The organism is Actinokineospora alba (assembly GCF_004362515.1).
GTDB lineage: Bacteria > Actinomycetota > Actinomycetes > Mycobacteriales > Pseudonocardiaceae > Actinokineospora > Actinokineospora alba.
The window spans coordinates 2,624,162-2,678,670 of sequence record NZ_SNXU01000001.1; the positions used below are offsets into that span (position 1 = coordinate 2,624,162).

At 70.7% G+C, this 54,509-nt stretch carries 64 protein-coding genes (2 of these 64 running past the window's edge); 38 read left to right on the forward strand and 26 right to left on the reverse strand.

Features of this window, described 5'->3' with window-relative positions; all coding sequences use genetic code 11:
- The 3 genes from tnpB to C8E96_RS12520 all read right to left on the reverse strand — a co-directional run.
- On the reverse strand, nucleotides 1-1,031 hold the 5' portion of the coding sequence (tnpB, locus tag C8E96_RS12510; RefSeq protein ID WP_228770025.1) for an IS607 family element RNA-guided endonuclease TnpB. 358 nt of this gene lie to the left of the window's left edge; only the first 1,031 of its 1,389 coding nucleotides appear in the window; the start codon lies at nucleotides 1,029-1,031; its stop codon lies beyond the left edge, outside the window.
- 140 nt (nucleotides 1,032-1,171) lie between these two features.
- Nucleotides 1,172-2,095, reverse strand: coding sequence for a C40 family peptidase (locus C8E96_RS12515; RefSeq protein ID WP_166657964.1), 924 nt, complete (start codon nucleotides 2,093-2,095; stop codon nucleotides 1,172-1,174).
- Between the two features lie 16 nt (nucleotides 2,096-2,111).
- Entirely contained in the window at nucleotides 2,112-2,963 is an 852-nt protein-coding gene (locus tag C8E96_RS12520) for a C40 family peptidase (RefSeq protein WP_091378369.1), read from the reverse strand.
- Nucleotides 2,964-3,109: 146 nt separating this feature from the next.
- On the opposite strand from C8E96_RS12520, the gene C8E96_RS12525 reads away from it, so the two are divergent.
- On the forward strand, nucleotides 3,110-3,970 hold the full coding sequence (locus C8E96_RS12525; protein WP_133794381.1) for an NBR1-Ig-like domain-containing protein: 861 nt from the start codon (nucleotides 3,110-3,112) through the stop codon (nucleotides 3,968-3,970).
- A gap of 1 nt (nucleotide 3,971) precedes the next feature.
- Here C8E96_RS12525 and C8E96_RS12530 read toward each other — a convergent pair whose 3' ends face one another.
- Nucleotides 3,972-4,451: a GNAT family N-acetyltransferase gene (locus C8E96_RS12530; protein WP_091378364.1), complete on the reverse strand. Its 480-nt coding sequence runs from the start codon at nucleotides 4,449-4,451 to the stop codon at nucleotides 3,972-3,974.
- A gap of 74 nt (nucleotides 4,452-4,525) precedes the next feature.
- Between C8E96_RS12530 and C8E96_RS12535 the strand changes: the two genes are divergently transcribed.
- From C8E96_RS12535 to C8E96_RS12550, 4 genes are read left to right on the forward strand one after another with little or no spacing between them, the layout of a single operon-like run.
- The gene (locus C8E96_RS12535) at nucleotides 4,526-4,849 is read left to right on the forward strand and encodes a PadR family transcriptional regulator (RefSeq protein WP_091379393.1); all 324 of its coding nucleotides are present in this window, start codon (nucleotides 4,526-4,528) and stop codon (nucleotides 4,847-4,849) included.
- 35 nt (nucleotides 4,850-4,884) lie between these two features.
- On the forward strand, nucleotides 4,885-5,193 hold the full coding sequence (locus C8E96_RS12540) for a DivIVA domain-containing protein (protein WP_091378361.1): 309 nt from the start codon (nucleotides 4,885-4,887) through the stop codon (nucleotides 5,191-5,193).
- Nucleotides 5,193-5,624, forward strand: a complete 432-nt coding sequence (locus tag C8E96_RS12545) for an SRPBCC family protein (RefSeq protein ID WP_091379391.1) — start codon at nucleotides 5,193-5,195, stop codon at nucleotides 5,622-5,624. Before C8E96_RS12540 ends, C8E96_RS12545 begins: the two co-directional genes overlap by 1 nt.
- A complete protein-coding gene (locus C8E96_RS12550; protein WP_091378359.1) occupies nucleotides 5,621-6,175 on the forward strand; it encodes a DNA-3-methyladenine glycosylase I in 555 nt (184 codons plus the stop codon). Before C8E96_RS12545 ends, C8E96_RS12550 begins: the two co-directional genes overlap by 4 nt.
- Here C8E96_RS12550 and C8E96_RS12555 read toward each other — a convergent pair.
- Both C8E96_RS12555 and C8E96_RS12560 read right to left on the reverse strand, forming a co-directional pair.
- Nucleotides 6,162-6,950, reverse strand: a complete 789-nt coding sequence (locus C8E96_RS12555; RefSeq protein WP_091378356.1) for an enoyl-CoA hydratase-related protein — start codon at nucleotides 6,948-6,950, stop codon at nucleotides 6,162-6,164. The genes C8E96_RS12550 and C8E96_RS12555 overlap by 14 nt on opposite strands.
- Before the next feature lie 20 nt (nucleotides 6,951-6,970).
- Nucleotides 6,971-7,765, reverse strand: coding sequence for a PaaX family transcriptional regulator (locus C8E96_RS12560; RefSeq protein ID WP_091378354.1), 795 nt, complete (start codon nucleotides 7,763-7,765; stop codon nucleotides 6,971-6,973).
- 181 nt (nucleotides 7,766-7,946) lie between these two features.
- Here C8E96_RS12560 and C8E96_RS12565 point away from each other — a divergent pair, with 181 nt between their 5' ends.
- Both C8E96_RS12565 and C8E96_RS12570 read left to right on the forward strand, forming a co-directional pair.
- Nucleotides 7,947-8,114, forward strand: a complete 168-nt coding sequence (locus C8E96_RS12565) for a DUF3117 domain-containing protein (RefSeq protein ID WP_091378352.1) — start codon at nucleotides 7,947-7,949, stop codon at nucleotides 8,112-8,114.
- A gap of 50 nt (nucleotides 8,115-8,164) precedes the next feature.
- A complete protein-coding gene (locus C8E96_RS12570; protein WP_091378349.1) occupies nucleotides 8,165-9,661 on the forward strand; it encodes a leucyl aminopeptidase in 1,497 nt (498 codons plus the stop codon).
- On the opposite strand, the gene C8E96_RS12575 is transcribed toward C8E96_RS12570, so the two are convergent.
- Complete coding sequence (locus C8E96_RS12575; RefSeq protein WP_091378346.1) at nucleotides 9,586-10,092, reverse strand: GtrA family protein; 507 nt, start codon at nucleotides 10,090-10,092, stop codon at nucleotides 9,586-9,588. The genes C8E96_RS12570 and C8E96_RS12575 overlap by 76 nt on opposite strands.
- Before the next feature lie 17 nt (nucleotides 10,093-10,109).
- Nucleotides 10,110-11,282, reverse strand: a complete 1,173-nt coding sequence (glgA, locus tag C8E96_RS12580; protein ID WP_091378344.1) for a glycogen synthase — start codon at nucleotides 11,280-11,282, stop codon at nucleotides 10,110-10,112.
- A 128-nt stretch (nucleotides 11,283-11,410) separates the two neighbouring features.
- On the opposite strand from glgA, the gene glgC reads away from it, so the two are divergent.
- The gene (gene glgC, locus C8E96_RS12585) at nucleotides 11,411-12,628 is read left to right on the forward strand and encodes a glucose-1-phosphate adenylyltransferase (RefSeq protein WP_091378341.1); all 1,218 of its coding nucleotides are present in this window, start codon (nucleotides 11,411-11,413) and stop codon (nucleotides 12,626-12,628) included.
- A gap of 25 nt (nucleotides 12,629-12,653) precedes the next feature.
- Here glgC and C8E96_RS12590 read toward each other — a convergent pair whose 3' ends face one another.
- Nucleotides 12,654-13,280 carry an O-methyltransferase gene (locus C8E96_RS12590; RefSeq protein ID WP_228770024.1) on the reverse strand — a complete coding sequence of 209 codons (627 nt, stop codon included), beginning with the start codon at nucleotides 13,278-13,280 and terminating at the stop codon, nucleotides 12,654-12,656.
- Between the two features lie 244 nt (nucleotides 13,281-13,524).
- Between C8E96_RS12590 and sigE the strand changes: the two genes are divergently transcribed.
- From sigE to tatB, 4 genes are read left to right on the forward strand one after another with little or no spacing between them, the layout of a single operon-like run.
- A complete protein-coding gene (sigE, locus tag C8E96_RS12595) occupies nucleotides 13,525-14,097 on the forward strand; it encodes an RNA polymerase sigma factor SigE (protein WP_176926794.1) in 573 nt (190 codons plus the stop codon).
- Between the two features lie 28 nt (nucleotides 14,098-14,125).
- The gene (locus tag C8E96_RS12600; RefSeq protein WP_091378338.1) at nucleotides 14,126-14,707 is read left to right on the forward strand and encodes a zf-HC2 domain-containing protein; all 582 of its coding nucleotides are present in this window, start codon (nucleotides 14,126-14,128) and stop codon (nucleotides 14,705-14,707) included.
- A 39-nt stretch (nucleotides 14,708-14,746) separates the two neighbouring features.
- Nucleotides 14,747-16,504 carry a S1C family serine protease gene (locus C8E96_RS12605; RefSeq protein WP_091378335.1) on the forward strand — a complete coding sequence of 586 codons (1,758 nt, stop codon included), beginning with the start codon at nucleotides 14,747-14,749 and terminating at the stop codon, nucleotides 16,502-16,504.
- A 44-nt stretch (nucleotides 16,505-16,548) separates the two neighbouring features.
- Nucleotides 16,549-16,932 (forward strand): Sec-independent protein translocase protein TatB, encoded by a 384-nt coding sequence (tatB, locus tag C8E96_RS12610; RefSeq protein ID WP_091378332.1) that lies wholly within the window; start codon nucleotides 16,549-16,551, stop codon nucleotides 16,930-16,932.
- A 39-nt stretch (nucleotides 16,933-16,971) separates the two neighbouring features.
- On the opposite strand, the gene C8E96_RS12615 is transcribed toward tatB, so the two are convergent.
- Both C8E96_RS12615 and C8E96_RS12620 read right to left on the reverse strand, forming a co-directional pair.
- Nucleotides 16,972-17,739, reverse strand: a complete 768-nt coding sequence (locus C8E96_RS12615; RefSeq protein ID WP_091378329.1) for an ABC-2 family transporter permease — start codon at nucleotides 17,737-17,739, stop codon at nucleotides 16,972-16,974.
- Nucleotides 17,736-18,641: an ABC transporter ATP-binding protein gene (locus tag C8E96_RS12620; protein WP_091378326.1), complete on the reverse strand. Its 906-nt coding sequence runs from the start codon at nucleotides 18,639-18,641 to the stop codon at nucleotides 17,736-17,738. Before C8E96_RS12620 ends, C8E96_RS12615 begins: the two co-directional genes overlap by 4 nt.
- A 132-nt stretch (nucleotides 18,642-18,773) precedes the next feature.
- On the opposite strand from C8E96_RS12620, the gene C8E96_RS12625 reads away from it, so the two are divergent.
- Entirely contained in the window at nucleotides 18,774-19,895 is a 1,122-nt protein-coding gene (locus C8E96_RS12625; protein ID WP_228770023.1) for a sensor histidine kinase, read from the forward strand.
- Entirely contained in the window at nucleotides 19,892-20,539 is a 648-nt protein-coding gene (locus tag C8E96_RS12630) for a response regulator (RefSeq protein WP_091378322.1), read from the forward strand. Before C8E96_RS12625 ends, C8E96_RS12630 begins: the two co-directional genes overlap by 4 nt.
- A 422-nt stretch (nucleotides 20,540-20,961) precedes the next feature.
- Here C8E96_RS12630 and C8E96_RS12635 read toward each other — a convergent pair whose 3' ends face one another.
- On the reverse strand, nucleotides 20,962-22,107 hold the full coding sequence (locus C8E96_RS12635) for an Mrp/NBP35 family ATP-binding protein (protein WP_091378319.1): 1,146 nt from the start codon (nucleotides 22,105-22,107) through the stop codon (nucleotides 20,962-20,964).
- Between the two features lie 159 nt (nucleotides 22,108-22,266).
- Between C8E96_RS12635 and C8E96_RS12640 the strand changes: the two genes are divergently transcribed.
- On the forward strand, nucleotides 22,267-22,719 hold the full coding sequence (locus C8E96_RS12640) for a MarR family winged helix-turn-helix transcriptional regulator (RefSeq protein ID WP_091378316.1): 453 nt from the start codon (nucleotides 22,267-22,269) through the stop codon (nucleotides 22,717-22,719).
- 129 nt (nucleotides 22,720-22,848) lie between these two features.
- Here C8E96_RS12640 and C8E96_RS12645 read toward each other — a convergent pair whose 3' ends face one another.
- The 4 genes from C8E96_RS12645 to C8E96_RS12660 form a co-directional block, all read right to left on the reverse strand.
- Entirely contained in the window at nucleotides 22,849-23,385 is a 537-nt protein-coding gene (locus C8E96_RS12645) for a DUF1003 domain-containing protein (protein WP_091378313.1), read from the reverse strand.
- A complete protein-coding gene (locus tag C8E96_RS12650) occupies nucleotides 23,378-24,619 on the reverse strand; it encodes a magnesium transporter MgtE N-terminal domain-containing protein (RefSeq protein WP_407642674.1) in 1,242 nt (413 codons plus the stop codon). Before C8E96_RS12650 ends, C8E96_RS12645 begins: the two co-directional genes overlap by 8 nt.
- A gap of 236 nt (nucleotides 24,620-24,855) precedes the next feature.
- Nucleotides 24,856-25,794 (reverse strand): helix-turn-helix domain-containing protein, encoded by a 939-nt coding sequence (locus C8E96_RS12655; protein WP_091378308.1) that lies wholly within the window; start codon nucleotides 25,792-25,794, stop codon nucleotides 24,856-24,858.
- Between the two features lie 17 nt (nucleotides 25,795-25,811).
- Nucleotides 25,812-26,663, reverse strand: a complete 852-nt coding sequence (locus C8E96_RS12660; protein WP_133794383.1) for an aminoglycoside phosphotransferase family protein — start codon at nucleotides 26,661-26,663, stop codon at nucleotides 25,812-25,814.
- Between the two features lie 92 nt (nucleotides 26,664-26,755).
- Between C8E96_RS12660 and C8E96_RS12665 the strand changes: the two genes are divergently transcribed.
- From C8E96_RS12665 to C8E96_RS12695, 7 genes are all read left to right on the forward strand, one after another.
- Nucleotides 26,756-27,832: an HpcH/HpaI aldolase/citrate lyase family protein gene (locus C8E96_RS12665; RefSeq protein ID WP_091378302.1), complete on the forward strand. Its 1,077-nt coding sequence runs from the start codon at nucleotides 26,756-26,758 to the stop codon at nucleotides 27,830-27,832.
- Complete coding sequence (locus C8E96_RS12670) at nucleotides 27,825-28,703, forward strand: HpcH/HpaI aldolase/citrate lyase family protein (RefSeq protein WP_091378299.1); 879 nt, start codon at nucleotides 27,825-27,827, stop codon at nucleotides 28,701-28,703. The genes C8E96_RS12665 and C8E96_RS12670 overlap by 8 nt, the downstream gene beginning before the upstream one ends.
- Nucleotides 28,704-28,792: 89 nt before the next feature.
- Nucleotides 28,793-29,584 (forward strand): slipin family protein, encoded by a 792-nt coding sequence (locus C8E96_RS12675; RefSeq protein ID WP_091378297.1) that lies wholly within the window; start codon nucleotides 28,793-28,795, stop codon nucleotides 29,582-29,584.
- Between the two features lie 109 nt (nucleotides 29,585-29,693).
- Nucleotides 29,694-29,882, forward strand: coding sequence for a hypothetical protein (locus C8E96_RS12680; RefSeq protein WP_091378294.1), 189 nt, complete (start codon nucleotides 29,694-29,696; stop codon nucleotides 29,880-29,882).
- A 90-nt stretch (nucleotides 29,883-29,972) separates the two neighbouring features.
- Entirely contained in the window at nucleotides 29,973-31,169 is a 1,197-nt protein-coding gene (locus C8E96_RS12685) for an acyl-CoA dehydrogenase family protein (RefSeq protein WP_091378291.1), read from the forward strand.
- A gap of 101 nt (nucleotides 31,170-31,270) precedes the next feature.
- Nucleotides 31,271-31,798 (forward strand): general stress protein, encoded by a 528-nt coding sequence (locus C8E96_RS12690; protein WP_091378288.1) that lies wholly within the window; start codon nucleotides 31,271-31,273, stop codon nucleotides 31,796-31,798.
- 112 nt (nucleotides 31,799-31,910) lie between these two features.
- On the forward strand, nucleotides 31,911-32,276 hold the full coding sequence (locus C8E96_RS12695) for a peptidase inhibitor family I36 protein (protein ID WP_091378285.1): 366 nt from the start codon (nucleotides 31,911-31,913) through the stop codon (nucleotides 32,274-32,276).
- Here the strand turns inward: C8E96_RS12695 and C8E96_RS12700 are convergent.
- From C8E96_RS12700 to C8E96_RS12710, 3 genes are all read right to left on the reverse strand, one after another.
- Nucleotides 32,269-32,841: a GNAT family N-acetyltransferase gene (locus C8E96_RS12700; protein ID WP_091378282.1), complete on the reverse strand. Its 573-nt coding sequence runs from the start codon at nucleotides 32,839-32,841 to the stop codon at nucleotides 32,269-32,271. The genes C8E96_RS12695 and C8E96_RS12700 overlap by 8 nt on opposite strands.
- Nucleotides 32,842-33,798: 957 nt before the next feature.
- Entirely contained in the window at nucleotides 33,799-34,638 is an 840-nt protein-coding gene (locus C8E96_RS12705; protein WP_091383429.1) for a ParB N-terminal domain-containing protein, read from the reverse strand.
- The gene (locus C8E96_RS12710) at nucleotides 34,628-35,296 is read right to left on the reverse strand and encodes a metallophosphoesterase family protein (protein ID WP_091383428.1); all 669 of its coding nucleotides are present in this window, start codon (nucleotides 35,294-35,296) and stop codon (nucleotides 34,628-34,630) included. The genes C8E96_RS12705 and C8E96_RS12710 overlap by 11 nt, the downstream gene beginning before the upstream one ends.
- Before the next feature lie 185 nt (nucleotides 35,297-35,481).
- Here C8E96_RS12710 and C8E96_RS12715 point away from each other — a divergent pair, with 185 nt between their 5' ends.
- From C8E96_RS12715 to C8E96_RS12740, 6 genes are all read left to right on the forward strand, one after another.
- Nucleotides 35,482-36,603 (forward strand): WXG100 family type VII secretion target, encoded by a 1,122-nt coding sequence (locus tag C8E96_RS12715; RefSeq protein ID WP_091383427.1) that lies wholly within the window; start codon nucleotides 35,482-35,484, stop codon nucleotides 36,601-36,603.
- Nucleotides 36,604-37,117: 514 nt separating this feature from the next.
- On the forward strand, nucleotides 37,118-37,801 hold the full coding sequence (locus C8E96_RS33215) for a hypothetical protein (protein WP_166657827.1): 684 nt from the start codon (nucleotides 37,118-37,120) through the stop codon (nucleotides 37,799-37,801).
- On the forward strand, nucleotides 37,798-38,613 hold the full coding sequence (locus C8E96_RS12725; RefSeq protein WP_091383425.1) for an ESX secretion-associated protein EspG: 816 nt from the start codon (nucleotides 37,798-37,800) through the stop codon (nucleotides 38,611-38,613). Before C8E96_RS33215 ends, C8E96_RS12725 begins: the two co-directional genes overlap by 4 nt.
- 76 nt (nucleotides 38,614-38,689) lie before the next feature.
- Complete coding sequence (locus tag C8E96_RS12730) at nucleotides 38,690-39,901, forward strand: WXG100 family type VII secretion target (RefSeq protein ID WP_133794385.1); 1,212 nt, start codon at nucleotides 38,690-38,692, stop codon at nucleotides 39,899-39,901.
- 22 nt (nucleotides 39,902-39,923) lie between these two features.
- Nucleotides 39,924-40,286, forward strand: coding sequence for a hypothetical protein (locus tag C8E96_RS12735; protein ID WP_091383424.1), 363 nt, complete (start codon nucleotides 39,924-39,926; stop codon nucleotides 40,284-40,286).
- Nucleotides 40,286-41,071 (forward strand): ESX secretion-associated protein EspG, encoded by a 786-nt coding sequence (locus C8E96_RS12740; protein WP_091383423.1) that lies wholly within the window; start codon nucleotides 40,286-40,288, stop codon nucleotides 41,069-41,071. Before C8E96_RS12735 ends, C8E96_RS12740 begins: the two co-directional genes overlap by 1 nt.
- Nucleotides 41,072-41,233: 162 nt before the next feature.
- On the opposite strand, the gene corA is transcribed toward C8E96_RS12740, so the two are convergent.
- On the reverse strand, nucleotides 41,234-42,310 hold the full coding sequence (corA, locus tag C8E96_RS12745) for a magnesium/cobalt transporter CorA (RefSeq protein ID WP_091383422.1): 1,077 nt from the start codon (nucleotides 42,308-42,310) through the stop codon (nucleotides 41,234-41,236).
- Nucleotides 42,311-42,702: 392 nt separating this feature from the next.
- On the opposite strand from corA, the gene C8E96_RS12750 reads away from it, so the two are divergent.
- On the forward strand, nucleotides 42,703-43,206 hold the full coding sequence (locus C8E96_RS12750) for a MaoC family dehydratase (RefSeq protein WP_091383421.1): 504 nt from the start codon (nucleotides 42,703-42,705) through the stop codon (nucleotides 43,204-43,206).
- Nucleotides 43,207-43,227: 21 nt separating this feature from the next.
- Nucleotides 43,228-44,340 (forward strand): DUF2332 domain-containing protein, encoded by a 1,113-nt coding sequence (locus C8E96_RS12755; protein WP_091383420.1) that lies wholly within the window; start codon nucleotides 43,228-43,230, stop codon nucleotides 44,338-44,340.
- A gap of 6 nt (nucleotides 44,341-44,346) precedes the next feature.
- On the opposite strand, the gene C8E96_RS12760 is transcribed toward C8E96_RS12755, so the two are convergent.
- Complete coding sequence (locus C8E96_RS12760; protein ID WP_091383419.1) at nucleotides 44,347-44,769, reverse strand: NUDIX hydrolase; 423 nt, start codon at nucleotides 44,767-44,769, stop codon at nucleotides 44,347-44,349.
- 142 nt (nucleotides 44,770-44,911) lie between these two features.
- Between C8E96_RS12760 and C8E96_RS33220 the strand changes: the two genes are divergently transcribed.
- The 4 genes from C8E96_RS33220 to C8E96_RS12775 are packed head-to-tail and all read left to right on the forward strand — an operon-like array spanning nucleotide 44,912 to nucleotide 47,169.
- A complete protein-coding gene (locus C8E96_RS33220; RefSeq protein ID WP_166657828.1) occupies nucleotides 44,912-45,076 on the forward strand; it encodes a hypothetical protein in 165 nt (54 codons plus the stop codon).
- Between the two features lie 18 nt (nucleotides 45,077-45,094).
- A complete protein-coding gene (locus tag C8E96_RS12765) occupies nucleotides 45,095-45,661 on the forward strand; it encodes a PH domain-containing protein (RefSeq protein WP_091383418.1) in 567 nt (188 codons plus the stop codon).
- A 27-nt stretch (nucleotides 45,662-45,688) separates the two neighbouring features.
- A complete protein-coding gene (locus C8E96_RS12770; protein ID WP_091383417.1) occupies nucleotides 45,689-46,549 on the forward strand; it encodes a PHP domain-containing protein in 861 nt (286 codons plus the stop codon).
- Nucleotides 46,549-47,169 carry a MarC family protein gene (locus C8E96_RS12775; protein WP_176926848.1) on the forward strand — a complete coding sequence of 207 codons (621 nt, stop codon included), beginning with the start codon at nucleotides 46,549-46,551 and terminating at the stop codon, nucleotides 47,167-47,169. The genes C8E96_RS12770 and C8E96_RS12775 overlap by 1 nt, the downstream gene beginning before the upstream one ends.
- Here C8E96_RS12775 and C8E96_RS12780 read toward each other — a convergent pair.
- Entirely contained in the window at nucleotides 47,156-47,509 is a 354-nt protein-coding gene (locus C8E96_RS12780; protein ID WP_091383415.1) for an arsenate reductase family protein, read from the reverse strand. The genes C8E96_RS12775 and C8E96_RS12780 overlap by 14 nt on opposite strands.
- Nucleotides 47,510-47,591: 82 nt before the next feature.
- Here C8E96_RS12780 and C8E96_RS12785 point away from each other — a divergent pair, with 82 nt between their 5' ends.
- Nucleotides 47,592-48,398, forward strand: a complete 807-nt coding sequence (locus C8E96_RS12785) for a RecB family exonuclease (protein ID WP_091383414.1) — start codon at nucleotides 47,592-47,594, stop codon at nucleotides 48,396-48,398.
- Nucleotides 48,395-48,937 (forward strand): hypothetical protein, encoded by a 543-nt coding sequence (locus C8E96_RS34010; RefSeq protein ID WP_228770284.1) that lies wholly within the window; start codon nucleotides 48,395-48,397, stop codon nucleotides 48,935-48,937. The genes C8E96_RS12785 and C8E96_RS34010 overlap by 4 nt, the downstream gene beginning before the upstream one ends.
- Nucleotide 48,938: 1 nt before the next feature.
- Here C8E96_RS34010 and C8E96_RS12795 read toward each other — a convergent pair whose 3' ends face one another.
- From C8E96_RS12795 to C8E96_RS12805, 3 genes are read right to left on the reverse strand one after another with little or no spacing between them, the layout of a single operon-like run.
- A complete protein-coding gene (locus tag C8E96_RS12795; RefSeq protein WP_091383413.1) occupies nucleotides 48,939-49,799 on the reverse strand; it encodes an alpha/beta fold hydrolase in 861 nt (286 codons plus the stop codon).
- Between the two features lie 25 nt (nucleotides 49,800-49,824).
- Entirely contained in the window at nucleotides 49,825-51,147 is a 1,323-nt protein-coding gene (locus tag C8E96_RS12800; RefSeq protein WP_091383412.1) for an Rv3212 family protein, read from the reverse strand.
- A 5-nt stretch (nucleotides 51,148-51,152) separates the two neighbouring features.
- On the reverse strand, nucleotides 51,153-52,793 hold the full coding sequence (locus C8E96_RS12805) for a DEAD/DEAH box helicase (protein WP_228770283.1): 1,641 nt from the start codon (nucleotides 52,791-52,793) through the stop codon (nucleotides 51,153-51,155).
- A gap of 290 nt (nucleotides 52,794-53,083) precedes the next feature.
- Here C8E96_RS12805 and C8E96_RS12810 point away from each other — a divergent pair, with 290 nt between their 5' ends.
- Nucleotides 53,084-53,755, forward strand: coding sequence for a ferritin-like fold-containing protein (locus tag C8E96_RS12810; protein WP_091383410.1), 672 nt, complete (start codon nucleotides 53,084-53,086; stop codon nucleotides 53,753-53,755).
- 132 nt (nucleotides 53,756-53,887) lie between these two features.
- Nucleotides 53,888-54,112, forward strand: a complete 225-nt coding sequence (locus C8E96_RS12815) for a DUF3107 domain-containing protein (RefSeq protein WP_187223499.1) — start codon at nucleotides 53,888-53,890, stop codon at nucleotides 54,110-54,112.
- A 79-nt stretch (nucleotides 54,113-54,191) separates the two neighbouring features.
- Here C8E96_RS12815 and C8E96_RS12820 read toward each other — a convergent pair whose 3' ends face one another.
- A protein-coding gene (locus C8E96_RS12820; RefSeq protein WP_091383408.1) for a DUF4873 domain-containing protein crosses the window boundary here: on the reverse strand, nucleotides 54,192-54,509 show its 3' portion. 30 nt of this gene lie beyond the right edge of the window; 318 of the gene's 348 nt are visible here — the last part of the coding sequence; its start codon lies off the right edge, out of view; it ends in the stop codon at nucleotides 54,192-54,194.

Sequence of the window (54,509 nt, forward strand, 5' to 3'; positions counted from 1 at the left end):
GCCCACCCGGATTTGTAGGTGATCTGCCTGCGTAGTTCGCCCATGCCGACTCCGGCGATGTGCCGGGCGAGGCGCCGGTTGCGGATCATTCCGGCGACGTGGAGGTCTTCGAGGACGATCACACCGTGGGTGCGGACCAGGCGCGTGGACAGCTTGTGCAGTCCGTCGCGGCGGGCGTTGGCCACCGCTGTGTGCAGACGGGCGATCCGGGCCTGGGTCTTGCGCCACCGGCCCGAGGGTGCCTGCCGGGTGCGCCGGTCCGGGCCGATCCGGCGGGCCGCCTGCCTCCCCAACCTGCGCAGGTCCCGCAGCGCGACATCAAGGTGTCTCGGGTTGGCGATGACTTCACCGGTCGAGAGCACGGCCAGCGACTTGATCCCGAGATCCACGCCGACCACCGAGTCCGGGCGGCCCGGGGCGGGGTCGCGGCGGTCGATCTCGACCGAGAACGAGCAGAACCACCGCCCACCCCGGTAAGTCACCGTGGCGGAACGGATGCGCGCGGTACCCCGGTCGACGTGCCGGGCCAGTTTCCGAGTCGACTCGTGGGTGCGCACGAGGCCGATGCGCGGCAGCTTCACATGCCTGCGGTCACCTTCGGCCAATCCAAACGCTCCGGTGGTGAAACGACACGACAGCGCCGTACGTTTGCCCTTGAACGTCGGGAATCGAACCCTCGTACCCTTGCGCTTGCCGGTCTTGGACGCGTTCCAGTTCTTCAATGCGGTCGCGAGGTTCGCCAAGCCGGAGGAGTACGCCTCCTTTGAGTTCTCACTCCACCACGGGGCAACCGCCTCCTTGGCCTGGTTCCAGTCCCGGCGCAGCGAGTACGGCGACCAGGCGACCGGTGGCGTGAGATCCACGCCGGCGATCCCGTAGGAGGCCTCGGCACGCCGCTGGTCGAGGTTGGCCTTGATCAGGGCAAGACCCCAGTTATAGGCGTACCTTTGCGCACCACAATGGGACCGCAACCCGCCCTCCTGGGCCGTGGTTGGGTCAAGCGCGAACCGGAATGCCTGCAACACGATCATCGGCGCGGACCCTACCGAGCACGACCGACAAAACCGCCCAAAAGGCCCTGCCGGTGTGGGCACCGGCAGGGCCTTGAGGGTCGACGGTCGGGACCGTCCTGGGGGATACGGTGTCGCGACCGCCGACGTCCCCGGGGCGGCTAGATGACCCGGATGGCGTGCGCCGTCCAGCTGGACTGGCCGTAGAGCTCCTTGATCCGCACGCTGTTCCCGTTGCGCGGCCAGGAGGCCTCGATCAGCTTGCCGCCGCCGACGTAGATCGCCACGTGGGTCGTCGTGCTGGGCTTGTCGCCGTCGCCCCAGAAGATCAGGTCGCCCGGCTCGAGTTGGTTGAGCGGCACCTTCTTGCCCGAGGTGTACTGCTGGGTGGTGGCGGGCCCGATGTCGATGCCCGCGCCCTTCCAGAACGCGTACAGGGTGAAGCCGGAGCAGTCGTAGCCGTAGCGGTAGTAGTCGTCGCCGCCCTCACGCTGGCGGTGCTCGACGCCGTAGGACGGGCCGCCCTTGCCGCCCGCGCCCCACGAGTACAGGTAACCCTTGCCAGTCTGGGACTTGGCCGCGTCGAGCACGCGCTTGATCTTCTCGGCGCGGGTGCCGGTCGTCGGGCCCGCCGGGCCGTTGTTGCGGCCGTGGACCTTCTTGCCGCCGCCGTCGGAGCTCTCGTCACCGCAGCGCGGGACGCCGGGCGCCCAGCCGTCGGTGCCGGTCTTGACGTACTTGTCCGGCACCCACCAGCCGTCGCTCGTGTAGTCCCAGATCTCGCCGGAGGCGCTGGACTGGCACTTGACTGGGACCGTCTGGCCCGCCTTGTAGGCGTTGTACTTGTGGCCGGGGGCGTTGGCGTCCTGGCCCTTCTTCTTGCGGCCGTTGATGTCGACCTTCGCCGGGAAGCCCTTGGGCTTGATCGCCGGGTCGATCTCGAAGTCGGCATCGGTGAACTCGCCGTCGGCGGCGACCGGGGCGGGCGACGGCGTCGGGTCGGCCGAGCCGCACGCGGTCAGGCTCAGGCCGGCGATCATCGCCATGGCCAGGATCTTGGTGCTGGTTCGCATCGTCGTTCGCATCGTCATAGTCCTTGGGTCACCAGTCGGAGGGCATGTAGGCCCAGCCGAGGTAGTCGGAGCGGTTGCGGAAGTGGTTGTCCTGGTAGACCTTCGGCCCGGTGCTGATCGCCTTGTTGTCGCCGATCGAGAGCATCACGTGGCCCCACTTGGTGGTGCTGCGGAAGAACACGACAGAACCCGCCGGCGGAACCGAACCGGTGTGGATGCGGCCACGCGCCTTCTGCCACTCGTAGTGCGTCATCGCCGAGTACTGCTTGCCGGACGTGCCGACCGAGCGCTCCACGAACAGCTCGCACTGGTTGTTCCAGTCGGTCGCGCCGAGGCGGGCCCGGGCGAACGCGATGGCCTCCTTGGCCCGCGGGTCCGCCGCGGCCGAACCGCCACCCCCGCCGCCGTTGCCGCCGCCACCGCTTCCCGCGCAGCGGGCCACACCGGGGGCGAAGCCGTCGGTGCCGGTCTTGACGTACTTGTCCGGCACCCACCAGCCGTCGGTGGTGTAGTCCCAGACCTCGCTGCCGTGCTTCGCCTGACACTTGACCGGGACCATTTGGCCCGCCTTGTAGGCGTCGTATTTGTGGCCGGGCGCGTTCGCGTCCTGGCCGATCTTCTTGCGGCCGTTGATGGCGACCTTCGCCGGGAATGACTTCGGCCCGATCGCGGAATTGATTTCGTCGCCGTCGAGCGCCGCTTCTTCGGCGTCATCGGTGGCGGCGTTCCCCGGCGCGTTCTCCGCCATTACCGCGCCACTGGTGATGATTTCGGTCGCTTCCGGCGCGGCGGCCAGGCCGTCGCCGGAAGACCCGCAGGCGCTGAGCGTCAGCACGCTCGCCGCCGCGATGGCCGCGGCCACCACATTGATGGTCTTCACCCTGTGTCTCCCTCGTGTGATTCGGATCAGCCCGGGCCGTTCGGGGCGGCGTCGGGGCATGGCCCTACGATGGGCCGCCGCGGGGGTTGTCCGGTAGCCGCTTACGCGCTCTGACAAGCCCTTACAACAGATCTGACAGGGGGTCGGTGATCGTGCCTGAACAAGCCGCTGACAGGGATACTCGGCGGTATCTGATCGCTGGTTTCGCCTCGGAATTAAGGGATCTGCGGGAGGCGGTGGGCACCCCGTCGTTCCGCAAGATGGCCGGATCGTCGGGGGTGATCTCGCACACGACGCTGCACGAAGCGGCGGGCGGCAGCCGATTCCCGTCGTGGGAGACGACCCGCGAGTTCGTCCGGGTATGCGGTGGCGACGAACGGGAATGGCGGGCGAAATGGGTCGCGCTGAAAACCGAGTTATCGCCTGACGAAGCCATTGTGCCACTGCGCGAAGAAGTCGCGCGAGTGGTGAATGAGGTGACGGTCAAACGAACTTGGTGGACTCGCGGGAGAATCGCGATCGCCGTCGGGATCGTCGTCGCGGCGCTCGTCGCCGGATTCTCGGTCTACCACTTCGGCAAGACGCCATACGATCCGCTGTATTCCGGCGACTTCAGCCGGTTCATCACCGACGTGACCGTGCCCGACGGTGCGGAGGTCGTGGTCAACGAGACCTTCACCAAGATCTGGGAGATCGAGAACGGCGGAACGGTGCTGTGGCAAGGCCGCGCCATGCGCCGCGAGAACTCCGTCGGCGGCTGCCAGGCCCCGGAACGGGTGCCGATCGGCACCACGCCGCCAGGCGACCGGGTCAAGATCACCGCGATCGTGATCGCCGGGTCGGAGCCCGGGATCTGCAAGGTCGACTACAAGATGGTCGACGAGCGCAACCAGGTGACGCTGCCGGGTTCGCGGCCGATCTTCTTCATCGTCAACGTCGTCACGAAGCTGTCCGGCCCGCAGCCCGCGCACATGGCGCCGACGACGGCGAATCCCGCCGCCCCGTGACTCACGCCAACGGGAGCGCGACTTCCAGCTCCCGCAGCGCGGGATCGTGCGGGTGCGCGTCGTCGCGGCCGGTCGGGATGAACCCGAGCCTGCGGTAGAAGCGCAACGCCCGATCGTTGCCTTCCGTTGCCCACGCGGTGATCCGCCCGGCCCGCCGCCCACGCGCCCAGTCGATCACCGCCCGCACCACGGCCTCGCCCGCCCCGGTGCCACGCAGGGTTGGACGCGCCCACACGGAGATCAGTTCCACGTCGTCGGAATCCGGTTTCCCGCCCGCGATCGCGACCGGCTCGCCGTCGAGCGTGGCGAGGAAGACGCCGCAGCTCTCGGGCCAGGAACGCCAGCGCGCCTCGTCGTAGCCAGACTCTTCGGTGAGGGTCGCGCCGAAGGCCGAGGGGTCGGCGGTGAGCGCGGCCACGCGAATCGCCCGCAGCTCCATCCAGTCGTCGGCTGTGGCCTGTCGTACCTCTATCTCGCGCATTCGTGCAGCGTTTCCGACCCCGTGGGCGGCCCGCAACACGATTTCCCGGCCTTGCCTCCGCCCGTAAGGTCGCGATCATGACGGACGCGCTGCGTGGTCACCTCGACGCTGTCCTGCTCGCCACGCTCGATGGCAGGCGCCTGCACGGCTACGGGATCATCGAGACAGTCCAGGCCCGTACCAAAGGCGCGTTGGACCTGCCCACCGGCACCGTCTACCCGGCGCTGCGCAGGCTGGAGAACGCCGGTTACCTGCACAGCGAGTGGAGCACCGTCTCCGGCAGGCAGCGCCGCACCTACCAGCTCACCCGCGCCGGTCTCGACGCCCTCGCCGCCAAGCGGGCCGCCTGGCGCGAGTTCACCTCCACCATCGGGACCGTCCTCGAACCCGTGACCTAGTGGTGTGTCCTCCGACGTCGTGACACGATCGCGGGGTGACCACCGCGCTCCTCTACCTCGTCGTGATGATGCTCGTCGCGGCGGTGGTGTTCCTGCTCGTCTCCGTCGTCTTCGGCCGCGGCGAGGAACTTCCCGCCCTGCCGCCCGGCGCCTCGCCGACCCGGCTGCCCGCTGACGGCGTCACCGGCGACGACCTGCGGTCCGTGCGCTTCCAGCTCGTGCTGCGCGGCTACAAGATGACCGAGGTCGACTGGGTCCTGCGCCGCGTCGGCGACGAGCTCGACGACCTGCGGGCCCGGGTGGCCGAACTCGAAGCCCAACAGCAGGCGGACAGCGACGCGTGATCATCGCGGTCACCGAGGAGGTCGACGTCGCCGCACCGGCCGAGGCCACCTGGGCGGCGATCACCGACTGGGCCCGCCAGGGCGAGTGGATGCTCGGCACCCACGTCGACGTCACCGCGGGCGACGGCCGCGGCGTCGGGTCCCGGCTCTCGGCGTTCACCGGTGTCGGTCCCCTCGGGTTCACTGACACCGTGGACATCACCGCCTGGGACCCGCCCACCCGCTGCGCGGTCCGCCACACGGGCACGTTCGTGCGCGGCACCGGGCTGTTCGAGGTCCGCCCGCGCGGCGCCGAGTCGACGTTCGTCTGGCACGAGCGGCTCGAAGCCGGACCCGTGATCGGCCTGGGCTGGAAGGTCGTCGGACCCGCGTTCCGCGCGGGCATCCGCTACTCGCTGCGCCGCTTCGCGCGATTCGCGGAGGCACGATGACCGAGCGCATCCGCTGCCCTTGGGGCGACAGCACCCCCGACTACGCCGAGTACCACGACACCGAGTGGGGCGTCCCCCTGCGCGGCCGCGACGAGCTCTACGAGCGGATCAGCCTGGAAGCCTTCCAGTCCGGCCTGTCGTGGATCACGATTCTGCGCAAGCGCGAAGGCTTCCGGGCCGCGTTCGAGGGCTTCGTCCCCGAGAAGGTCGCCGCGTTCACCGAGGCCGACGTCGAGCGGCTGATGGCCGACGCCTCGATCGTGCGCAACCGGATGAAGATCGAGGCCACCATCCGCAACGCCCGCGCGATCCTCGACCTCGACACCCCGCTCGACGACCTGCTCTGGTCCTTCGCCCCGACCGACGACCGCCCGAGGCCCGCCACCCTCGCCGACGTCCCCGCCGTCACGGCGGAGTCGAAGGCGATGGCCAAGGACCTCAAGCGGCGCGGCTTCGCATTCGTCGGCCCCACCACCTGCTACGCGTTGATGCAGGCCACGGGCATGGTCGACGACCACATCGAGACCTGCTGGCGCGCTACTTCCCGGTGAAGTTCGGCTTGCGCTTGGCCACGAAGGCGTCGACCGCTTCCTTGTGGTCGCTGGTGGCGCCCGCCTCGGCCTGCGTGCGGCCCTCGACGGCGAGGCCCTCGGCCAGCGGCCCGCCCGCCGACGCCAGCATCGCTTCCTTGATCTTCGCGTAGGCCGTCGTCGGGCCCGCCGCCATGGTCTGGGCGAGGGCCTGCGCGGTGCTCAGCACGTCCTCCGGCGCCACGACCTGGGTGACCATGCCGATCCGCAGCGCCTCCTCGGCGTCGACCGGCTTGGCGAGCAGCATCATCTCCATGGCCCGGCCGTAGCCGATCAGCCTGGGCAGCGTCCACGCCGCACCCGAGTCGGCGGTCAGGCCGACGTTGGCGAAAGCCATCAGGAACTTCGCCGTCGACGCGGTGATCCGCAGGTCACAGGCGTAGGCGAAGGACGCGCCCGCGCCCGCGGCCATGCCGTTGACCGCGGCGATGATCGGCTTGGGCAGGCCGGTGATCGCCGAGACGATCGGGTTGTAGTGCTTGTCCACAGTCGACAGCGGCGCCGGGTCCCCGGCGGCCAGCAGCGCCATGTGCTCCTTGAGGTCCTGCCCCGCGCAGAACGCCTTGCCCGCGCCGGTGAGGACGACCGCGCGCACCGAGTCGTCGGCCGCGGCGGCCTCCAGGGCGGCGAGCAGGTCTTCCTTGAGCTCGACGGTCAGCGAGTTGAACGCGTCCGGGCGGTTCAGGGTGAGCGTCCGAACACCGGCCTGGTCCTCGATCAACAACGGCTTAGACACAGCCCCTACCTTCCTGCGGATTAAGCGGTGGACCTCTGCTTACCACCTCGGGTCAGGCAGTCGTCGAGGAACTTTGTCACAGCCGGAGCAAGGCGGGCGGTGTGCCGGTCGAAGAACTCCGCCGCCGCGCGGCCCGGCCAGTCCTCCGGCAGCAGGTCGGCGGGCAGGCCAGGGTCGCGGAAGAGGAATTTGCGCCACGAGTGCAGCAGCCGCTGTGACGCGGCGAACGCCTCCGCGGGCACCGAGCCGTCGACCGCGGCCATGATCGGCTCCCACATCGCGACGAACCCGGTGTAGTCCGCGCCCAGTTCGTCGAGGTCCCAGGCGGTGGCGGCCAACTCGGCGTCGGCGCCGTCGTGGGCGCCGTGGAAGACCCGCGCGGGCACGTCGGCGAGCACGTCGGCCAGTTCCGGCGACGGGCGCGGCGCTACCCAGGTCGCCGGGCCGAGCGGGCCGTAGCCGAGCAGCCGCAGCGACGACGCGAGCCGCTCCCGGGCGACCCGGCCGGGCAGTTCCTCCAGCACCACGACGTGCCAGCGTCCGTCCCATGTGGACGGGCCGGTGCGGTAGATGCGGGCCGCGGCCTCGTCGAGCCTGCGCTCCGCGCGCGGGGTCAGGGCGTAGCCGGGGCCCTCGGGCAGCCGCACCGGGACCAGCCAGCCCTGTCGCACCATGCGGGACACGGCGGTCCGGATCGCGGGCGCGCCGAAGTCCAGCGGTTCGAGGAGCCGGACGAGCGCGGCGATGGCCGCGGCGCCCCCGCGCCCCCGCAGGTAACCGCCGTAGACGTCGAATAAGGCCGAACGTGCGCGCACGACGACGGAGTCTGTCAGTCCCCGTGGGCGGTGCGCCACCTGGCTTCCAGCCCATCTTGGCCTGTCAGCCGACACGCGATGATCGGTTCGATTTCACCGGTGAGACCGGATAGGGGAGAATGTCACCGACTCGGCCGATTCATTTGGTCGGGTGGGCGAGCTATGACGGAGGGAGCACGCTATGGCGGCCATGAAGCCCCGGACCGGAGACGGTCCCCTCGAGGTGACTAAGGAGGGTCGGGGCATCGTGATGCGCGTCCCACTGGAGGGCGGTGGACGCCTCGTGGTCGAGATGACGCCCGAGGAGGCCAGCGACCTGGGCGACGCGCTCAAGGTCGCCGCGGGCTGATCTGTCCTGATTCACAAACCCTGAGCCTTACCCACTGCACGGAGGAATGTTTGTCCACGCCGGTGCCGACCTTGCCGACGACGCTGCCCGACGTGGAGGTGACCGCGAGCCCCCGCAAGGGGGTGCCGCTCGTAGTGCTCAGCCGCACGTCGGCCGACGGTCCGCCGGAGTTCGGCCCCGGCGGGGACCGGCTGCCCGAAGCGTGGGCCGACCTGGTGGCGTTCACCGGGGCGGCGGGCGAGGCCCAGGCCGGTCCGGTCGATTCCGGTGTCCGCTGGGTGCTCGGTCTGGGGGACGGTGAGTCGGCGAAGTGGCGTTCGGCGGGCGCGGCCCTGGTCCGCGCGGCCGAGGCCACATTGGACGGTGCGAAGTCGGCCGCCGACCGCGGCCTGCAGGTCGAACTGCCCGCGGACGCGGGTGCCGACGAGGTCGCGGCGTTCGTCCGCGGCGTCGTGCTGGGTGGCTACAAGTTCAAGGTGACCGCCGAGGAGCCCAAGCCGCGCGTGCGCGGCCTGCGGCTGGTGGTCCCCGACGGGGAGCGTCGCGACGAGATCGACGCCGCGGCCAGACGGTCCGCCGTCCTGGCCGCGGCGACCTCGTTCGCCCGTGACCTGGCCAACGCGCCGTCCAACGTCAAGGACCCGGCCTGGCTGGCCAAGACCGCGGCCAAGGCGGCGGGCAAGGTCGCCGGACTCGGCGCGGAGATCCGCGACGAGCGCTGGCTCGCGAGCAACGGTTTCGGCGGCGTCCTGGCTGTGGGCGGCGGGTCCGAGCGGCCGCCGCGGCTGCTGGAGCTGTCCTGGAACCCGAAGGGCGCGACCGGCCCGCACGTCGTGCTGGTCGGCAAGGGCATCACCTTCGACACCGGCGGCATCTCGATCAAGCCCGCCGAGGGCATGCACCTGATGCGCACCGACATGGCCGGTGGCGGCGCCGTCATCGCGGCGATGGTCGCGATCGGCACGCTCGGCCTGCCGGTGCGGGTCACCGCGCTGGTGCCGTGCGCGGAGAACCACGTCTCCGGGTCGTCGTACCGGCCCGGCGACATCGTGACCCACTACGGCGGCACCACCACCGAGGTCACCAACACCGACGCCGAGGGCCGCATGGTCCTGGCCGACGCGCTGGCCTACGCGAGGGCGACGCTCAAGCCCGACCTGCTGGTCGACGTCGCCACCCTGACCGGCGCGATGAAGGTCAGCCTCGGCATGCGCACCGCGGGCCTGTTCGCCACCGACGACGCCCTGGCCGAGCGGCTGCGCGAGGCGGGCGCCCGGGTCGGCGAGGCCTTCTGGCGGATGCCGCTGCTCGAAGAGCAGTTCGCCGACGCCGTGGTCAGCGAGGTCGCCGACATCCGGCAGTGCCCGAGCGGCCCTGGCGGCATCACCGCGGCCCTGTTCCTGCGCCAGTTCACCGGGGACACCCCGTGGGCGCACCTGGACATCGCGGGTCCGGCGCGGTCGGACAAGTCCTACGACGACGTGGTGCCCGGCGCCACCGGGTTCGCCGCGCGCACGCTCGTGGAGCTGGTGGCCTCGTACACCTGACCGAACACGCGGTCCAGGAACGCGAACTTCGCCACGAACACCGGCAGCCCGCCCAGCAGGTAAGCCATGATCAACACCAGCGTGCGGGCGTCGCGGTCGACGACCAGTGGCGAGAACACCAGCTCGGCGAGGGTCGTCAGCCCCACCGAGACGAACCCCCCGAGCCCGGTGACCACGAGATAGCCGACGACCTGCCTGGTCAGCCTCGGCATCCCGCGCTGCCTCCACGCCCACCAGCGGATCATCACGAAGTGCGGGACGGCGCCCGCGACGAACCCGATCGCGCTGGCCGACGTCGCGTCGAAGCCGCCGGAGGAGTACAGCCCGTACAGCACGAGCTGGGTGATACCGGTCGCGACCATCGAGGCCACCGCGTACTTGCTGAACCGCACCCGGTGCCGCGTGACCCAGCGAACCAGTCGACCCTCCACAGCGAACACAGTAAGTGCTACTTCCTGACCGGTTTCTCAGCGGTCACCCGCGTGTAGACGGCCACTGTGCGCTCGGCCACCGTCGTCCACGAGAACTCCCGCTCGGCCCGCTCGCGGCCTGCCGCGCCCATCGCGGCCGCCCGTGCGGGATCAGCGAGTACCCGGTTGACCGCCTCGGCCAACCCCGCGCGGTAGGACTCGGTGTCGGCCTCGTCGTAGTGCACGAGCAGGCCGTTGACGCCGTCGGCGACCACCTCGGGGATGCCACCCACGTCGGAGGCCACGATCGCGGTCCCGCAGGCCATCGCCTCCAGGTTGACGATGCCCAGCGGTTCGTAGACCGACGGGCAGACGAACACGGCGGCGTGGCTGAGCACCTGCCGGACCTCGCGCTGTTCGAGCATCCGCTGGATCCAGAAGACCCCTTCGCGCGATTCGGCCAGCTCGGCGACGGCGGCGCGGGTCTCGGCCTCGATCTCGGGGGTGTCGGGGGCGCCCGCGCACAGCACGATCTGGGCCGCCGGGTCGATCCGGTGGGCGGCGGCGATCAGGTGCCCGACCCCCTTCTGGCGGGTGATCCGGCCGATGAACGCCACGATCGGCCGATCCGGGTCGATACCCTCGCTGACCAGCGCGTCCGTCTCCGAGACCGGGTGGTACTCGGTGGTGTCGATGCCGTTGCGGACCACGTGGACCCGCTCCGGGTCGAGGCTCGGGTAGCAGTCCAGGACGTCGGCGCGCATGCCGTCGCTGACCGCGATGACCGCCGCCGCCGACTCGTAGGCCGTGCGTTCGATCCAGCAGGACAGCCGGTAGCCGCCGCCGAGCTGCTCGGCCTTCCACGGCCTGCGCGGCTCCAGCGAGTGCGCGGTGACCACGTGCGGCACATCGTGCAGCAGGGCGGACAGGTGCCCGGCCAGGTTCGCGTACCAGGTGTGGGAGTGGACCAGGTCCAGGCCCGCGGTCGCCGCTGTGACCGCCAGGTCGGCCGAGAGCATCCCGAGGGCCGGGTTGACCGCGGACAGGTCCGGCAGCGGGGCGTGCGCGAAGGCGCCCGGGACCGGTCCGCCGATGCGGTGCACGTCGACGTCGACCAGTCCACGCAGCCGGGGCACCAGCGCCCCCACGTGGACGCCGGCGCCGCCGTAGACCTCCGGTGGGTACTCGCGTGTCAGCAATCCGATGTGCACGCGCTTCACCGTAGTCGCGGGTACCTGGCGGAACGCATTGCGGCGCATGGGTGAACGTGGGGCGACGAGCGGGCAGGTGGGCGTGTCAGCGGTGGCCACCCTCCGCGATCTCCGGTTAGGGTCGAGACGTGAAGGGCCGGCCGCGCGTACTAGGCATCGTGCTGGCTGGCGGGGAGGGCAAGCGGCTGTGGCCGCTCACCGCCGACCGCGCCAAGCCCGCCGTCCCCTTCGGGGGCAACTACCGGCTCGTCGACTTCGTCCTGTCGAACCTGGTCAACGGCGGCTTCCACCAGCTGTGCGTGCTCACCCAGTACAAGTCGCACTCGCTCGACCGGCACATCTCCACGACTTGGCGGCTTTCCAGCGTCCTCGGGCAGTACATCACCCCGGTCCCGGCGCAGCAGCGGCTCGGCCCGCGCTGGTACACCGGCAGCGCCGACGCGATCTTCCAGTCGCTCAACCTGGTCTATGACGAAGCGCCCGACCACATCGCGGTCTTCGGCGCCGACCACGTCTACCGGATGGACCCGGAGCAGATGCTCGACCGGCACATGGACTCCGGCGCGGGTGTCACCGTCGCCGGGATCCGGGTGCCCCGCGCCGAGGCCCGGGCCTTCGGCTGCATCGACTCCGGTGCCGACGGCCGGATCACCCGGTTCCTGGAGAAGCCCGCCGACCCGCCGTCGGTGCCCGACGACCCGAACGTGACTTTCGCGTCCATGGGCAACTACTTGTTCAAGACCAGCGCGCTCCTCGACGCTCTTCGCGCGGACGCGGCGAACCCGGACTCGCTGCACGACATGGGCGGCGACATCATCCCGATGCTGGTCGACGCGGGCACCGCGCACGTCTACGACTTCGACGACAACGACGTGCCCGGCGCCACCGAGCGCGACCGCGGCTACTGGCGCGACGTCGGAACCCTGGACGCCTACTACGAGGCCCACCAGGACCTGGTCTCAGTGCACCCGGTGTTCAACCTCTACAACCAGCGGTGGCCGATCCGGACCGCGACGCCGCCGCTGCCGCCGGCGAAGTTCGTCAACCTGGGGTCCGCGGTCGAGTCGATCGTCGGCCCGGGGGCGATCATCTCCGGTGCGTCGGTCGTCGACTCGGTGATCAGCGCGGACGTGGTGATCGAGGACGGCGCGGTGGTCGAGGGCAGCGTGCTGCTGCCGGGCGTGCGGGTCGGGAAGGGCGCGACCGTGCGGCGCGCGATCCTGGACAAGAACGTGATCGTCGCCGACGGCGCCCGCATCGGGGTCGACCAAGAGGCCGACCGCCAGCAGTACACGGTGAGCGCGAACGGTGTGGTGGTTCTCGGCAAGGGCGTCCGCGCCGAATGACACAGCGTTCGTGCCTGGCGCACAGCTAGATCTTGGCCGCGACCAGCAGTCCGTCGCCCGTGGGCAGCAGCAGTGGGACCAGCCGGTCGTCCTCGCGCACCAGCTTGGCGACGTCGCGCAGCGCGGTGCTCTCGACGTCGCGGCGGGCCGGGTCGGCCGCGGCGTTGACGTCGTCGAACGCCAGCACGCCGCCGGGGCGCAGCAGGCGCACACCCTGGGCGTAGTAGGTCAGGTAGTCGGCCTTGGCGGCGTCGGCGAACATCAGGTCGTAGCCGCTGTCGGTCAGCCGGGGCAGCACGTCGACCCCGCGGCCCATGATCAGCCGGGCGCGGCCGGGCGCCACGCCCGCGTCGGAGAATGCGCGCTTGGCGACCGCCTGGTGTTCCGGGTCGACATCGATCGACGTCAGGACGCCGTCGGGGGCCATCCCGCGCAGCAGGGACAGGCCGCTCACGCCGGTGCCGGTGCCGATCTCCACGACGGCCTTGGCCTGCAGGACCGCGGCGAGGAACCGCAGCGCGGCGCAGGTGGCCGGGCTCGCGGGCGGGCAGCCCATGGCCACGGCGCGGGCCCGTGCGGCGGCCAGCACCTCGTCATCGGCGAGGTAGGCCTCGACGTAGTCGCTCAGCTCAGCCGCGGTTTCCGGTCCCACAGGGACGCAGACTAGCGAGGGAAGTCCCAAAATCGGGTGAACCTTGCCGTGGAGCACGTCACCGGTTTTCTCAGGCAGGTCTCAGCCGACTCTCACGGTCGCCACATGGGCGTGCTGAATGCTCATCGCCAAGACGGGGAATCTGTCGTGGAGGGGGAACAAGATGGGCGACACGCACGTTGGAACCGGCAGTGGGCAACACAGCCTTCAGGAGGTGCGTATCCCCACGATGCAGACGCAGCCGATGAGCGAGACGGTCCTGGACAACAAGCCGGTCGGCTTGGACGCCCCGGCCTGGACGCCGCCGTCCTGGGACGAGGTCGTGCGCGAACACGGCGACCGCGTCTACCGCCTCGCGTACCGCCTCTCCGGCAACGCGCACGACGCCGAGGACCTGACCCAGGAGACGTTCATCCGGGTCTTCCGGTCGCTGGCGTCCTACAAGCCCGGCACGTTCGAGGGCTGGCTGCACCGCATCACCACGAACCTGTTCCTCGACATGGCCCGGCGCCGCTCCCGGCTGCGCATGGAAGGCCTGCCCGAGGACACCGACCGGCTCGTCGGCGACGACCCAAGCCCCGAGCAGGTCTACTCCGACACCCACCTTGACCCGGACCTGCAGGCCGCGCTCGACGAGCTGCCGCCCGAGTTCCGCGCCGCGGTGGTTTTGTGTGACGTGGAAGGTCTTTCCTACGAGGAGATCGGTGCCACCCTCGGGGTGAAGCTCGGTACTGTGCGGAGCAGGATCCACCGGGGCCGCCAGGCCCTCCGCGCGTCGCTCGAGCGTCGCCGCGAGCTCGCACGGGAAGGCCTGTGATGACCCTCTCGACCACGGAGTCGAACCGATGAGCCTTGAGCGTGGCTGGGGGCTGCCCGAACAGCACCTGCTGCCCGACGCCGTCGTCGCTTTCGTCGACGGCGAGCTGTCGCGCACCGCGGTCGACCGGGTCACCTCGCACCTGGCCAAGTGCCCGTGGTGCGCCGCCGACATCAACGCCCAGCGCCAGGCCCGGGCCGCGGTCCGCGCCGCCGACACCCCGGCCATGCCCGCGGGTCTGCTCGCGTCGCTGCGGGCGATCCCGCAGGAAGTCGACCTGCCCGCCACCCCGGATGGCCTTGCGGTCACCGAGGACGGCCAGCTCGTCGCCGTCCAGCGCACCGACAGGGCCGCCTTCGGCAGCAGCGTGCCGCTGGGGTCGTCCCCAAAACTCGGCGAGAGCCGCAATGTCCTGGGCCGCCGCCCGGGAAGACGCGCCGCACAGGGCGCGGGCGTCGTGGTGTCCGGCCTGGTTCTCGGCGCCTTGGCGTTCGTCAACACCGGTGGCCCCGAGGGTCCGAGTGACCCGAACTTCGGCTCCGATGCCGAACCCGCGGGCTTCGTCGGCGGCCAGCTGAACGCCCACTTCGGCACAGTCCCAGCGCGCTAGTACGCCCACTTAACCGTCCGCCGGGCATGCTGAGCAGCGATGAGCGAGCACAACTCGGAGCCGACCCAGGCCGCGAACACCCCCGCACCGCCTCAGCCCACCGCGGCTGACCGCGGCCCGGGGGCCACCCCGGACCCGGAAGCCACCCAGGTGGTCGACGGGGCGACCCCGGTGCCGCAGCCCGGTCAGCAGACCGTGCCGGTCGGCTCGGTGCTCCCGGGCGGTGAACAGCCGGTCGACGCCACCGTCACCCAGCCCGTTCTCAACCGAGACGCGCGCCTGGATCCGCCCGCCACCCCGGAGCCGCCCGCCATCGACTACCAGCAGCGTGTCGGGCCCCGGCCGCTCGACCGGCCGGCGGTCGACCCGTCCAGCGCCGCCGTCTTCGGCAGGCCCGCGGGCGTCGACGGCGCGTTCTCGCCCACCGCCCCCGCGCCGACACCGGTCGGCACTTTCACCTCCGCCCCACCGCCCCCCGAGTCGCTCAGCAGCGCCTTCGGCAGGCCCCCCGGCGACTCCGACGTCGTCCTCCAACGCCCTCCAGGGTCGCCCGCCGCGTCCGCCCAGGACGACCCGATGTGGACCGAGGACGGTTTCGACCCGTGGCGTGACCCGGCCGCGGGCGCCGTCATCGGCCCGCCCGCCCTCGATCGCGAACCCGACGACTCGGCGGGCACCGCCAAGCGCCCGCCGGGCGGTCAGCTCAGTCTCACCGAGGTGCTCTTCGGCAGGCGCGTCAAGCCGGTGGCCCTCGGGATCCTCGGTCTGGTCGCGCTGCTGATCGGCGCGGTCGGCGGTCTCGTCGGCTGGGTCGTCGCCCGCGGTGGCGACGCCCTGACCAGCGACGTCACCCTCGCCCAGGCCGAGGCGGGCAAGGAGCGCCCCGCGGGCTCGGTGTCCGACATCGCCGCGCGAGTGCGGCCCGCCGTGGTGTCCATCGAGGTCCGGATGGAACAGGGCGGCGGCACCGGCTCCGGTGTCCTCATCGACGGTGCCGGCTACATCGTCACCAACTGGCACGTGGTCACCCTCGAAGGCCGCGCCGACGACAAAGCCAAGATCACCACCGTCTTCACCGACGGCACCCGGGCCGAGGCCAAGCTCGTCGGCACCGACCCGAAGACCGACCTCGCGGTCATCAAGGTCGCCGTGACTAACCCGACCGTCCTGCAGTTCGGCAACTCCGACGACCTCAAGGTCGGCGACGCCGTCATCGCCGTCGGCTCCCCGCTCGGCCTGACCGACACCGTCACCGAGGGCATCGTCAGCGCCCTGCACCGCCCGGTCGTCGCGGGCGGCGACAACGGGCAGGCCCCGATCACCTACGACGCCATCCAGACCGACGCCTCGATCAACCAGGGCAACTCGGGCGGCCCGCTGGTCGACTCCACCGGCGCCCTGGTCGGCATCAACTCGGCGATCCGCAGCAGCGGCTCGGGCAACACCGGCAGCGTGGGCCTCGGTTTCGCCATCCCGTCCAACGACGCCAAGCGGATCGCCGAGATGATCATCCGTGACGGCAAGGTCAAGCACGCCGACCTCGGTGCGAACGTGCGGTCGGTGTCGGCGGAGACCGCGGAGGGCGCCCAGGTCGTCAACGTCACCGAAGGCGGGGCCGCCTCCCGGGCGGGCATCGCCGAGGGCGACGTCATCCGCAAGCTCGGCGACCGGCAGGTCCGCAACGCCGCCGAGCTGACCGTGGCGGTCCGCAGCCACCAGCCAGGGCAGACCGTTCCGGTCGTGTTGGCCAGACAAGGCCAAGAGCTGACCATTCAGGTAACCCTGCAGTCAGATTGACGGGATAACCTGGGCGGGGACGGTCGGCTAATTCGGAGGTAAGGGTGTTCGAGAGCATCGGTTGGGCCGAGATCCTGGTGCTCGGCGTGGCCGGCCTGTTCATCCTGGGGCCGGAACGGCTCCCGGACGCCGCCGCCTGGGTGGGCCGCACGGTCCGCAAGGTCCGCGAGTACGCCACCGGCGCCCGCGACCAGCTCAAGTCCGAGCTCGGCCCCGAGTACGACGAGCTCCGCAAACCGCTGCAGGACCTTCAGCAGCTGCGCAACCTCGACCCGAAGCAGCTGGTCGCGAACCACCTCTTCGGCGACAACGACAACGGCGTGAAGCCCAACGGCCACGCCCCGCAGCCCGCGATCCCGGAAAGGCCCGCGGAGCCGCCGAAGGCGACCCCGCCGCAGCAGTCCCCGTTCGACCCCGACGCCACCTGACCTGGGAACGGCACCCGAGAGCGCCGTTCCCGATCCGCGTCAGGCGTCCCGTCGAGCCAACAGCCAGGCCCCCACCGCGAGCGGAACCAGCGCGTACCCGGCCGCCAGGAGCAGGGCGGCGCCTTGGGACAACAGCGCGTCCGGCGCGGTCCCGGCCAGCTGCGGCGGCAGGTGCAGCAGCGACACCGCGTAGACCCGCATGTCCCACGGTGCGGGCAGCAGCGTCGAGATGATCGGCACCACGAAGATCAGCACGGTGACCGACACGACCGCCCCCGCGGTCGACCGCAGCGCCGTGCCCAGGCCGAGCGCCAGCAGCGCGACCACCGTCACGGCGACAGCGCCCGCGATCGGTGTCGTCAGGCCCGCTTCGACCGACTCCCACGGCCGGATGGGCGCGGGGCGGTCGCCCACCGCTATCCAGCTCAGCGCGTACATCGCGAACGAGGCCACCAAACCGGTCACCAGCGCCGCCGCGCCGACGACCAACGACTTCGCCCCGAAGAGCACGGACCGGCGGGGGACACCGACCATGGTCGGCCGGATCGAGCCGGTGCCGTACTCGCCGGTGATCACCAGCGCCGCCACCGCGGCCACCGTGAGCTCGACCAGCGGCAGCAGCACCACCGACATGTCCGCGCTGGCGAACAGGGCCTGTCGCTCGGGCGTCGACCGGTCGAACTCGGCGGTGATCAACGCGGCGAGCAGGCCGCCGACGGCCACCGTCAACACCGCCACCACGGGCACCGCCCACGAAGACCGCAGCGAGCGGATCTTCAGCCACTCGGAAAGCATCGTGTTCTTCATCGCAGGGCCTCCGCCCGGTAGGACACGAAGTCGTCGGTGAGTTCCAGGTAGGCGTCCTCCAGGCTGGCGCTGCGCGGTGTCAGGCCGTGGATGGCGCAAGCCGAACGCAGGGCCAGGTCGCCGATCTCGGCGGGCGTCAGGCCGGTGACGACCAGATCCGCGCCATCGGGCCGGACGTCGCCGCCCGCCGCCCGCAGCACCGGAGCCAGGCCGTCCGGGTCCGGGGTCGCGACCAGCACATCGCGGTGGGAGCGGGCGGTCAGGTCGGACATCGACGTCTCCGTGATCAGCCTGCCCCGGCCGATCACCACCACGTGGTCGGCCGTCAGCGCCATCTCGCTCATCAGGTGGCTCGACACCAGGACGGTCCGGCCCTCGGCGGCCAGATCCCGCATCAGGGTGCGGATCCAGCGGATGCCCTCCGGGTCCAGCCCGTTGACCGGTTCGTCGAACAGCAGGACGCCCGGGTCGCCGAGCAGCGCGGCGGCGATCCCCAGCCGCTGCTTCATGCCCAGGGAGAACCCGCCGACCCGCTTGTTCGCCACCCCGCCCAGACCGACCCGTTCGAGCACGGTGCGCGCCCGGTCGGCGCCGATCCCGTTGCTCAGGCCGAGGCAGCGCAGGTGCGCCAAGGCGGTCCGGCCGCCGTGGACGGCGCCCGCGTCCAGCAGCGCGCCGACCTCGAACATCGGCCGCTGGATGCTCGGGTAGCGCTTGCCGTTGACCAGCGCCTCCCCGGACGTCGCCCGGTCGAGGCCGAGCACGGCCCGCATCGTGGTGGACTTGCCGGAGCCGTTGGCCCCGAGGAACCCGGTGACCTGCCCGGGGTGGACGGTGAAGCTCAGTCCGTCGACGGCCACTGTGCGGCCGAAGTGTTTGGTCAGTTCGCGTATCTCGATCACGGTGCCAACGGTCCCCGGATCAGGCTCTGGCCGGATCGGCCCTGGGACGGCACTTGGCCGGGCCGGGTCCGACCCAGGTATGACACCGCTGGTCCGACGCGGCGGGCGGGTTCGGGCGTTAGGTTTCCTGGCGTGGACGACGTGCGAGCAGTGCTGGCGGGCAGATTCAGCCGCCGAACCCTGGTGATCATGGATGTGGTGTTCGGCGTGCTCGTGGCCTCGGTGGTGTGGGCGAACCTGGCCGCGGGCGCCTGGGCGCCGCAGCCGGGGCTCCCGATGTGGTTCGCCTGGGCGGTTTCGGTCGCGCTCGGGGTTCCCCTGACGGTGCGCAGGGTGTGGCCGCTCCCGGCGTTCGCCGTGGCGATCGGCCTCTGGGTGGCCACCGGTGCGCTCGGCATCGGGTGGGCGGGCGTCCTCATCGTCGCGTTCGTGCTCCACGCCGTCGCCGCGGAGTTGGCGATGACACCGTCGGTGATCGCACTGGTGGTGGCTTTGGTGTCGGCCGTGGGTCCGAGCCTCGACGTGCTGTCGATCGCGATCACGTGGACGGTGTTGGTTCTCACCTGGGTGGTCGGCCGGGCCAACCGCGAGCGGCGGATCATGGCAGCGCGCGAGGCCGATCAGCGCGCGCGGGCCGCGGTGGGGGAGGAGCGGCTGCGCATCGCCCGCGAACTGCACGACATCGTGGCGCACGGGATGAGCGTGATCGCGGTCAAGGCCTCGGTCGCCAACCACGTCGCCGAGTCCAACCCCGCGGAGGCGCGGGTCGCGCTGGTCGACATCGAGGCCACCAGCCGGGAGGCACTCGCCGACCTGCGCCGGATGCTGGGCGTACTGCGGTCCACAAAGGACGGTGTGCCGGTCGACCCGGCGCCCGCGCCCGCGGGTCTGGCCGACTTGGCGGACCGGGCGGGGATGGCGGGGGTCAAGGTGGACCTCGAAGTCCGTGGGGTGGACGATTTGCCGGACGGGGTGGGGCTTTCGGTGTACCGGATCGTGCAGGAGGCGCTGACCAACGTGGTCCGCCACGCGGCGCCCGCGCGCTGTCAGGTCACTGTGGACGGTACGGAGGGGGTGGTCACCATCGACGTGACCGACGACGGCCCGGGCGGGTCGGTAGCGGGTTCCGGACACGGGCTCATCGGCATGCGGGAGCGGGTTTCCCTCTATGGTGGGGAATTCTCGGCCGGCCCAAGGCCCGAGGGTGGCTTCGCGGTCCACGCCCGCCTCCCCTACGCGGAGGCCTCGTCGTGATTCGGGTGGTGGTCGCCGACGACCAAGCACTGCTTCGCGGCAGTTTCCGCGTGCTGATCGAGTCCGACCCCGGCTTGACTGTGGTGGGCGAAGCGGGCACGGGCGCCGAAGCAGTCGAGGTCGTCCGACGCTCGAACCCCGACGTGGTCCTGATGGACATCCGAATGCCCGGCGTCGACGGCATCGAGGCGACCCGACGACTGGCGGATTCCCCTTGCCGCGTCCTGATTCTGACCACTTTCGACCTGGACGAGTACGTCTACGCGGGACTGCGGGCGGGAGCGAGTGGCTTCCTGCTGAAGGACACCCCGCCCGCCGACCTGCTGTCCGCCATTCACCGGGTGGCCGAGGGCGACGCCCTCTTGTCGCCTTCGGTGACCCGCAGACTGATCACCGAGTTCGCCCGCCTACCAGAGCCTTCCGCGCCGCCGCGTGAGCTTGTGGGGGTGACTGAGCGCGAACGGGAAGTGTTGACGCTGATCGCTCGGGGCAGCTCGAACACCGAGATCGCCGAACGGCTGGTCCTGAGCCAGGCGACGGTGAAGACCCACATTGGGCGGTTGCTGGCGAAGCTGCATGCGCGGGATCGGGCTCAGCTGGTGATCGCAGCTTACGAATCGGGACTGGTGAAGGCGAACAGCTGATCGCGGCCGTGGTTGCTGGTGCCTGTTTGGGTGGAGTGGTTTCTTTGGGGCCCCTACGAAGAAAGACCCCTGTCGTGGAAGAGCGGGTGGGGGAGCCTTCGGCCCACGACCACGGCGAGTTTAGGGGTCTTTCTTCTCCCCCAAAGAAACCACTCCACCCAAACAGGCCGTTGGGATCGGCCCGTCACCTTGGGGGCAGGTGCAACCCAACCGATTGTCGGGTTCGGCACGGCTCGGTCGGGGTGAGTTGACAGCCGCCCCAACGGGCCGTTGGGATCGGCCTGTCACCTTGGGGGCAGGTGCAACCCAACCGATTATTGGGTTCGGCACGGCTCGGTCGGGGTGAGTTGACAGCCGCCCCCAACGGGCCTTGATTCAGCCGGTTCAGGGGCGGTCGTGTCGTCCTCGTGTGTAAGCCGGGCCTACCGGCCGGCGGGGCTGACCGACAGCATCCTGCCCGCCAGGCCGCGGGCCCGAATCGACAGCTTGCCCGCGATCTCCTCGAGCACCTTCGCCGCCGGGGCGTCCGGCGTCGACTTCACCAGGGGCTGGCCGGAGTCGCCGCCTTCCCGCAGGCGCGGGTCCAGCGGCACCTGGCCCAGCAGCGGCACCGTCGAGCCGACCGCGCGGGACAGGGAGTCCGCGACGAGTTGGCCGCCGCCCGTGCCGAAGAGGTCCATTCGGGAGCCGTCGGGCATTTCCAGCCACGACATGTTCTCGATGACGCCCGCGATCCTCTGCCGGGTCTGCAGGGCGATCGCGCCCGCCCGCTCGGCCACCTCGGCGGCGGCCTGTTGCGGGGTGGTCACCACGAGAATCTCGGCGTTCGGGATGAGTTGGGCGACGGAGATCGCGATGTCGCCGGTGCCCGGGGGCAGGTCGAGCAGGAGCACGTCTAGGTCGCCCCAGAAGACGTCGGCCAGGAACTGCTGCAAAGCCCGGTGCAACATCGGGCCGCGCCACACCACGGGGGTGTTGCCGGGGGTGAACATGCCGATGGAGATGACCTTCACGCCGTTCGCCTCGGGCGGGAGGATCATCTTCTCGACCTTGGTCGGCTTCTCGCTGGTGCCGACCATGCGGGGGATCGAGTGGCCGTAGATGTCGGCGTCGACGATGCCGACCTTGATGCCGCGCGCCGCCATGGCGACCGCGAGGTTGACCGTGACGCTGGACTTGCCGACCCCGCCCTTGCCGGACGCGACGCAGTACACGCGCGTCAGCGAGCCCGGTTCGGCGAACGGGATGCGGGGTTCCTCGCTGTCGCCGCGCAGCGACTTGCGCAGCGTGGTGCGCTGCTCGTCGTTCATCACGTCGAGTTCGACGGCGACGCTGGTCACGCCGGGCAGTGCGGCGACGGCGGCGGTGACGTCCTTGGTGATCTTGTCCCGGAGCGGACAGCCCGCGACGGTCAGGTACACCGCGACGTCGACCTTGCCGTCGTCGTGCACGGTGATGCCCTTGACCATGCCGAGTTCGGTGATCGGCTTGTGGATCTCGGGGTCCTCGACCTTCGCCAGCGCGGCACGTACTGTCTCGACGCTGGGAACCTGCTCCGTTGTGGTCACCAGACCATGCTACGACCGAGTAGCCCGCCGCTTTCGTGCGGATGGCGGGCGCCACAGGGCGCTGCGCGTCGGGGCAATCGCGTTCCGTAACATCGATCCCCCGCTCAGCCTTGACGAACTCCACCCCGAGGGCCGCGAGGATCGCAATCAGGAGGAACCTTGACCGTGCCGGACCAGTCCGCCCGGCCCACCCGTGAAGAACTCCATGCGTGGCGCACCTTCCTGCGCGCCCACGCGAAGATCACTCGTGCTTTAGAAGCCGAACTCGTCGCCGAGCAGCGGCTTTCCCTTGGGGGATATGACGTGCTGGTGCAGCTCGCCGAGGCCCCCGACCGCAAGCTGCGGATGGCCGAGCTGGCCGACGCCGTCCTGCTGTCCCGTTCGGGCGTGACCCGACTGGTGGACCGCCTCGAACGGGTGGGCCTGGTTTCCCGCGAACGGGTCGCCGGCGACGGCCGCGGCGTTGTGGCGACGCTCACCCCGGAGGGCCTCGACACCCTGCGCACCGCGGCCCGCACGCACCTGGCAGGTGTTTCGCGTCACTTCGTCGCCAAATTCGACACCGACGAACTCAACGACATGGGCACCCTCTGCACCAAACTCATCGACTAACCGCGAGTCGCCCCGTCCCGCAAGTGAGTCGCCCCTTCCGGCAAGTGAGTTCGACATTCGGGTCAACGCGAATGTCGAAGTCGGTCGCCGGAAGGGGCGACTCACTTGCCGGACGGGGCGACTCGCGGGTCAGGTGTCGTCGTCCCAGCGGGGATCGTCGCGCATGGACTGGGCGGGGGCCCGTGGCCGGGGCTTCTTGGTGGCCTTGAGGTCGCCGCGCAGCTTGTCCAGTTCGCCGCGCAGGTAGTCGCGGGTGGCGACCTCGCCGATCGCGAGCCGCAGCGCGGCGAGTTCGCGGGCCAGGAACTCGGTGTCGGCCTTGGTCTGCGCCGCCCGCGCCCGGTCTTCCTCCAACGACACCCGGTCGCGGTCGTCCTGCCGGTTCTGCGCGAGCAGGATCAGCGGCGCGGCGTACGCGGCCTGGGTGGAGAAGGCCAGGTTGAGCAGGATGAACGGGTACGGATCCCAGCGCAGCGACACCGCGACCAGGTTCATCGTGATCCACGCGATGACGAGCATCGTCTGCCAGAACAGGAACTTGCCGGTGCCGAGGAACCTGGCCAGCCGCTCCGAGAACCGCCCGAACGCCTCCGGGTCGAATTCGAATCGCAGCGCCCGCGGCCTGCGCGGCTGGTCGAGCCGCCTGCGGTAGGTGGGCTCAGGCATGGGCGCGCTCCCGCCAGCCCTCGGGCAGCAGGTGGTCGAGCACGTCGTCGACGGTGACCGCGCCGAGCAGGTGCTCCTCGTCGTCGACGACCGGCGCGCACACCAGGTTGTAGGTCGCGAAGAAGCGGGTGACCTCCAGCAGCGAGTCCGTCGGCCGCAGGCTGGTCAGCTCCTTGTCGATCGCCCCGGCCACCAGGTCGGACGGCGGTTCGCGAAGCAACCGCTGGATATGGACGCAGCCCAGATAGCGACCGGTCGGCGTGGCCGAGGGCGGTCGGCACACGAAGACCATGCTCGCCAGCGCCGGTGTGTTGTCCGGGTTGCGCACGCGCGCGAGCGCCTCGGCGATAGGCGCGTCCGGGGTGAGCACGATCGGCTCCGGGGTCATCAGTCCGCCCGCGGTGTCGAAGGAGTACTCCATGAGCCTGCGGACCGGCTCGGACTCCTCCGGCTCCATCAGCTCCAGCAGCCGGTCCTTGTACGGCTCGGACAGCTCGGCGAGCAGGTCGGCCGCGTCGTCGGGGTCCATCGCCTCGAGGATGTCGGCGGCGCGTTCCTCGTGCAGGTGGGTGAGGATGTCCTTCTGGTCGTCCTCGGGCAGTTCCTCGATGACGTCGGCGAGCCGCTCGTCGTCGAGCGCGTCGGCCACCTCGTAGCGCCGCTTCGCGGGCAGGTCCTGCAGCGCGGTCGCGACGTCGGCGGCGCGCATCGAGTCGAAGACCGCGAGCAGCTGGTGGGCGCCCTGTGGCTGCCCGGCCAGCTCGGTGATGCCGGGCGCGCGGATCTCCGACCACGGCAGCACCTGCAGCGGCCCGCGCCGCGCCAGCCGCCCGGTGCGCTCCCGGATGGCGACCCGGCCCAGCACCCAGTCCCGGGTTCGCGTGGGCTCCATCGCGGTGTCGACGACGATCGCCTGCGTCCCGCTCGCCACGATCTCGACCCGCGCGTCCATCAGCTGGCCGACCACGAGGACCTCGTTGGGCCGCTGGTGGAAGTGGCGCATGTTGACCGAACCGGTGGCCAGGGTGATCGCGTTCGCGTCGATGGAGGTGACCCGCAGCATCGGCACGAAGATCCGCCTGCGGGTCAGCAGTTCGACGACCATGCCGAGGACCCGGGGTGGCTGCCGGTCCACCCGCAGTCCGGCCACCACGTCCCGGATCTTGCCGATGGACTCGCCGTCCGGCCCGAAGACCGGCAGGCCCAGCAGCTGTGCCACGAAGATCTTGCCGATGCCTGCCACGATCGCCAGGCTAGCCGCCCGCCGTCAGCCCAGCGCGCCGCCGCGCTCGGTGCGCCGGTCGAGCGCGGCGACGCGCGGGTCGCGAGCCCGCCAGGATTCGACGGGCTTCGAATCGTTTCGCCCTGGTCTTCGGGTGCGGTGTGCTGGTGCCGTGCCACTGGGGGTACGGCCGGGGCTGACCAGCCCCGGCCGTGCTTGTTCTCACCGGTCGCGCGTGCCCGCCACGATCACAGCAGGGAGTCCCCGCGTTCGGTGCGGCGGTACAGCACGCAGCGGTGGCTCCGGGTCTTCGCCACCAGACCGGACTCATGCAGCACCGACAGGTGATAGGACACCGTGGCGCGGGCAAGGCCGCGGCGCTCGCTGAGGTCGGCGGTGCTGCGCGGGACGTCGAGGTGGCGCAGCAGGCCGAGCCGGGTCCGGCCGAGCAGACGTTCGGCGCCCGGGGGCTTGCCGGGGGCCGTGCCGACGCCGCGGGCGGGGTAGGACAGCACGGCGTCGTCCGGATTGTCGAGCTGCACCAGGAAGCTGGGCCAGGTCAGCAGGGTCGGCGACAGCACGACGTCCGCGCGCCGGTAGTGGACGGTCATGTCCAGGCAGAGGTCGATCTCCATCGCGGACCCGGTCCACCGCAGGTCGGGATGCAGGGATTCGATCACTCCGGCGACGCCCTCGCGGGCCATGACCCGCGCCCGGTGGTCGAGGTCGGCGTCGAGCCGCTCCCGCAGCCCGGTCCATTCGTCGCGCAGCGCGCACGCCCAGAACTTGGCCATGCCGTTGGCGGCTCGGGCGGCGAACTCGCCCGCGTCGACCGCCGCGCGCACTCGCGGGTCGCGCGCGCCTGCCGGGACCTGGCCCGCCGCGACCGCCGCGGAGGTCGCCGCCATCCGCTCGAGCTGAGCGTCGAGGATCCGGTCGGTCGGCACCCGGTCGGGCTTGGGGGTGAGCAGGTCCGGCAGGCCCTTCGACGGGTCGCCCAGCACGCACGCGACCATCGCGACATCCGGATCGCGCAGGGCAAACCGGGCCGCCGCGCCGGGATCGCCGAACACCGGGTGGGACCCGCCGTGGGCGGCCAGCCGCAACCAGGTCATCGCCTCGGTCGCGGGCGACGCCGACAGCCGCACGCCCGAGAGCGTCTCGATGTCGAAGTGGGCCACGATCACACCGGGAACCTAGTGCGTCATGGCCGATTTCCAGAGGCCAGCGCGAGCGCCACCGCTTCGGCGTCGATGTGGTCGTCCTCGTCGATCCAGGTGTCGATCGCCCGGACGAACGCCCAGCGTCGGGCGAGGTCCCAGTCGGTCCCGGTGGCCTCGACGACCGCGTCCAGCCTCGATCGCGGGTCGTCGAGCCGGTTCCACAGCAGGGCGATGAGACCGAATTCCGGGTCGCCCGCGACCGGCTTCGGGTCGATGACCAGCCACGGCTCGCGCTCGGCGCGCAGCACGTTCTCGTAGTGCAGGTCCTCGTTGACCAGCCGGTCACCGGACTTCGGGCCCAGCTCCCGGCAGTACGCCACGGCCTGCTCCACCAGTTCCCGGGGAACCGCGCTGTCGGAGCGCTCCAGCTCGTCGGCCCACCGCAGGGCCTTCTCGCGCACGGACCGGACCTGCGGCGGGGCAGGCCGGTCGAGCCTGCGCATCAGCCCGGCGATGACGTCGATGGCCTCGTCGATCGGCACGTCCATCAGGTCGGCGTCGGGGTCGAGGCGTTCGAGGAGCATCGACCAGTCCGAGGGCTCATGCGCCAGCAGCCGGACCGCGCCGTCGCCGTCCCACAGCGACAGCGCGAGCGCCTCGTGCTCGGCCTCCTCATGCGGCCACGGCAGCTTCAGCACCGCCGGAGTCCCGTCGGCTCGGCGGACCGGCAGCACGAGCGCGGCGTAGCCGTACATCGGTTCGCCGTCGAGGCTCAGGTCCCATCGCCGCAGACAGCGGGCCGCGAGGTCGGGCAGGCCCGCGATCCACGCCCGCTCCTCGGGGGCATCGAACCCGTCGGCGAAGTCCGCCGGGACGATCAGCTTCGGTGTCATGGTGGCCACAATGGCGGTCCGCTCCGGGTCGTGGTCGACTACAACTCTTCAGTGGTTACCGGACGGTTAACCTCGTACCGAACGGAGGCTCGATGCGTTCACCGAAGGACTTCTTCCGCCCGCTCGCGGTTGGTGCGCCCGAGCCGGTGCGGGAGATCCCGTTCCGGCCCTCGCGGATGATCCACTTCTTCGACCCGAGCAACGAGAAGATGGCCGCGAAGGTTCCCGACATGGCGGCGCAGGCCGACGTGGTGCTGGGCAACCTGGAAGACGCCGTGCGCGCCGACCGCAAGGAAGCCGCGCGCGAGGGTCTGGTGAAGATCGCCCGGGCCACCGACTTCGGCGACAGCCAGCTCTGGACCCGGGTCAACAGCCTCGACTCGCCGTGGGTCCTCGACGACCTGATCACCCTGGTCACCGAGATCGGCGACAAGCTTGACGTGATCATGGTCCCGAAGGTCGAGGGCGCCGCCGACATCCACTACGTCGACCGCCTGCTCGCCCAGCTCGAAGCCCGCGCGGGCCTGGACAAGCCGCTGCTGGTGCACGCGATCCTGGAGACCGCGAGCGGTGTGGCCAACGTCGAGGAGATCGCCACCGCGAGCCCCCGCATGCAGGGCATCTCGCTGGGCCCGGCTGACCTCGCCGCGAGCCGGCGGATGAAGACCACCCGCGTCGGCGGTGGCCACCCCGGCTACCTCGTGCGCACCGACCCGGTCGGCGACAACTTCACCGAGGGCCGCGTCACCTACCAGCAGGACCTGTGGCACTACACCGTCGCGCGCATGGTCGACGCCTGCGCGGGCGCCGGGATCCTGCCGTACTACGGCCCCTTCGGCGACATCGCCGACGTGGTGGCCTGCGAGGACCAGTTCCGCAACGCCTTCCTGCTCGGCTGCGTCGGCGCGTGGAGCCTGCACCCCAAGCAGATCGCGATCGCCAAGAAGGTCTTCTCCCCGTCGCCGGAGGACGTCGCCTGGGCCCGCCGCGTCATCGCCGCGATGGGCGACGGCACCGGCGCGGTCATGATCGACGGCAAGATGCAGGACGACGCCACGGTCAAGCAGTGCCGCGTGGTCGCCGAACTCGCCGACGCGCTCGCCGCCCGCGACTCCGACCTCGCCGCCGCGTATGACGCCGCTACCAAGGAAGCTCTCGCAAATGACTGACCCCATGCTCCGTCCCCGCCGCTCGGTGCTCTACATGCCGGGTGCCAACGAGCGCGCGCTGGAGAAGGCCAAGACCCTCCCCGCCGACGCGCTGATCCTCGACCTCGAGGACTCCGTCGCGCCCGACGCCAAGGCCGAGGGCCGCGAGCGGGTGTGCGAGGCGGTCGCGAACGGCGGTTACGGCAAGCGCGAGCTGACGATCCGGGTCAACGGCCTGGGCACCCAGTGGCACGCCGACGACCTGCGCGCGGTGGCCAAGGCGGGCCCGGACGCGGTCGTGGTGCCGAAGGTCAACAGCGCCACCGAGGTGCACGCCATCGAGCGCGCGCTGGAAGCCGCGGGCGCGCCCGACCACACCGCGATCTGGGCCATGGTCGAGACGCCGATCGCCATGCTGCGCGCCCACGAGATCGCCGCGGCCAGCGACCGGCTGACCGTGTTCGTCATGGGCACCAACGACTTGGCGAAGGAACTGCACGCCGAGCACGTCCCCGGCCGCGCGCCGCTGCTCGGCGGCCTGTCGCTGGCGCTGCTCGCCGCCCGCGCCACCGGCAAGGTCATCCTCGACGGCGTCTACAACGACGTGAAGGACCTCGACGGCTTCGCCGAGGAGTGCGTCCAGGGCAGGCAGTTCGGCTTCGACGGCAAGACGCTGATCCACCCGGGCCAGATCGGTCCGTGCAACGAGATCTTCGCGCCGTCGGAAGCGGCGGTCGCCCAGTCCCGCAAGATCATCGAAGCCTTCGAGGAGGCCGCGGCGGAAGGCCGCGGCGTCGTCACCGTCGACGGCCGGATGATCGAGAACCTGCACGTCGACAACGCCCGGCGCATCCTCGCGGTCGCCGCGGCCATCGACGAACTCGGTTCCTGATCCGCTGCTCTCGGACGGGGGCCTTCGCGGCGCCCCCGTCCGAGAGGCTTCACCGGCGTAGACTTCGCTGTGTAGCGAAGGAGTCCGCCATGACTCTCCTCTACGCCCTGCTCGCTGTCCTCAGCGTGCTTCTGCTGTGGTTCGGCGCCAGTGCGCGGGTCATCAAGCAGTACGAGCGCGGCCTTGTCTTCCGCTTCGGCCGCGTCCGCTCCCGACTGCGCGGGCCGGGTCTCGCGTTCCTGCTTCCCGGTGTCGACCGGCTGCAGAAGGTCAACCTGCAGATCGTCACCATGCCGGTGCCCGCGCAGGATGGGATCACCCGCGACAACGTGACGGTTCGCGTTGACGCCGTCGTGTACTTCAAAGTCGTCGATCCCGTGCTGGCCGCGGTGAACGTGCAGGACTACCACTTCGCCGTCGGGCAGACCGCGCAGACGTCGCTGCGGTCGATCATCGGCAAGAGCGACCTCGACGACCTGCTTTCCAACCGCGAGCGGCTCAACCAGGGCCTCGAGATGATGATCGACAGCCCCGCGCTCGAGTGGGGCATCCACATCGACCGGGTCGAGATCAAGGACGTCGCGCTGCCCGAATCGATGAAGCGGTCAATGTCACGCCAAGCCGAGGCCGAGCGCGAGCGCCGGGCCCGGGTCATCTCCGCCGACGGCGAACTGCAGGCTTCCCACAAGCTCGCCGAGGCCGCCCGGACCATGGCCGACACGCCCGCAGCGCTGCAGCTGCGGCTCCTGGAGACGGTGGTCGAGGTGGCCGCCGAGAAGAACTCGACCCTGGTGCTGCCGTTCCCCGTCGAGCTGCTCCGGTTCCTCGAGAACGCGTCGAGTTTGCCGAGCCGTGATCGTTCAACGATGACTACGGAATGATTACGCAGCAGGTCAGCGACGTGACAGGGCGTAAAAGGTTGCCGTGACATAACGCACAGATAACGGGATTGGCTTGCTTCGCCCCCCGAAGTCGACCAACGCTAGGCCCATGGGCAGACACCGCGACACCTCATCGGAGGGACGAAGTCTTCTGAGCCTGTTCGGCGGACGACGCCGCCAGGCCGACGACCTCTTCGACCGCAGCTTCCGCTCTTGCGACGGCTGTGGGGCTGACGTTTACATCCTCGCCGAGGAATGCCGCGGCTGCGGCGACGAGCTGGTGCTCCGCGCGGGCTGAGTGGTCCTGCGCACTTCCATACCGCGAACGGTCGTTAACCGGTGGATACTCCCGGGTAACTCAGAAGCCGTCTTCGTCAAGGGAGCTCGCATGGCCCGCCTCGCCCAGACCGCTGGATTGACTGACATCCAGCGCGAGATCCTCTCCACGGTCAAGGACTTCGTGGACAAGGAGATCATCCCCCACGCGCAGGCGTTGGAGCACGCGGACGAGTACCCCGCGGACATCGTCGCCGGGATGAAGGAGATGGGCCTGTTCGGGCTCACCATCCCGGAGGAGTACGGCGGCCTCGGCGAGTCCCTGCTCACCTACGCGCTGGTCGTGGAGCAGATCGCCCGTGGCTGGATGAGCGTCTCGGGTGTCATCAACACCCACTTCATCGTGGCGCACATGATCAAGCAGCACGGCACCGAGGCGCAGAAGCAGCACTTCCTGCCGCGCATGGCCACCGGTGAGGTCCGCGGCGCGTTCTCCATGTCCGAGCCCGACCTCGGCTCCGACGTCGCCGCCATCAAGACCCGCGCGAAGCGCGACGGTGACGACTACGTCATCGACGGCGCCAAGATGTGGCTGACCAACGGTGGCTCCTCGAACCTCATCGCGCTGCTCGCGAAGACCGACGAGGGCGCGGACAAGCCGCACCAGAACCTCACCACGTTCCTCATCGAGAAGCCCGAGGGCTTCGGCGAGGTCGCCCCCGGCCTGACCATCCCGGGCAAGATCGACAAGATGGGCTACAAGGGCGTCGACACCACCGAGGCCGTCTTCGACGGCTACCGGATCGGCGCGGACAAGGTCCTCGGCGAGGCTCCCGGCAAGGGCTTCTCGTACATGATGGACGGCGTCGAGGTCGGCCGGGTGAACGTCGCCGCCCGCGCCTGCGGCATCGCGATCCGCGCGTTCGAGCTGGCCGTCGAGTACGCCCAGCAGCGCCACACCTTCGGCAAGGCCATCGTCGAGCACCAGGCCATCGCCTTCAAGCTCGCCGAGATGGCCACCAAGGTCGAGGCCGCCCACCTGATGATGGTCAACGCCGCCCGCCTGAAGGACTCCGGCGAGCGCAACGACGTCGAAGCGGGCATGGCCAAGCTCATCGCCTCGGAGTACTGCTCCGAGGTCACCCAGGAGTCCTTCCGCATCCACGGCGGCTACGGCTACTCCAAGGAGTACGAGATCGAGCGCCTCATGCGGGAAGCGCCGTTCCTGCTCATCGGCGAGGGCACCAGCGAGATCCAGAAGACGATCATCTCCCGCGGTCTCCTGCGCGACTACAAGTCGCGCGGCTAGAGGGTTCGCTTTCCGGACGGGCCCACTCCCTCACTCGGGGGAGTGGGCCCGTTCCGCGTGCCGGGTTCGCTCCGAAGGGCGAACATTGGCAGGATGGGGGGATGACCGGTGCGTTTTCGGGTTCTGGACGCTCGAACCAGGGCCTGCCCAAGGTGCCCACACCGCCGAGCGGGTGGCCCATCGGCTCGTACGGCACCTACCAGGAGGCTCACCGAGCGGTGGAGCACCTGGCGGGCAACGACTTCCCCGTCGAGGAAGTCACCATCGTCGGCGTCGACCTGATGCTGGTGGAGCGGGTGATCGGGCGGCTGAGCTGGCCGAAGGTCCTGGGCACCGGCGCGCTCTCCGGCGCGTGGTTCGGCCTGTTCGTCGGGTTGCTGCTGGGCCTGTTCAGCCAGCAGCAGACGTCTTTCGCGCCGATCCTCGTGGGGCTGTCCGCCGGTGTGGTCTTCGGCCTGATCTTCGCCGCCGTCGGCTACGCCAGCACCCGCGGCCGCGGCCGTGAGATCGCCTCCGCCACGCAACTCGTCGCGGGCCGCTACGACGTCCTCGCCCAGCCCCGCAACGCCGAGAAGGGCCGCGACCTGCTGGCCAAGCTCGCCATGGGGCCCGGGGGAGCGCTCAGCTAGCCACACGGGCCGCCCCTGTGGACAACCATTTGCCCCGACCCGATCTTCAGCGGACCCTGGATCACATCGGACGCCTCACCCCGAGGCGCCCCGGGGATCAGGGGAAACAACCATGCACGTGCTCATCCGCGCGGCCCTCGCCGCGCTGCTCGCTCTGTCCACTGTGCTCGGTCTGAGCACCCTCGCCGCCGCCGATCCGCTGCCGTGCGACAGCGGTGAACTCTGCCTGTGGTCGGAGGCGTCCTTCGTGGGCGCACCGGCGGTCATGAGCCTGTCCGACACCACTCAGGAGGAGTGCGTCCCACTGCCCGAGGGCATGGACGCGCGTTCGTTCATCAACCAGCTGAGCAAACCGGTGACGGTGTACCAGAGCACCGAATGCGCCACCGAGGGCGAGTTCGACACGTATCCGGGGCGGGGGACCTACGTGCCCGCGTCACCGTTCGTCGTGCGGGCGGTACAGATCTGGTTCACCTGACCGGCCACGAGCCAGGGGTCTGGTCGGGAAGGTCCTCGTCCGCCGTCTCGGTTCGGTAGACCGACATCCCGCGCCCCTGGTAGGTAGCCAGCGCGGCGGGCCCGTCGAGGTCGCACGTGTGCACCCAGACGCGCCCGACCGCGGGCGCCCCCTCCCACCGCTCCGCCAACGTCCACGCCCGGTCCAGCCCGACACTGAGGAGATGACCGCCGACTCCGCGCCCCAGAAAGCCTGGCAGCAAACCGAAGTAGGCGATCTCCACCTCGGTCCGGTCCTCAGTGGACACCCCGGACAGCTCGATGTACCCGGCAGGAGTCCCGTGCAGGTAGGCGATCCAGGTCTCGACCATAGGTCGGGCGAGATACTCGGCCCACCTGTCCCGACTCCACCCGAGCCGCCCGATCCAGTACCAGTCACCACCCACCGTGGCATACAAGAACCGACTCAACTCAGGCGACGGCACCTCGGCCCGAACCACCACGACCCCTTCCGGAACGTGCGCCGGGAGAAGGTCATCGCGGGAGAGCTGTTCGAGATAGGTCGTGGTGACAACCGTCGTCGGCATGCGCGAGTTCCCCTGTCAGGAGGTGCTGTTCGCTCATTCCACCCTCGCCGCTCGAATCCTTCAACCCGCCCCGCCGCCCACCCGCCGCCCACAACTCATTACCGCCGCTGAATTGGCACTGTCGTCAACCCCGCTGTCGACCCTTACCTGTGACGACCGGTTGGCAACGACCCGTGGCTGCCGCCGACCCAGTACTGCCGTTGAAATTGGCACTGTCGTCGACCCCGTTGCCGACCCTTACCTGTGACGACCGGTTGGCAACGACCCGTGGCTGCCGCCGACCCAGTACTGCCGTTGAAATTGGCACTGTCGTCGACCCCGTTGCCGACCCTTACCTGTGACGACCGGTTGGCAACGACCCGTGGCTGCCGCCGACCCAGTACTGCCGTTGAAATTGGCACTGTCGTCGACCCCGTTGCCGACCCTTACCTGTGACGACCGGTTGGCAACGACCCGTGGCTGCCGCCGACCCAGTACTGCCGTTGAAATTGGCACTGTCGTCGACCCCGCTGTCGACCCTTACCTGTGACGACCGGTTGGCAACGACCCGTGGCTGCCGCCGACCCAGTACTGCCGTTGAAATTGGCACTGTCGTCGACCCCGCTGTCGACCCTTACCTGTGACGACCGGCTGGCAACGACCCGTTGCCGCCGCCAACCCAGTACCGCCGCTGAATCGGCGCCGCCGTCAACCCGCTACCCGCCGACTCGCCATCCGCCGCCAACCCATCGCCCCCCGACCTGACCACTCGAAACCACTTCCACCCCCCCACAAACGCGGCGGGCCAAGACCACCGGCCTGTATGCGTGCTTCGCCACGGAAATCGGCCTAACCGCGCGGCGCGGATGGGTTCATTCGCCCGCCTTCAACCCGCTCAACCCCATTTCCAGGGCCGCACTCAAGGCGAACCACCCAACAGGAAGCCACGCCCGCACAGCCGGCCGCCGAGCGCACCGATCACCGTCGATCGCGCAGAGCGGTGATCACCTCGTCATCCCAGCGGTGGGTGCGGATCAGGCGGTAGCGCTCGGCGATGACCCACAGGTACGCCTCCGCCTCGGTCTGCGTGCTGATCATCCCCGCCTGCCGCAGGAGGGCGACCACGGGCACGAACTCCTCGGTGTACCACCGGGCGGCGACGGTGGCGCGGTCGAGGAAGGTGTGCTCGTCCTGCATGAGCCGGAAGCCCCAGGCCTCCACGGATTCCGAGAGCTGCGCGTAGTCCCACGGCGCGACGAGGTTGATGGCGGTTCGGGCGTCGCCGCGTAGGGGGACTCGGTCGAGGAAGATCCGGCGGTAATCCTTGACGATCAGGTCGCCGCGGTACCGGATCCCGTCCGCCTGCACGCGGGTGACGATCTCGGTGACGTAGGCGTCGATGGTGCGCAGGTGGAGCGCGTGCGCCACCGATACCCGGTGGTGCCCGTCCACGACGAAATGGAGATCGCCTATGCGGTAGACCTCGATCGGCGGTATCGACTCGCCCCTGCGCTGTGCCCGGGCGAGGCGCTCCCAGCGCTCTCGGGCCCGGCCCGATGTCGGGCGGAACCTGCGGTCGAAGTCGCGGGTGCGGTCGACGCTGCCGATGATCGAGTCGAGCGGGATCACCTGCAGGCCAAGGCGTTTCTCGCCTTTGCGGCCCAGTGCGGCGACGACCTCGTCGAACGGCAGCATGATGTTGACGTCGTCGGGTTCGCGGCGCAGCCAGGCCGCCAGGCGGGAGAGGACCTGGCGCCTGCGCATGCGGAGGAAGTCGTTCTCCGCGTCGGCGCGGGTGAACCCGGTGTCACGTGCCATGGTCGGGCTCCGGGATGTCGAGGATGCGGTAGCCGACGGTGTTGATCACCCGGGTCTCGCCGAGCGTGCGATCGGGGACGGGTTCGCCGTGCGGGTGGATGTGGCCGTGCAGCATGACCGCGGGCCGCAGCGCGCGGACGGTGGTGTGCAGGCACTCGAAGCCGCGGTGCGGCCGGTCTTCGCGGTCGCCCAGGTGCCTGGGCGGCGAGTGGGTCAGCAGCACGTCGACACCGCGGCCGTCGCGCAGGCGGCGCCACGCGGCGCGGCGGCGCACGCCCAGGGCGCGCCGCGCCATCTGCCGCTCGGTCCACTGGTTCGGCCCGCCGCTGTACCGGATCGACCCGCCCAGGCCCGCTATCCGCAGCCCGGCGACGTCGGCGACCTGGCCGTCGACGTTGATCGCACCCGCGGGACCAGGCCATTCGACGGGCAGGCCACCGCGTGTCCACAGGCCGTGCGATGACTTGTAGCCGCCAAGGTCGATGTCGTGGTTGCCTGGTACGAACACGCACGGTCGGTTGAGCGCGTCGGAGAGGAACTCGAGGTAGTCGAACGGCAGGTCGCCCGCGGCCAGCACAAGGTCGACGTCGTGGTCGCGCACCCGGGTGGTCCACAGGTGTTCCACGACCTCGTCCGCCACGGCGAGCACCTTCGGCATCGTCCGAGCGTACGGCCGATCAGGTATCGATGTGCCGTCGCGAAACGAGAAGCACGTCGGGGGGAACGATTCTTTCCCGCTTCGCGTCGGAACAGCTAGCGTGATAATCGGATGCGATCGTCCAGTGGGCGGTCGTTCGGTCACGGGTGCGGTGGACAGGCGTGCCACCGAGGGGAGTTCGTGGGATGGGCAGTGGGCAGCAGGCGGGGGACCGGTACGTCACAGGTGGCGTCAACTGGGAGTCCTACTCGCTGGAAGATCTCGTCGCCATGGTCGCCGAGAACGCCAGCGCCCCCCAGTTGGAACGCCTCGCCGACGACTGGCGAGCCGCGGGCACCGAAGTCACCGACGCGGCCGCGGTGCTGGCGACCGCGCTCGACGAGCTGATGCAGTACTGGTCCGGCGCGGCCGCCGAACAGGCCCGCGCCGACGTCGCGCTCAACGCGCAGTGGGTGGGCGACCTGGGGGAGACCGCCCACCAGATCGGCGACCCGGTCCAGGAGGCGGCGGGCGCGCTGAAGGCCGCGCAGGACGCCATGCCCGCGGTCCCGCCCGCGCCGCCGGTGGACCCGGCCCTCGCGGTGGACGCCGCCGAACGCGGTGCCATCGCGGGCGGCCCGATGGCCGCCGCGATCAACGCCACCGCCGCGGGCGCCGACAGCGCCTTCGCCGCCCAGCAGGAACAAACCCAGCTCAAGGCCGTGGCGGTGGAGGCGATGCGCCGCTTCGAGGGCGCCGCCCTCGGTATCGACGCCGCGACCCCTCGGTTCGAGGAACGCGAAACCGAACTGCGCCCCCGCCCGGACACCCCGAGTGTCCCGCTGCCGCCCGGCTGGGTTCCGACCGTGCCGGTCTCCTACGTGACCGACGTCGAACTGCGGTGGCTCGAACTGACCGGCGGCAACTCCGGCACCACGGCCCAATCCCTTGACAGCACGAACTCGTCCGGCGGCGGCGGGTCAGGCGGGGGCGGCGGCTACGGCGGAGGCGCGGGAGCAGCCGCCGCTGTGGGGGCGGGAGGGGGAGGCGCCGCGGGCGCTCCCGTGCGCGGACCGCTGCAGTCCGGTCAGCGGACGGGCATCACCGAGTCCTTCCAGAACCCGGTCAAAGCCGCCACCCCCGGCCCCGCGCTGCACCCCGCCCCGGCGGCCGCCCACGGCGGCATGGCGGGCGGCATGCCGATGGGCGGCGGCATGGGCGCGGGCCAAGGCGGCGACCAGGGCGAACACCGCAGGCGATACCCGTTCGACGCCGAGGACCCGTTCGCGTTGGAACAGAAGGCATCGCCGCCGGTGATCGGCCTGTAGGTGCGGAGATGACTAGACACAACGATGCCGGTCATGGGCTCGCCACAGGCGCGCGGGGATAGGGGACGACATGCGGGAAGAACTCGAACGCCGGTCGCTGATCGAGGAACGGCTGGACGGCTCGGCGATGCTCGCCCCCGAGGGCGCGGACACTCCGCCGCCGCCCATGCCCACCCCCCAGCCACCGCCGATGCCCGCGCCCGCACCGGCACCTGTGCCGCCGCCCGCACCCGCACCCGCACCTTCGCCGGCGCCCGCGCCGCCGACCCCCGCGCCCGTACCTTCGCCGCAGCCCACCCCCGCACCGGCGCCTGCGCCGGCACCCGCGCCTTCGCCGGCGCCGGCCCCCGCCCCTGCACCCGCGCCTTCGCCCGCCCCCGCCCCCGCCCCCGCGCCTTCGCCGGAGCCCGCCCCTTCGCCAGTGCCGCCGAACCCCGCGCCCACCCCGGCGCCGCCGCCCGGGCCACCGGTTGACACGACGCAGCCGTTGCCGCTGCCCGGTGAGCCTGTCCCGGTGCCTGGCGGACCTGCCCCGCAACCGGTGCCCGGTCTGCCGCCCGGCGCCACGCAGCCGATTCCGTTCCCCGGGGGTTCCGCGCCCGTCCAGGTGCCGCCGGTGAGCCCGGGCCACTCCGGCCCCGCGCCGGGCGAGGCCGGCGCGCTTCCCGCGCCATTGCCCGACCTCGGCAAGCCCGCACCGCCGTCCGTCACCCCGGCCGACCCATCCCCGCCCCCCGGAACGCCCGCCGACGGAACCCCGGCCCCCACTCAGCCCCCCGGAACGCCTGCCGACGCAACCCCGCCACCCGGAGCCCCGGCCGACGGAGGCGGCCCACCCCAAGCAGGCACCCAGCCCACCGAGCAGTCGCCCGGCTACTGGGATGTCGACACCGACAAGCTCACCGGCTTCGCCATGGCCGTCACCTCCGCCCGGTTCGGCCTCGCCGCCGTGCAGACGCGGGTCGAGCGCATGCAGGGCGACGAGTACACGCCCAAGCTCGGGACCAGCCCGGTCGGGCAGCAACTGGCCAAGAAGTTCGACGACCGACTCAACGGCGAAGCGGGCCTGCGCGGCCTGCTGGCCGAGGCGATGCGGCGGATGGACGAGTTCATCGAGAGCGCCGAGAAGGTCCGCGACGCCTACCGCGAGAACGAGGCCGACGCCGAGCAGTCGATCAACCGGGCGAGCAAGGGATGACCGCGCCCACCCGCCAGGGCACCTGGCTGCGGCCCGCCGAGGTCGACCTGCTCTGCACCTTCGCCGAGGTCTCGCCGCCGTTCCCGCTCGCCGTCCGCTCCCACGGCGCGACCGCCGACGAACGCCGGGACGTCTTCCGCACCGCCCGCGCGGAGTTGTCCGCGCGCGGTCTGGCCGATCACCGTGGCCCGCAGGGGCTCGCCGCGGGCTTCGTCAGCTTGCTGCGCGACGGCGTCGGGTCGCTGGACATGATCGTGGCCCGCCGCGGTGGTGTGCGTCGGGTGCTGGTGCTGACCAGGCGTGAGCAGGCGTTGGTGGCCCGGCAGGACAGCGGGGACGAGGCGGTCCAGCTGCTGGCCCTGTCCACGCATGACGCCGTCGAACACCTCATGCGCATGGTCCCCGACCAGCCTCCGGCCATGGCGGCGCCGTTCAGCCTGCCGAGGCGGGCGGTCGACCAGACCCACCGGGAGATCCTCGCCGCGAGCGACCGCGACGGCGCCCCGCGCAGGCTCTCGCCGGACGAACTCGACCGCGTCCTGCGGCGCCACGGCCTCGACGACGCCACCGTCCGCCGGATGGCCACCCACCTGCAGCCCGTGCTCGGCAACGGCCAGGCCGGCATCGCCGTCAAGCGCGGGTACGCCGAGGCGTGGACCCGCGCCGGTGAGGAGCTGCGCTGGTTGGACACCGCCCGCGGCCGTTTCCGCATCGCGGGCGGCGACCAGGCCGACTGGATGAGCGTCAACCCCCTACCCCGCGACGACCTCCGCGCCGAGCTGCGAACCCTCGCCCAGAGGCTTTGGCATTAACGCGGAACCCGCCGAAAACGACGGCCCCATCGGCTACGTTCATGGTCGGAAACGATGGTTCGGGAGGCGCTGACGCATGATCGATGTCGAACAGCTGGTCCGCCGGGTCAAGCACCAGGCCGAGCAGGCCGCCGCCGCGCGCGCCGCCGCCGAGCAGGACCGCAGACGCCGCCGCGAGACCGACGACACCTACGTCACCGGTGGCGTCCACTGGAACGGCTACAGCCTCGAAACGCTGCAGCGCATGGTCGGTGACCAGGCCAACCCGAGCCAGCTCGACATGCTCGCCGACGAGTGGTCCCGGCATGGCGACCGCATCGGCCGCGCCGCGAAAGACCTGTCCCGCTCGCTGAACCGGCTCATGGCCTTCTGGTCGGGCGCCGCGTCGGAAGACGCCTCCCGCACCGTGGTCGCCAACGCCGCGTGGGTCTCGGAGATGGCGGCGACGGCCAAGAACATGGCTGACCCGATCCAGGACGCGGGCGGCGCGCTGCGTTCCGCGCAGGACACGATGCCGGGCAAGCCGCGCAGCGCCTGGTACGCGACGGCCGGTGGCGGCGCGGCGGCCGGGTTCGCTGTGGGCGGTCCGGTCGGCGCGGCCTTCGGGGCGGCGCTGGGCGGCATCGCCAGCGCGTTCGGCTTCGGCAGCAACAAGAAGAAGCTCAAGCGCAAGGCCGTGCAGACCATGCAGCGGTTCGAGGCCGCCGTCCTCGGCATCGACGGCTCCACCCCACGGTTCGGCGGTCCGGCGACCGGCGTCAACCCCGGCACCGGCCCCGGCTCGACCCCGCCGCCGGGTGTCGGCACGCCCGGCCCCGGCGTCACCGTGCCGGGCGGCCCGTCGCACCCTGGCTGGAATGGCGGCGCACCCGTCGGCGGCACCACCCCGTCTTTCGCGCCCCCGTTCGGTTCCGGCTGGGAGGGACGCTGGCAGGGCCTCACCAACTACGGCGGCGGCAACCCCGGCGCGGGCGCGGGCGGCCTCAACGGTCTCGGGGCGGGCGCGTTCGGCTTGGGCGCGGGCGGGCTCGGCGCGGGCCGCGGCGGGCTCGGCGCCGGACCGGGCGCCGGTGTCCGCGGCGGCGCCAACGGCCGGGGCGGCCGGGCGGGCGCGGGACGCTTCGGCAGGCTCAACGGCTTCGGTGACGCGGCCCGCGGCATGGGCGGCGCGGGGGGCGCGGGCGGACGCAAGGAAGAAGACAGCGAACACCGCAGGCGGGTTCCGATCGAAGAGGACCCGTTCGCCATCACCGACCTGAAGTCCGCGCCACCGGTGATCGGGCTATAGCGAATTGTGGAGAGGAACCCCAATGTACGTCGATGAGCCAGGCCCGATCGGGAACTTCGACGGCGCCAACGGCTGGCAGGTCGACCCCGCGCAGGTCCGCGAGTTCGCCGCCGCCGTCGAGGACGTGCGCGCCGACCTCGACGCGATCATCGCCGAGGTCGCCGACCTGAGCTCCCCGGCGTTCCAGCCGATGCTGGGCACCAGCCCCGTCGGCCAGGAACTGGCGGAGAAGTTCAGCGACCGCCTCGGCTCCGAATCGGGGCTGCGCGGGCAGTTGGAGACCGCCCTGCAGCGGATGGAGGAGTTCGTCGCGAGCGCGGAGCGGACCGCCGCCGGCTACCAGGAGAGCGACGAGCACGCCGCCAAGCGGTTCCCGAACACCTGATGGCCGAGGTCGCCCTGCACCCGGTCGAAGTCGACCTGCTGTGTGTCTTCGCCGAAGTCGAGGCCCCGTTCCCGATCGACGTCCCCGCGACCGGGCAGAGTGACATCGAGCGCGGCGTGCTGTTCTCCGGTGCGGCACAACAACTCCGCGACCGCGGCCTGGCCGACGAACGCGGCCCGCTCGACGTCGCCGAGGAGTTCGTCTACCTCCTGCGCGCCTGCACGGGGGTGGTCGACCTGGTCGTGCTCAGCGACGACCGCAAGCTCGCCGCGGCCGTCCTGACCGCGCAGGACGAAGCGTTGGTCGTCGTGCAGGACAGCGCCGACCCACACGGCATGATCCGCCTGCGCGCGGCCACCCTCGACAACGCCATCGGCACGCTGGAACGCATGGTGCCGCGCGTCGACACCCCGCTGACCGCACCGTTCAGCCTGCCCCGCCGCGCGGTTGAGTCCGCGTTCGAAGCGATCCTGGCCGAAGCGCCGAAACCGTTGGCACAGAACGAGATCGAGCAGATCCTCGCGGCCAACGGGCTCGACGACCGGGTCGCCCGCCGGATGGTGTCGCACCTGCAGCCCGTGCTCGGCAGCGGCCAGACCGGCGTCGCCAAGCGCGACGACACCGAAGATCAGTGGCGCCGCGTCGGCGACGAGGTCCGGTGGATCGACACCACCCGCGGCCGCTACCGGCTGGCGGGCGACGCGGACTGGATGAGCGTGAACCCGTTGGGAACGGACGACTTCCGGGCGGCCCTGCGGGCCATGGCGGGGTTGGTCAGGGCGTAGGCGGCATCTCCGCGATGAGCGCCGTCACAACCGCGATCCAGGTGATGATCGTGGCCAGAAGCCAGAACTTGAGATTGGTGAGCAGCCGGGTCATGGCGGAACCTCCCATCGGGGAAGCGGGCGGGGGGACCTGGGTGTCGCTGGAGCCGAAAAGGCCTCCAGCTAGAGCCATCGGTTTTTGCGGAAGATTCGATACAGGACGAGACAGGCCGTGAAGATCACGACCATCACCAGCGGGTATCCGAACTTCCATTTGAGCTCGGGCATGAAGTCGAAGTTCATCCCGTAGACGCCGACCACCATCGTCGGCACGGCCACGATCGCCGCCCACGAGGTGATCTTGCGCATGTCCGAGTTCTGCTGCAGCGTGATCTTCGCCAGCGTGGCGTCGAGCAGGGTGGTGAGCAGCTCGTCGAACGCCGTCACCCGCTCCGACACCGTCGTCAGGTGGTCGTCGACGTCGCGGAAGTAGGAGCGCACCTCGTCCGGGATCAGCGGCGAACAGCCCTCGGCGAGCCTGCGCAGCGGGTTGGCCAGCGGCATGACCGCGCGGCGCAGTTCGAGGATCTCCCGCTTCACCAAGTACATCTGCTCCGCGCCCACCGGATTGCGCGGCGCGAAGACGGCCCGCTCAAGAAGATCGATGTCGTTCTCGAACGCCTCGCTGACCGCGAGGTAGCTGTCGACGATCCAGTCGGCGATGCCGTGCAGCACGGCCGCCGGCCCGGCGCTGAGCCGCTCCGGAGAGCGCTCCAGCTCCTCGCGCAGGTCGTGCAGGCCCGAATGCTTGCCGTGGCGGACCGTCACCACGTAGTCCTTGCCGAGGAACGCCATGATCTCGCCGGTCTCGACGATCTCGTTGGCCGTCGTCGGCGACTCGTGCTCCACGTAGCGGACCGTCTTGAGCACGATGAACAGGTTGCTCTCGTAGCGGTCGAGCTTGGGCCGCTGGTGCGCGTGCACCGCGTCCTCGACAGCCAGCTCGTGCAGGCCGAACGTCTCGGCGACACCCTGGATCTGCTCGGCGTCGGGCTCGTGCAGCCCGATCCAGACGAAGCCCTCGCCCCGCGAGCGCACCTCGGCGACGGCGTCGGTGTGCGTCCAGCGGCCGGGCAGCCGCTTGCCGTCGACGTACACGGCGCAGTCGACGACGTACTCCGACTTCCGCGCCGGGGTCGGGCGCGGCGCGGACACGGGGTTGCGGCCTCTGCGGCCGCCGAGCGAGGGAATGAAGGCCATCGGGGTCTCCAGGTGCTCCCGCCGCGAACGCGGCGGACCGGACGACCTATCGCCGCTCCGGTGACGGAGCGTCCCTGCCGGACCCGCGGAACCTGCCGCTAGCGGCGGATTCCTCCGGAGGGGACGCGGGTACTACTGCAACCTGTCGCGCTTTCATGACCATGCGGGTCGCCCATGTGCGTCCTCACCTCCTCGCAGCCGGTGGTGAGCCGGGCCGAATGCCCACGCCCACCGGAGCGACAGCCTACATCCCGGGTCCGACCAGTCGATGTTCAGGGATGCGAGATCACGCGCGGTGCACTCCCTCACACATCGGTTGCACCGCCGGCCCGCGCGCCGTACACAGTTGTCTACTCGGCGGCCTACTCGCCGGTCACTTACTTGGAGGAACAGTGCAGTTCGGTCGGTACTACGAGGAGTTCGAGGTCGGCGCGGTCTACAAGCACTGGCCGGGCAAGACGGTGACCGAGTACGACGACCACCTGTTCTGCCTGATCACGATGAACCACCACCCGCTGCACCTGGACGTCAACTACGCCGAGAACACGACCGATTTCGGCAAGAACGTCGTGGTCGGCAACTACATCTACTCCCTGCTGCTGGGGATGTCGGTGCCCGACGTGTCCGGCAAGGCGATCGCCAACCTCGAGATCGAGTCGCTGCGCCACGTGAAGCCGACGTTCCACGGCGACACCATCTACGGTGAGACCGAGGTACTCGACAAGACCCCGTCGAAGTCCAAGGATGATCGTGGCGTCGTGTACGTCGAGACGCGCGGCTACAAGCAGGACGGGACCGTCGTGTGCATCTTCCGCCGCAAGGTGATGGTGCCCAAGCAGTCCTACGGCGACGCGCGCGGCGGCGAGCAGCCCGGCAGGCCTGAGCCCAAGGCGTAAAAGAGCAAGACGGAGGAGCCCGTGACCGTGTCGCTGGAGGAGATCAGGCAGCGGTTGCGGCGCTTCGCCGAGTCGGAGGCGGCGGGCGTCTCCCCGCTTTACGAACACCTCGCCGCCCGCGCCGCCGAGGACGACGCCGTCGCCGGGCTGCTGACCTCCGCGCAGCCCGGTTTCGGCCACCCGACCCTGCTGCTGGCCGCCGTGCACCGCGCGCTGCAGGCGGAGCCGTTCCACGAGCTGGTGAACTATTACCCGTCGATGGGCGGCACCTACGGCCTCGACGCCGGTACCTGGCCGCTGTTCCGCGCGTTCGTGGTGGAGCGGTCGGAGAAGATCCGCGCGCTGATCGCCGCGCACACCACCCAGACCAACGAGGTCCGCCGCGCCGCCCTGCTCTACCCGGCCGTCGCGCTGGCCGCCAAGCAGGCCAAGGCCCCGGTCGGCCTGCTCGAGGTGGGGTGCAGCGCGGGTCTGCTGCTCGACCTCGACCGCTACGCGTACCGCTACCAGACCGAGCAGGCGGGCCAGGTCGTCGCGGGCCCGACGAAGACCGCCCTGGGGCTGCACTGCGCGCTCGAACTCGCCCCCGGCGCCACCCTGCCCGCCATACCCAAGAAGCTCGCCGTGGCCGCCAAGGTGGGCCTGGACCGCAACCCGGTGGACCTCGGCGACGAGGATGCCGCGGCGTGGCTGGAGGCCTGCATCTGGGCCGACCAGCCCGAGCGGCAGCGGCTGTTCAGCACCGCGGCCGCCATGCAGCACAAGAACCCGCCGGAGTTGGTCAAGGGCGACGCCGTGGCCGACCTCGCGTCGGCGGCCGCCAGGATCCCGGCGGACGTGCCGCTGGTCGTGATCACTTCCAGCGTGCTCACTTACCTGCCCGAAGCCGAACGGGCGGCGTTCGTCGCCGCGCTGGCCGCGCTCGCGGAAACCCGGCCGCTGTGGTGGGTCAGCAACGAGGGTTACGCCGCGGCGCTCACTTTTGTGCTGCCCGGGCGTGACGAACTTGTCACCGCCGAGAGTGAAACGGCGCTGGGCGTGCTGGGCCTCACGACGTGGGCCCAGGGGCGTCCGGAAGCGGTCGCGCTGGCGCGCACCGCACCGCACGGCGAGCGGCTGCTCTGGCTGGCCTGACCTGCGCTAACGGGGTAGCGCACCCCATCCGCGGAGGGTGTCCGAAAGCTGCTCGACAAGATCGTTACCGGCATCGAGTGTGGTGAACGTCGCAAGGTCGACCCACGCTGCCTCAAGGGCGTCATCACCGGCCTGAAGATCACCGCCCGTAACCGAACAGGCGTAGTCATAGATCACGTACACCCCCTTGGGGCCCTTTCGCTCCACTACGCCGATCAGGTCCCCGACGATCACCGTTAACCCAGTCTCCTCTTGGAGTTCACGAATCAGCGCGACGTCGTCGGCCTCGCCGAATTCGACCCTCCCGCCAGGTAGAGCCCACCGACCGCGACCGGGATCGTTCGCCCGCCGAATCAGCAGAAGGCGGCCGGAGGAGTCACCGACAATGCCGCCGACGCACCGGATTCTCCCGTTTGGACCAGCGCTCATAGCTACAGAGCGTAGCCGTGCTTCTTCGGTAACGCTCCGCATTGACCCAAGCGCGGGACACCCCTCCCGAGCGGGCTCCGCGTGCGGTACAACGGTTTTCAACAAGGCCACTTCGGGTGCGGACGGAACGGGGTAGATCGCAGTGGATGTCAAGAAGGTAATGATCTTGACTGGGGCAGCGTTGCTCGTCTTCTTCCTGGTGACGCAGCCGGTGCAGTCGGCGGGAATCGTGAACTCGATCATCCAGACGCTCAGGGAGGGCGCCGAAGCGGTGATCACCTTCGTTCGTACTGTTTTCTCCGGCTGAGCCGGGTAGCGTCGAACCATGTTCGCGCCCCGAGACCCAGACGAGTACTTGCTGGACTCCGAACGCCGGGTCATCCGGGTGCGCAGGCACTGGGCGAGCCTGGTCTGGGAGGTCTTCGAGGCAGTCGCGCTCCTCGCGATCTGCGTCATGGTCTCCTACCTGCTCCCGCCCGCGGCATGGCTGGTGCAGAACATCCTCTGGTACGTCGCACTGGCCGTCGTGCTGCGCTTCACCTACCAGGTCATCGACTGGTGGGTGGAGCGCATCGTGGTCACCGACAAGCGGTTCATGATGACCACGGGAGTCATCACGACCCGGGTGTTGATGATGCCCATCGGCAAGGTCACCGACCTGACGTACAAGCGCACGGCGATGGGCCGCATCTTCGGCTACGGCACGATGGTCGTCGAGTCCGCGGGTCAGATCCAGGCACTCAACAATATCGAGTACCTGCCTCGCCCGGAACAGGTCTACGACGCGATCTCCGAGCTCGTCTTCGGCGACAAGAAGGCGGCCGCGGAGCGGTTCTCGATGATCAAGGCGCAGCGGATGGCGCAGGGCAAGCGCAAGGCAATGAAGGGGTGACCCGCGTCATCGTCCACACTGACGCAGGTGCGGATCGACCTTCACTGCCACTCCACTGCCTCTGACGGCACCGACAGCCCGGCCGAGCTGATGCAGGCGGCCGGGCGGGCGGGCTTGGACGTCGTCGCCATCACCGACCACGACACGACGGCGGGCTGGGCCGAGGCCGCCGCCGCGCTGCCGTCCGGCCTGCGGCTCGTTCGCGGCGCCGAGCTGACCTGTGTATCCGAGGACGGCCGCGGCGATACTTGCACGGTCCACCTGCTGGCCTACCTGTTCGACCCGCAGGCTGAAGCGGTGGTGACCGAGTACGCGCGCACGCGCGCCGAGCGTCGCACCCGCCTGCACACGATGGCCGCCCGCATGGCCGCCGACGGCTACCCTGTCGACCCGCACACGCTGCTGGGCGCCATCCCCGACGACGTCCCCGCGGGCCGCCCGCACCTCGCGCAGGCCCTGGTCCGCGCGGGCATCGTCGGGTCGGTCACCGAGGCGTTCACCAAGCTGCTGCACGGCCGCGACGGCTACTACGTGCCCAGCAACAAGACCCCGGTCCGCGACGCCATCGACATGATCAAGGCGGCGGGCGGGGTCACCGTGCTGGCGCACGGCTTCGCGCACCGCCGCGGCCCGACGATCAACGCGGCCGTGCTGGCCGACCTCGCCCGGCACGGTCTCGACGGCGTCGAGATCGACCACCCCGACCACGACGAGCAGTCGCGCGCCGAACTGCGGTCCCTGGCGGTCAAGCACGACCTGGTGGTGACCGGCTCCAGCGACTACCACGGCACCAACAAGACCATCGCGATCGGCGCGGAGACCACCGCACCCGCCATGCTGGACGCGATCGCCGAACGCGCCACCGGCGCCAAGATCCTGGAGGGCTGATGAGCTGGTTCGACGTCCAGATCTTCACCCACGCGCTGATCACCCTGTTGGTGATCATGGACCCGCCGGGCACGATCCCGGTCTTCCTGAGCCTCACGGGCCGCAAGACGAAGGCCACCAGGCTGCGCGCGGCCCGCCAGGCGGTGCTGGTCTCCCTCGGGGTGATCACCCTGTTCGCCATCGGCGGCGAGGCGATCCTGTCCTACCTCGGCATCGGCATCCCGGCGCTGCAGGGCGCTGGCGGGCTGCTGTTGCTGCTGATCGCCCTCGACCTGCTGACCGGCCGCGGCATGACGGAGCCGGAAGCGGTGGAGGACGTCAACATCGCCCTGGTGCCACTGGGCACCCCGCTGCTCGCCGGTCCCGGCGCCATCGCCGCGACGATCGTCTTCGTGCGCCAGGCGGACGAAGACAGCGGCAGCGCAGGCTACTTGGCCGTCGGCGCGGCCATTGTCGCGGTGCACTTCATCCTGTGGCTGTGCCTGCGCTACTCCGGCGTGGTCATCCGGATCATCAAGGACAGCGGCATCCTGCTCCTGGCCAAGATCGCCGGTCTCCTGCTCGCCGCCATCGCCGTGGAACTGATCGCCAACTCGGTGAAGGGCTTTATTTCCGGCTGAGCAAGGCGTTGAGGGCTTCCTGGGTGCGGACGATGGCCGCGGTGCCGTCGTCGTGGATCACGATGGGGCGCTCGATCAACGCCGGGTTCGCGGCCAGCACGGCGATCCACTGCGCGCGGTGGCGCGGGAGGTCGGCGAGGCCGAGTTCCTTGGCCAGCGGCTCCTTGAGCCGGGTGATGTCCCAGGGCTCCAGGTTCAGCTTGACCAGCACCTCTTCGATCTCCGCCGCGGTCGGCGGATCTTCGAGGTAGCGGCGCACGGTGTGCTCGGCTCCCAGCTCGCCAAGAGCCAGCTCGGCGCTGCGGGACTTGCTGCATCGGGGGTTGTGCCAGATTTCCACACCACGATTGTGCCCGGCGCGGGGAGTGTCGGTGTCACTGCGTACGGTGGGGGCCGTGCAGGGCCAGCTGGGTTTTGAGAGCATGCCGCGGAAGCTGATCAAGGTCACGCCGTCGCGGCTTTCGGTGTGGGCGGACTGCCCGCGCCGGTTCCGCATGGCGTACATCGACCGCCCCACGCCGCCGCGCGGTGGGCCGTGGGCGCACAGCACGCTGGGCGCGGTGGTGCACAACGCGCTCAAGGCGTTGTTCGATCTGCCGGTGGGCAAGCGGACGCCCGACGCCGCGGCGGCGCTGGTGGGCACGCACTGGAAGGACGACGGGTTCGCCGGGTCCGAGCAGGCGGCCACCTTCCGCGAACGCGCCGCGGGCTGGGTGCACGACTACGTCGCCGAGGCCGACGTCGACCACGACCCGGTCGGCCTGGAGCGCTGGGTGTCGGCTCCGGTCGGCACGATCGTCGCCGAGGGCCGGGTCGACCGCATCGACCAGCGTGACGGCGAACTGGTGATCGTCGACTACAAGACCGGCCGCCACGCGTTGACCACCGACGACGCCCGCGGCTCGCAGGCGCTCGCCCTGTACGTCCTGGCGGCCCGCCGGACGCTGCGCAGGCCGTGCACGAAGGTCGAGCTGCACCACCTGCCGTCGGGCACGGTGTCGTCCTGGGAGCACACCGACGAGTCCCTGGCCCGCCACCTCCGCCGCGCGGAGGAGTCGGCCGACGAGTTCCAACTCGCCACCGACACCCTCAAGGCGGGCGGCGACCCGGAAGTGCTGTTCCCGCCCACCCCGGGCCGCCAGTGCTCGTGGTGCGACTTCCGCCGCAACTGCGACGACGGCCGCGCGGCTGGACCGCAGATCGAGCCATGGGCGATGCTGGCACCGTGACCGGCCCGACCGACCGCTTCCCGCACTCGGACCCCCGCACGGCCCGACTCCCCACCGCCGCACCCCAACCGGCGGCCGTGGGGGCCGCGACTGTGCCGCTGCCCGCCGCGGCACACGATGGGTCGTCACGCCCGTCGCGGCGCGGCCCGAACCGGGCGGGGCCGGGTGGTGGGTTCGGGGGAGCTGAAGGCTTCCAGCCGGACACCGCACCCGGCGACTATCCGACCGAACCCTTCGACCGACCCGACACCGCCGACGACGAGCCGAAGCCTCCCGGCTTCTGGCGTGAGCTGTCCGGCGCGCTCACCCTCGGCCTGTGTGTGCTGGCGCTGGTGGTTGTCGGGCTTCAGGTGCTCGCCTCGGCCAAGGGCATGCCCGGTCCCGGCTTCCCGGTCGTTCTGGGACACGCGGTCGCCGCGATCGCCGCCGTGGTATTCCAGCGCCAAGCGGACCGCCGTCAGGGGTCGGTCGCCGCGCTGCCGGTCCTGCTGGTCGCCGCGATCACCGCGGTGACCATCTGGTTCTTCTGGTGGTCCTAGCTCAGCCGAGCCAGGTCTTCCACGTCGGTAGCAGCGTGGCGAGCAGTTCACCGGGGTTTTCCGTGGCGGGGGAGTGGGCGGCGCCCGCGATCATGCTGAAGTCGGCGTCCAGGCGGTCGGCCATGTCCCGCTGGGCCGAGGGCGACCAGGCGTCGTCCTCGGCGCCGCAGACCACCAGACACGCGGTTCCGCGGGCACGCAGGGTGCGGGCGAGGTCGCCGACCAGGTCGGGTTCGCCGCGCAGGCCGGTGCCCATGCCCACCAGGGCCGCGACGCTGTTGCGCAGGAACCGGTCCCGCAGGAACACCCGCTGCTCCGCGGGAATGTTCTGCCAGCCCGGGTTGCTCGCGTTCAGCTTCTCCAGCACGTCGTGCGTCGGCCCGATCCCGTGCTGGTGCAGGATCGGCTCCGCCAGTTCCAGCACGGCCCGTCGCCCACCCGACGGCAGTTCACCCGGCCCCGAGCTGAGCAGCGTCAGGCCAACGACCGGAGCCCCCGCGAGCACGGCCCGACGGGACACCAGACCGCCGTACGAGTGGCCCATGAGCACCACGGGCCGACCGTCGGCGGCGAGCTTGCCGATCAGTTCGGCCACGACCTGGCCCAGCGGCGCGGGCAGGAACGATGCCTCGTCGGCCGGGCCGGGGGAGTCCTGCTGACCCGGCAGGTCGATGGCGACGACGTCGAATCCGGCGTCGGCGATCGGGTCCAGCAGCGGCGCGAAATCCTCTTTGGACCCCGTGCAGCCGGGCACCAGCAGGGCGATCGGGCCCTCACCGCGGATGCGCAGGGCGCCGATCGGTCCGTAGGGCCCGGACAGGTCGGCGCGGACGGCCCGGTGCGGGCTCAGCTGCGAGTGCATGAACCGAGTGTGCCGCGCGCGGCGGTCAGTGCAAAGCGACGACGGTCGTGCCGCGCTGTTCGAGCACGATCGGACCGACGGAACTCATCGTGACGATGCCCGTGTGGTTCGCCCGGTCGACGGGAATCCGGCCGACCTCCTTGCCGTCGGCCTGGCTCACCACGGCGATGGCGTCCTTGACCGGAAGCAGTGCCCGCCCGGCGAAGACGGTGCCGGGGCCGAGGGTGTCCTTGATTGTCCACAGAGGACGAAGCTCGGTCGCCGAGACGACGATCGTGCGCGACCCGCTGAACCAGTGGAACGCGCCCGTGGCCCTGGTCACCGGCGACGCCCGCCCGGGTGGGTCGGCGCGCAGGTCGTCGGGACCGAGGTCGAGGTCGTAGGTCGCCGTCTGCGCGCCGTCGGCGCCGAAGACGACCAACCGGTTGGGCGAGGGCATGGCGACCGCGGTGAGGTCGTCGTTCATCGCGACGATCTGGGCCGACTCGCCGCCGAGCACGCTGCTCAGCACCTCGACCGGTTTGTCGGACTCGTTTTCCTTGCCGGTGGCCTTGTAGACCGTCAGCCGCGCCGCCGCGTCGTTCGGGCAGCGCTCGATGACGGCGATCTTGTTCGACGCCGCGTGGGCGGACTTGTAGGTGCAGCCCGTGCGCGGCTGCTTGTCCGGGTTGACGATCGCCGGGATCTGGCCATAGTCCATCGTCTCGACGAGGTCCGAGCGCACGGTCGTGACCAGGCGCTCGCCCGTCGCCGTCAGGTAGACGCCGTCGCCGATCAGCCGGGTGCCGAGTTCGGCGTCGCTGTTGCGCTGCCGGTCGCGCTTCCCGCTGACCGGGTCGAGCGTCGTCATCTCGCTGCAGCCGCCCGCGTGCCTGGGGTCGCTCTCGGGCAGCGCGTTCTCGGTCGTGCGGAAGAGCGCCACCGCGTTGCGCCACTGCGTGCTGACCGTGCACAGCTCCAGGTCGCGGCGGTAGGTCCAGCGGACGTCCCCGGTCTCCGGGTCGCGTCCGGCCACCTCGCCACCGCGGCCGGTGACCACCGTGGGACCGGCGACCACCGGTTCGAACGTGGCGGGGCTCTCCGCGCGCCAGACCTCGCCGAGGGACGGCGGGAAGAACTCCGGCGCCGCGGGATCCTCGTACTGGCGGTCCGTGGTGATCGAGGCCGTGGCGCGCAGATCGCTCTTTTGCCACACGACGACGACGGCCACCACGAGCGCGACGACGATCAGGCCGATGGCCGCGTAATCGCGCTTGCGGGTGAACCTGGTTCGCGGCGCGCGCGGCGGCGGGACGTCCCCTTCGAGGACGTCCTCGCTGCGCACACCGTCAGAGTCCGCGGAAGTCACGGACGCTAGTCTGCCGCGCCCGATGTGTCGTTGGCGTTGGCAGTCGCGTCCACGCCGACCTCGGAGCCGGAACGCCTGCGCCGACGACGGGCCCGCGCGGGCTTGTCCTCGGTGCCGCCGGTCTCGGCCGGAGCCGCCGTCTGCGCCTCGCCCGTGGCTTCCACGCCGGAACGCCTGCGCCGACGGCGCGGCCTGCTGGCGCGGTCCTCGGACTCCTCACCCGACGTGCGGGTGGCGGCGTCCTCACCGCCCGCGCGACCACGCGAGGACGAGACCCGGGTGGTGCGGACCGGGGCGGCGCCGCGGCCGCGGCCGGGACGCTTCTGGCCCATGTCCTCCTCGGGCTCGGCGTCGAGGCCCGCGCGGGTGCGCATGGCCAGCGGCAGCCTGCCGGTGGAGCCCTCGGGGATGCCGAGGTCGCTGAACAGGTGCGGGGAGGTCGAGTACGTCTCCACCGGCTCGGGCATGCCGAGTCCGAGGATGTCGCTGATGCCCTTCCAGCGGGGCTCGTCGTCCCAGTCGACCAGCGTGATCGCCACGCCGGTCTTGCCCGCGCGGCCGGTGCGGCCGATGCGGTGGACGTAGGTCTTCTCGTCCTCGGGGCACTGGTAGTTGATCACGTGCGTGACATCGGTCACGTCGATGCCGCGCGCGGCGACATCGGTGCAGACCAGGACGTCGACCTTGCCGGAGCGGAACGCGCGCAGCGCCTGCTCGCGCGCGCCCTGGCCGAGGTCGCCGTGCACGGCGCCGGCGGCGAAGCCGCGCTCGGTCAGCTCGTCGGCGACCTTCTGCGCGGTGCGCTTGGTGCGGGTGAAGACCATGGTCAGACCGCGGCCCTCGGCCTGCAGCGAGCGGGCCACGACCTCGACCTTGTCCAGCGAGTGCGCCCGGTAGGCGAACTGCTCGGTGCGCTCGTGGGTGGCGCCCGCGTCGTTCTCCTCGGCCCGGATGTGCGTGGGCTGGGTGAGGAACGTGCGGGCCAGGGTGATGATCGGGCCCGGCATGGTGGCCGAGAACAGCATCGTCTGGCGCTTGTCCGGGACCATGCGCAGGATGCGCTCGATGTCGGGCAGGAAGCCCAGGTCGAGCATCTCGTCGGCCTCGTCGAGGACCAGGCCGGAGACCTTGCCCAGGATCAGGTCCTTGCGCTCGGCGAGGTCGAGCAGGCGGCCGGGCGTGCCGACCACGATGTCGACGCCCTTGCGCAGCGCGGCGACCTGCGGCTCGTACGGGCGGCCGCCGTAGATGGCCAGCACGCGCGCTCCGAGGTGCTTGCCCGCGTCCTTGAGGTCGTGGGTGACCTGCAGGCACAGCTCGCGGGTCGGGACCACGACGAGCACCTGGGGGGTGCCGTCGCCCGGCGTCTGCAGCCGCTGCAGCAGCGGGACGCCGAAGCCGAGGGTCTTGCCGGTGCCGGTGCGGGCCTGGCCGATGAGGTCGTCGCCCGCCAGCGCCAGCGGGAGCGTCAGCTCCTGGATGGCGAAGGTCCGGATGATGCCCGCCTCGGTGAGCGCGCGGACGATCTCCTCGCGGACTCCCAACTCGGCGAACGTCGGTGCTTCTTCTTTGACCGGCGCGCCCGCGACGAGCGGGTGGGAGGTGTCGGTCTCGGGAACGCCCGCGACGCTGTGGTCCAGCGTCACGGGGTCGAGATCGACGGCGTCGGCAGTGTTGTCAGTGTCGTGCGTCAGGGTGATCAGCCTCTCTCATACCAGCGCGCACTGCCCTGGACGGGCCCTCGACCGCGCCGGATTCCCTATGCCGGCGCAGGAGGCCCAAGAGGTATGCGCGCACCCTCACACTCGGTCCGCGGCGTGCTTCGCCACGAGTTTCCCGAGGTCCTCGTCAGCCCTGCGTCGCCTGCCGAGACGGCGGCGAGACACGGGCGTCCTGCCGAGTCTACCCGCGACGGTCGCCCGATACGCTGCCAACCATGGAGAACGCTGAGCCTGAGGTGTCCCGGGGCGTGTTGTCGGCTGCTGTAGTGGACCTGCTCGGCGTGCTGGCCTATGGCGAATTGTCCGCTTTCGACCGCATGTCGGAGGACGCCAGGTCGGCCCCGACGGTGGCCGGGCGGGCCGCGCTGTCGGCGATGGCCGCCGCCGAGATGGGGCACTACGCCAAGATCGAGAAGTTCCTGGCCGGACACGGGGTGGAGATCGAGGACGCGATCCGTCCGTTCATCGCCCACATCGACACCTGGCACGCCTCGACCGCGCCCCGCTCGTGGCTGGAGTCGCTGGTCAAGGCCTACGTCGGCGATGGTCTGGCGGCCGACTTCTACCGCGAGATCGCGAACTGGCTCGACGAGGAGACCAAGGACCTGGTGCTCGAGGTCCTCGCCGACACGGGCCACTCCGCCTTCGCCGAGCGCGAGGTCGCCGCCGCCATCGAGCGCGACCGGACGGTGCGCGACCGGCTCGCCCTGTGGGGCAGGCGGCTGCTGGGCGAGGCGCTGACGCAGGCCCAGTACGTGGTGGCCGAGCGCGACAGCCTGGCCGAGCTGATCGTGGGCGGGACCGGTGACCTCTCGGGTATCGCCGCGCTATTCCGCAAGCTGCAGCAGCAGCACGGCAAGCGGATGACCACCCTCGGCCTCGGCTGACCCGCGATCGCGTGCCGGAGGTGCGCGGCTGATTACGCGCGTGGTGAACGTCGCAGGCCCTGAGCGGTCCTCGGGGCCGATCTCCACTAGCCTGCGATGGTGAAACAGTCGTATGACGCACGGAGGTCTGGCGTGGAGGTCAAGGTCGGTGTCGCGGACACCGCGCGGGAAATCGTCCTGAACAGCGCGCAGACTCCCGACGAGGTCGAGGCCAAGGTCGCCGACGCCCTGAAGGACCAGACGGGCAGCCTCGTGCTGCTCGACGACAAGGGCCGCCGCTTCGTGATCCCGTCGGCGCGCATCGCCTACGTCGAGATCGGCGGCGCCGACGCTCGCAAGGTCGGCTTCGCCCCCTGAGGGCACTGAGGACATGACGATGGCCACCTCCCGCCGGGAGGTGGCCATCGGTTTCTCTAGCGCCTAGATGTCTCTGCGCCTAGATGTCGGCGTGGTCCAGCGTGGTCTGCACGACGAACGGTGGCCTGCTGGTGCCCATGATCCGGTAGCGGTCCCACGGGTCCGGGTCGGACAGCTCGCCCTCGGCCTCCGCGCCCGGCGTGCGCAGCGTCGCCTTGGTCTTGCGGCCGCCCACCGCCTCGGAGACCACCGGGTCGGCGTCGATGCGGCCGTACCAGCGGTAATAGCCGTCGATCGGCTGGAAGTGCCCGCGCAGGGTGACCCGGACGTCGATCTCCTGCTCGCCGATCACCAGCGTCGCGGAGCCGGTGTAGCCGTCGTCCTCAGGATGTTCTTC

Excerpts from the sequence above, each read along its gene's own strand:
- C8E96_RS12515 (WP_166657964.1), bottom strand. The coding sequence starts at position 2,095 with ATGCGAACGACGATGCGAACCAGCACCAAGATCCTGGCCATGGCGATG.
- C8E96_RS12530 (WP_091378364.1), bottom strand. The coding sequence starts at position 4,451 with ATGCGCGAGATAGAGGTACGACAGGCCACAGCCGACGACTGGATGGAG.
- C8E96_RS12550 (WP_091378359.1), top strand. The coding sequence starts at position 5,621 with ATGACCGAGCGCATCCGCTGCCCTTGGGGCGACAGCACCCCCGACTAC.
- C8E96_RS12565 (WP_091378352.1), top strand. The coding sequence starts at position 7,947 with ATGGCGGCCATGAAGCCCCGGACCGGAGACGGTCCCCTCGAGGTGACT.
- sigE (WP_176926794.1), top strand. The coding sequence starts at position 13,525 with ATGAGCGAGACGGTCCTGGACAACAAGCCGGTCGGCTTGGACGCCCCG.
- C8E96_RS12600 (WP_091378338.1), top strand. The coding sequence starts at position 14,126 with ATGAGCCTTGAGCGTGGCTGGGGGCTGCCCGAACAGCACCTGCTGCCC.
- C8E96_RS12605 (WP_091378335.1), top strand. The coding sequence starts at position 14,747 with ATGAGCGAGCACAACTCGGAGCCGACCCAGGCCGCGAACACCCCCGCA.
- C8E96_RS12615 (WP_091378329.1), bottom strand. The coding sequence starts at position 17,739 with ATGAAGAACACGATGCTTTCCGAGTGGCTGAAGATCCGCTCGCTGCGG.
- C8E96_RS12645 (WP_091378313.1), bottom strand. The coding sequence starts at position 23,385 with ATGCCTGAGCCCACCTACCGCAGGCGGCTCGACCAGCCGCGCAGGCCG.
- C8E96_RS12660 (WP_133794383.1), bottom strand. The coding sequence starts at position 26,663 with ATGACACCGAAGCTGATCGTCCCGGCGGACTTCGCCGACGGGTTCGAT.
- C8E96_RS12665 (WP_091378302.1), top strand. The coding sequence starts at position 26,756 with ATGCGTTCACCGAAGGACTTCTTCCGCCCGCTCGCGGTTGGTGCGCCC.
- C8E96_RS12670 (WP_091378299.1), top strand. The coding sequence starts at position 27,825 with ATGACTGACCCCATGCTCCGTCCCCGCCGCTCGGTGCTCTACATGCCG.
- C8E96_RS12675 (WP_091378297.1), top strand. The coding sequence starts at position 28,793 with ATGACTCTCCTCTACGCCCTGCTCGCTGTCCTCAGCGTGCTTCTGCTG.
- C8E96_RS12680 (WP_091378294.1), top strand. The coding sequence starts at position 29,694 with ATGGGCAGACACCGCGACACCTCATCGGAGGGACGAAGTCTTCTGAGC.
- C8E96_RS12685 (WP_091378291.1), top strand. The coding sequence starts at position 29,973 with ATGGCCCGCCTCGCCCAGACCGCTGGATTGACTGACATCCAGCGCGAG.
- C8E96_RS12690 (WP_091378288.1), top strand. The coding sequence starts at position 31,271 with ATGACCGGTGCGTTTTCGGGTTCTGGACGCTCGAACCAGGGCCTGCCC.
- C8E96_RS12695 (WP_091378285.1), top strand. The coding sequence starts at position 31,911 with ATGCACGTGCTCATCCGCGCGGCCCTCGCCGCGCTGCTCGCTCTGTCC.
- C8E96_RS12700 (WP_091378282.1), bottom strand. The coding sequence starts at position 32,841 with ATGCCGACGACGGTTGTCACCACGACCTATCTCGAACAGCTCTCCCGC.
- C8E96_RS12705 (WP_091383429.1), bottom strand. The coding sequence starts at position 34,638 with ATGGCACGTGACACCGGGTTCACCCGCGCCGACGCGGAGAACGACTTC.
- C8E96_RS12710 (WP_091383428.1), bottom strand. The coding sequence starts at position 35,296 with ATGCCGAAGGTGCTCGCCGTGGCGGACGAGGTCGTGGAACACCTGTGG.
- C8E96_RS12715 (WP_091383427.1), top strand. The coding sequence starts at position 35,482 with ATGGGCAGTGGGCAGCAGGCGGGGGACCGGTACGTCACAGGTGGCGTC.
- C8E96_RS12725 (WP_091383425.1), top strand. The coding sequence starts at position 37,798 with ATGACCGCGCCCACCCGCCAGGGCACCTGGCTGCGGCCCGCCGAGGTC.
- C8E96_RS12730 (WP_133794385.1), top strand. The coding sequence starts at position 38,690 with ATGATCGATGTCGAACAGCTGGTCCGCCGGGTCAAGCACCAGGCCGAG.
- C8E96_RS12735 (WP_091383424.1), top strand. The coding sequence starts at position 39,924 with ATGTACGTCGATGAGCCAGGCCCGATCGGGAACTTCGACGGCGCCAAC.
- C8E96_RS12740 (WP_091383423.1), top strand. The coding sequence starts at position 40,286 with ATGGCCGAGGTCGCCCTGCACCCGGTCGAAGTCGACCTGCTGTGTGTC.
- corA (WP_091383422.1), bottom strand. The coding sequence starts at position 42,310 with ATGGCCTTCATTCCCTCGCTCGGCGGCCGCAGAGGCCGCAACCCCGTG.
- C8E96_RS12760 (WP_091383419.1), bottom strand. The coding sequence starts at position 44,769 with ATGAGCGCTGGTCCAAACGGGAGAATCCGGTGCGTCGGCGGCATTGTC.
- C8E96_RS12765 (WP_091383418.1), top strand. The coding sequence starts at position 45,095 with ATGTTCGCGCCCCGAGACCCAGACGAGTACTTGCTGGACTCCGAACGC.
- C8E96_RS12775 (WP_176926848.1), top strand. The coding sequence starts at position 46,549 with ATGAGCTGGTTCGACGTCCAGATCTTCACCCACGCGCTGATCACCCTG.
- C8E96_RS12785 (WP_091383414.1), top strand. The coding sequence starts at position 47,592 with ATGCCGCGGAAGCTGATCAAGGTCACGCCGTCGCGGCTTTCGGTGTGG.
- C8E96_RS12795 (WP_091383413.1), bottom strand. The coding sequence starts at position 49,799 with ATGCACTCGCAGCTGAGCCCGCACCGGGCCGTCCGCGCCGACCTGTCC.
- C8E96_RS12810 (WP_091383410.1), top strand. The coding sequence starts at position 53,084 with ATGGAGAACGCTGAGCCTGAGGTGTCCCGGGGCGTGTTGTCGGCTGCT.